This is a genomic window from Erwinia sp. AnSW2-5 (assembly GCF_045107195.1).
GTDB lineage: Bacteria > Pseudomonadota > Gammaproteobacteria > Enterobacterales > Enterobacteriaceae > Erwinia.
Map to the genome: position 1 here is coordinate 56,703 of NZ_JBJGXA010000034.1, position 57,671 is coordinate 114,373.

General features: G+C 55.2%; 46 protein-coding genes (2 of these 46 cut by a window edge). 39 read left to right on the forward strand and 7 right to left on the reverse strand.

Annotated elements, in window-relative coordinates:
* The 8 genes from rseC to acpS all read left to right on the forward strand — a co-directional run.
* Positions 1 to 378: the 3' portion of a SoxR-reducing system protein RseC gene (gene rseC / locus ACFL9S_RS20115; protein ID WP_405263613.1), read on the forward strand. 87 nt of this gene lie to the left of the window's left edge; only the last 378 of its 465 coding nucleotides appear in the window; its start codon lies beyond the left edge, outside the window; it ends in the stop codon at positions 376 to 378.
* A 238-nt stretch (positions 379 to 616) separates the two neighbouring features.
* The gene (gene lepA, locus ACFL9S_RS20120; protein ID WP_405263614.1) at positions 617 to 2,416 is read left to right on the forward strand and encodes a translation elongation factor 4; all 1,800 of its coding nucleotides are present in this window, start codon (positions 617 to 619) and stop codon (positions 2,414 to 2,416) included.
* 29 nt (positions 2,417 to 2,445) lie between these two features.
* Positions 2,446 to 3,381 (forward strand): signal peptidase I, encoded by a 936-nt coding sequence (lepB, locus tag ACFL9S_RS20125; protein ID WP_405263615.1) that lies wholly within the window; start codon positions 2,446 to 2,448, stop codon positions 3,379 to 3,381.
* A 139-nt stretch (positions 3,382 to 3,520) separates the two neighbouring features.
* Entirely contained in the window at positions 3,521 to 4,201 is a 681-nt protein-coding gene (rnc, locus tag ACFL9S_RS20130; protein ID WP_133845834.1) for a ribonuclease III, read from the forward strand.
* Positions 4,198 to 5,103, forward strand: coding sequence for a GTPase Era (gene era, locus ACFL9S_RS20135; RefSeq protein WP_405263616.1), 906 nt, complete (start codon positions 4,198 to 4,200; stop codon positions 5,101 to 5,103). Before rnc ends, era begins: the two co-directional genes overlap by 4 nt.
* Positions 5,104 to 5,108: 5 nt before the next feature.
* Positions 5,109 to 5,846 (forward strand): DNA repair protein RecO, encoded by a 738-nt coding sequence (gene recO, locus ACFL9S_RS20140; protein WP_405263617.1) that lies wholly within the window; start codon positions 5,109 to 5,111, stop codon positions 5,844 to 5,846.
* A gap of 75 nt (positions 5,847 to 5,921) precedes the next feature.
* Positions 5,922 to 6,653 (forward strand): pyridoxine 5'-phosphate synthase, encoded by a 732-nt coding sequence (pdxJ, locus tag ACFL9S_RS20145; protein ID WP_405263618.1) that lies wholly within the window; start codon positions 5,922 to 5,924, stop codon positions 6,651 to 6,653.
* Positions 6,653 to 7,033 (forward strand): holo-ACP synthase, encoded by a 381-nt coding sequence (gene acpS, locus ACFL9S_RS20150; protein WP_159338031.1) that lies wholly within the window; start codon positions 6,653 to 6,655, stop codon positions 7,031 to 7,033. Before pdxJ ends, acpS begins: the two co-directional genes overlap by 1 nt.
* On the opposite strand, the gene ACFL9S_RS20155 is transcribed toward acpS, so the two are convergent.
* Both ACFL9S_RS20155 and ACFL9S_RS20160 read right to left on the reverse strand, forming a co-directional pair.
* The gene (locus tag ACFL9S_RS20155) at positions 7,030 to 7,284 is read right to left on the reverse strand and encodes a YfhL family 4Fe-4S dicluster ferredoxin (RefSeq protein ID WP_405263619.1); all 255 of its coding nucleotides are present in this window, start codon (positions 7,282 to 7,284) and stop codon (positions 7,030 to 7,032) included. The two genes, acpS and ACFL9S_RS20155, sit on opposite strands and share 4 nt — an antisense overlap.
* A gap of 58 nt (positions 7,285 to 7,342) precedes the next feature.
* The gene (locus ACFL9S_RS20160; protein ID WP_133845964.1) at positions 7,343 to 8,182 is read right to left on the reverse strand and encodes a MurR/RpiR family transcriptional regulator; all 840 of its coding nucleotides are present in this window, start codon (positions 8,180 to 8,182) and stop codon (positions 7,343 to 7,345) included.
* A gap of 187 nt (positions 8,183 to 8,369) precedes the next feature.
* Between ACFL9S_RS20160 and murQ the strand changes: the two genes are divergently transcribed.
* The 4 genes from murQ to tadA all read left to right on the forward strand — a co-directional run bounded on the left by murQ (position 8,370) and on the right by tadA (position 11,842).
* Positions 8,370 to 9,266 (forward strand): N-acetylmuramic acid 6-phosphate etherase, encoded by an 897-nt coding sequence (gene murQ, locus ACFL9S_RS20165; protein ID WP_405263620.1) that lies wholly within the window; start codon positions 8,370 to 8,372, stop codon positions 9,264 to 9,266.
* Positions 9,267 to 9,285: 19 nt separating this feature from the next.
* Positions 9,286 to 10,650: a PTS transporter subunit EIIC gene (locus ACFL9S_RS20170; RefSeq protein WP_405263621.1), complete on the forward strand. Its 1,365-nt coding sequence runs from the start codon at positions 9,286 to 9,288 to the stop codon at positions 10,648 to 10,650.
* Positions 10,651 to 10,653: 3 nt separating this feature from the next.
* Entirely contained in the window at positions 10,654 to 11,292 is a 639-nt protein-coding gene (gene yfhb, locus ACFL9S_RS20175) for a phosphatidylglycerophosphatase C (RefSeq protein ID WP_405263623.1), read from the forward strand.
* A 70-nt stretch (positions 11,293 to 11,362) separates the two neighbouring features.
* Entirely contained in the window at positions 11,363 to 11,842 is a 480-nt protein-coding gene (gene tadA, locus ACFL9S_RS20180) for a tRNA adenosine(34) deaminase TadA (RefSeq protein WP_405263624.1), read from the forward strand.
* A gap of 30 nt (positions 11,843 to 11,872) precedes the next feature.
* Here the strand turns inward: tadA and mltF are convergent, their stop codons facing one another.
* Positions 11,873 to 13,330 (reverse strand): membrane-bound lytic murein transglycosylase MltF, encoded by a 1,458-nt coding sequence (gene mltF, locus ACFL9S_RS20185; protein WP_405263625.1) that lies wholly within the window; start codon positions 13,328 to 13,330, stop codon positions 11,873 to 11,875.
* Between the two features lie 270 nt (positions 13,331 to 13,600).
* On the opposite strand from mltF, the gene purL reads away from it, so the two are divergent.
* The 5 genes from purL to glnB all read left to right on the forward strand — a co-directional run bounded on the left by purL (position 13,601) and on the right by glnB (position 22,111).
* A complete protein-coding gene (gene purL / locus ACFL9S_RS20190) occupies positions 13,601 to 17,485 on the forward strand; it encodes a phosphoribosylformylglycinamidine synthase (RefSeq protein ID WP_405263626.1) in 3,885 nt (1,294 codons plus the stop codon).
* 618 nt (positions 17,486 to 18,103) lie between these two features.
* Complete coding sequence (locus ACFL9S_RS20195; protein ID WP_405263627.1) at positions 18,104 to 19,534, forward strand: ATP-binding protein; 1,431 nt, start codon at positions 18,104 to 18,106, stop codon at positions 19,532 to 19,534.
* Entirely contained in the window at positions 19,534 to 20,265 is a 732-nt protein-coding gene (gene qseG, locus ACFL9S_RS20200) for a two-component system QseEF-associated lipoprotein QseG (protein ID WP_405263628.1), read from the forward strand. The genes ACFL9S_RS20195 and qseG overlap by 1 nt, the downstream gene beginning before the upstream one ends.
* A complete protein-coding gene (gene glrR / locus ACFL9S_RS20205; RefSeq protein WP_405263629.1) occupies positions 20,262 to 21,596 on the forward strand; it encodes a two-component system response regulator QseF/GlrR in 1,335 nt (444 codons plus the stop codon). Before qseG ends, glrR begins: the two co-directional genes overlap by 4 nt.
* A 176-nt stretch (positions 21,597 to 21,772) precedes the next feature.
* Positions 21,773 to 22,111 carry a nitrogen regulatory protein P-II gene (gene glnB / locus ACFL9S_RS20210; RefSeq protein ID WP_062744629.1) on the forward strand — a complete coding sequence of 113 codons (339 nt, stop codon included), beginning with the start codon at positions 21,773 to 21,775 and terminating at the stop codon, positions 22,109 to 22,111.
* A gap of 57 nt (positions 22,112 to 22,168) precedes the next feature.
* Here glnB and hmpA read toward each other — a convergent pair whose 3' ends face one another.
* Positions 22,169 to 23,353, reverse strand: a complete 1,185-nt coding sequence (gene hmpA, locus ACFL9S_RS20215; RefSeq protein WP_405263631.1) for an NO-inducible flavohemoprotein — start codon at positions 23,351 to 23,353, stop codon at positions 22,169 to 22,171.
* Between the two features lie 334 nt (positions 23,354 to 23,687).
* On the opposite strand from hmpA, the gene glyA reads away from it, so the two are divergent.
* Both glyA and ACFL9S_RS20225 read left to right on the forward strand, forming a co-directional pair.
* Positions 23,688 to 24,941, forward strand: coding sequence for a serine hydroxymethyltransferase (glyA, locus tag ACFL9S_RS20220; RefSeq protein WP_405263632.1), 1,254 nt, complete (start codon positions 23,688 to 23,690; stop codon positions 24,939 to 24,941).
* A 125-nt stretch (positions 24,942 to 25,066) separates the two neighbouring features.
* Positions 25,067 to 26,203: a 3-phenylpropionate MFS transporter gene (locus ACFL9S_RS20225; RefSeq protein ID WP_405263633.1), complete on the forward strand. Its 1,137-nt coding sequence runs from the start codon at positions 25,067 to 25,069 to the stop codon at positions 26,201 to 26,203.
* Here the strand turns inward: ACFL9S_RS20225 and csiE are convergent, their stop codons facing one another.
* Complete coding sequence (csiE, locus tag ACFL9S_RS20230; RefSeq protein ID WP_405263634.1) at positions 26,204 to 27,472, reverse strand: stationary phase inducible protein CsiE; 1,269 nt, start codon at positions 27,470 to 27,472, stop codon at positions 26,204 to 26,206.
* Positions 27,473 to 27,631: 159 nt separating this feature from the next.
* Between csiE and ACFL9S_RS20235 the strand changes: the two genes are divergently transcribed.
* The gene (locus ACFL9S_RS20235; RefSeq protein WP_405263661.1) at positions 27,632 to 28,252 is read left to right on the forward strand and encodes a DUF1007 family protein; all 621 of its coding nucleotides are present in this window, start codon (positions 27,632 to 27,634) and stop codon (positions 28,250 to 28,252) included.
* The gene (locus tag ACFL9S_RS20240) at positions 28,243 to 29,244 is read left to right on the forward strand and encodes a nickel/cobalt transporter (RefSeq protein WP_405263635.1); all 1,002 of its coding nucleotides are present in this window, start codon (positions 28,243 to 28,245) and stop codon (positions 29,242 to 29,244) included. Before ACFL9S_RS20235 ends, ACFL9S_RS20240 begins: the two co-directional genes overlap by 10 nt.
* Positions 29,245 to 29,307: 63 nt before the next feature.
* On the opposite strand, the gene suhB is transcribed toward ACFL9S_RS20240, so the two are convergent.
* A complete protein-coding gene (suhB, locus tag ACFL9S_RS20245) occupies positions 29,308 to 30,111 on the reverse strand; it encodes an inositol-1-monophosphatase (protein ID WP_405263637.1) in 804 nt (267 codons plus the stop codon).
* Between the two features lie 266 nt (positions 30,112 to 30,377).
* Between suhB and trmJ the strand changes: the two genes are divergently transcribed.
* From trmJ to sseB, 5 genes are all read left to right on the forward strand, one after another.
* Complete coding sequence (gene trmJ, locus ACFL9S_RS20250) at positions 30,378 to 31,103, forward strand: tRNA (cytosine(32)/uridine(32)-2'-O)-methyltransferase TrmJ (RefSeq protein WP_405263638.1); 726 nt, start codon at positions 30,378 to 30,380, stop codon at positions 31,101 to 31,103.
* A 166-nt stretch (positions 31,104 to 31,269) separates the two neighbouring features.
* The gene (gene iscR / locus ACFL9S_RS20255; protein ID WP_405263639.1) at positions 31,270 to 31,767 is read left to right on the forward strand and encodes a Fe-S cluster assembly transcriptional regulator IscR; all 498 of its coding nucleotides are present in this window, start codon (positions 31,270 to 31,272) and stop codon (positions 31,765 to 31,767) included.
* A gap of 142 nt (positions 31,768 to 31,909) precedes the next feature.
* Positions 31,910 to 33,109, forward strand: a complete 1,200-nt coding sequence (locus ACFL9S_RS20260) for an IscS subfamily cysteine desulfurase (RefSeq protein ID WP_405263640.1) — start codon at positions 31,910 to 31,912, stop codon at positions 33,107 to 33,109.
* Between the two features lie 181 nt (positions 33,110 to 33,290).
* Positions 33,291 to 34,580 carry an aminopeptidase PepB gene (gene pepB, locus ACFL9S_RS20265; protein WP_405263641.1) on the forward strand — a complete coding sequence of 430 codons (1,290 nt, stop codon included), beginning with the start codon at positions 33,291 to 33,293 and terminating at the stop codon, positions 34,578 to 34,580.
* Positions 34,581 to 34,667: 87 nt separating this feature from the next.
* A complete protein-coding gene (sseB, locus tag ACFL9S_RS20270; RefSeq protein WP_405263642.1) occupies positions 34,668 to 35,447 on the forward strand; it encodes an enhanced serine sensitivity protein SseB in 780 nt (259 codons plus the stop codon).
* A 42-nt stretch (positions 35,448 to 35,489) separates the two neighbouring features.
* Here the strand turns inward: sseB and sseA are convergent, their stop codons facing one another.
* Positions 35,490 to 36,344, reverse strand: coding sequence for a 3-mercaptopyruvate sulfurtransferase (gene sseA, locus ACFL9S_RS20275; RefSeq protein WP_405263643.1), 855 nt, complete (start codon positions 36,342 to 36,344; stop codon positions 35,490 to 35,492).
* Between the two features lie 182 nt (positions 36,345 to 36,526).
* Here sseA and ACFL9S_RS20280 point away from each other — a divergent pair, with 182 nt between their 5' ends.
* The 13 genes from ACFL9S_RS20280 to ACFL9S_RS20340 form a co-directional block, all read left to right on the forward strand.
* Entirely contained in the window at positions 36,527 to 42,481 is a 5,955-nt protein-coding gene (locus tag ACFL9S_RS20280) for an alpha-2-macroglobulin family protein (RefSeq protein ID WP_405263645.1), read from the forward strand.
* A 24-nt stretch (positions 42,482 to 42,505) separates the two neighbouring features.
* On the forward strand, positions 42,506 to 44,821 hold the full coding sequence (gene pbpC, locus ACFL9S_RS20285; RefSeq protein ID WP_405263646.1) for a penicillin-binding protein 1C: 2,316 nt from the start codon (positions 42,506 to 42,508) through the stop codon (positions 44,819 to 44,821).
* A 219-nt stretch (positions 44,822 to 45,040) separates the two neighbouring features.
* The gene (ndk, locus tag ACFL9S_RS20290; RefSeq protein WP_062744669.1) at positions 45,041 to 45,472 is read left to right on the forward strand and encodes a nucleoside-diphosphate kinase; all 432 of its coding nucleotides are present in this window, start codon (positions 45,041 to 45,043) and stop codon (positions 45,470 to 45,472) included.
* A gap of 169 nt (positions 45,473 to 45,641) precedes the next feature.
* Entirely contained in the window at positions 45,642 to 46,811 is a 1,170-nt protein-coding gene (locus ACFL9S_RS20295; RefSeq protein ID WP_405263647.1) for a bifunctional tRNA (adenosine(37)-C2)-methyltransferase TrmG/ribosomal RNA large subunit methyltransferase RlmN, read from the forward strand.
* Between the two features lie 87 nt (positions 46,812 to 46,898).
* Positions 46,899 to 47,630, forward strand: a complete 732-nt coding sequence (pilW, locus tag ACFL9S_RS20300; protein WP_405263648.1) for a type IV pilus biogenesis/stability protein PilW — start codon at positions 46,899 to 46,901, stop codon at positions 47,628 to 47,630.
* A complete protein-coding gene (rodZ, locus tag ACFL9S_RS20305) occupies positions 47,620 to 48,603 on the forward strand; it encodes a cytoskeleton protein RodZ (protein ID WP_405263649.1) in 984 nt (327 codons plus the stop codon). Before pilW ends, rodZ begins: the two co-directional genes overlap by 11 nt.
* Before the next feature lie 40 nt (positions 48,604 to 48,643).
* The gene (gene ispG, locus ACFL9S_RS20310) at positions 48,644 to 49,765 is read left to right on the forward strand and encodes a flavodoxin-dependent (E)-4-hydroxy-3-methylbut-2-enyl-diphosphate synthase (RefSeq protein WP_405263651.1); all 1,122 of its coding nucleotides are present in this window, start codon (positions 48,644 to 48,646) and stop codon (positions 49,763 to 49,765) included.
* Between the two features lie 65 nt (positions 49,766 to 49,830).
* Positions 49,831 to 51,108: a histidine--tRNA ligase gene (hisS, locus tag ACFL9S_RS20315; RefSeq protein WP_405263652.1), complete on the forward strand. Its 1,278-nt coding sequence runs from the start codon at positions 49,831 to 49,833 to the stop codon at positions 51,106 to 51,108.
* Between the two features lie 37 nt (positions 51,109 to 51,145).
* Positions 51,146 to 51,766 (forward strand): YfgM family protein, encoded by a 621-nt coding sequence (locus ACFL9S_RS20320; protein ID WP_405263654.1) that lies wholly within the window; start codon positions 51,146 to 51,148, stop codon positions 51,764 to 51,766.
* A 44-nt stretch (positions 51,767 to 51,810) separates the two neighbouring features.
* A complete protein-coding gene (gene bamB, locus ACFL9S_RS20325; RefSeq protein ID WP_405263655.1) occupies positions 51,811 to 52,992 on the forward strand; it encodes an outer membrane protein assembly factor BamB in 1,182 nt (393 codons plus the stop codon).
* Between the two features lie 219 nt (positions 52,993 to 53,211).
* On the forward strand, positions 53,212 to 54,711 hold the full coding sequence (gene der / locus ACFL9S_RS20330) for a ribosome biogenesis GTPase Der (RefSeq protein ID WP_133845871.1): 1,500 nt from the start codon (positions 53,212 to 53,214) through the stop codon (positions 54,709 to 54,711).
* 65 nt (positions 54,712 to 54,776) lie between these two features.
* Positions 54,777 to 54,998: a zinc ribbon domain-containing protein gene (locus ACFL9S_RS20335; RefSeq protein WP_405263656.1), complete on the forward strand. Its 222-nt coding sequence runs from the start codon at positions 54,777 to 54,779 to the stop codon at positions 54,996 to 54,998.
* A 262-nt stretch (positions 54,999 to 55,260) separates the two neighbouring features.
* Positions 55,261 to 57,671, forward strand: the 5' portion of a protein-coding gene (locus ACFL9S_RS20340) for a glucose/quinate/shikimate family membrane-bound PQQ-dependent dehydrogenase (protein WP_405263657.1). The gene runs 16 nt beyond the window's last position; 2,411 of the gene's 2,427 nt are visible here — the first part of the coding sequence; the start codon lies at positions 55,261 to 55,263; its stop codon lies off the right edge, out of view.

The window sequence follows — 57,671 nt, forward strand, 5'->3', positions numbered from 1 at the left end:
TCGGCCCGCAAAGGCTGCGGCAGTCACATGCTGGATAAGCTCGGGCCGAAGAATGCACACGTGATGAAAATCGCCAGTGCGCAGCCGCTTACGCCCGGCCAGCGTATTGAACTGGGCATTGCTGAAACCAGCCTGCTCAGCTCGGCGTTCCTGGTGTATATGACCCCCCTGATCGGGCTTTTTGTACTGGCTGGTGTCTTTCAGATGTTGTTTCACAGCGATCTGGCGGCTGCCTGCGGTGCGTTGTTGGGGGGCGTAGGCGGGTTTATTATTGCAAAAGGTATCTCAGGAATATTGGGCCGTTCTGCCTCTTTCCAGCCGGTGATCCTCAGCGTGGCGCTGCCACCTGACACCATTCACGTCAGTACTGATGCCTGACCCGAAAAAGGACGGTTGGCTGTATTCCCCCCGCAACCGTCTTATTTCACCTCATCATAATCCCTATTTCCCGTTCGATATGGCAATGCATACACTATTGCCTGACCGTGAAGATTCCACCCCTTTGATATGTAGTGTAGAATGCTGCCTTTCGGGCCAGTGTTCGCCTGTGATATCACGCTCTCCTGACTTCGCATCGCGAGAGTTCCAGAATTTGTAAGGCAGAAAAATCTCAATAATGAAGCACATAAGAAACTTTTCTATCATCGCCCACATCGACCATGGCAAATCAACGCTTTCTGACCGTCTGATCCAGATTTGTGGTGGATTGTCTGAACGTGAAATGGCTGCGCAGGTTCTGGATTCTATGGATTTGGAACGCGAGCGCGGAATTACCATTAAAGCGCAGAGCGTTACCCTCGATTACCATTCGCCAGATGGTAAAACTTACCAGCTCAATTTTATCGACACCCCAGGTCACGTAGACTTCTCGTATGAAGTTTCGCGCTCTCTGGCTGCCTGCGAAGGTGCATTGCTGGTGGTAGATGCCGGGCAGGGCGTAGAAGCCCAGACCCTGGCAAACTGCTACACCGCAATGGAAATGGAACTGGAAGTCGTACCTGTATTGAATAAGATCGATTTACCGGCGGCCGATCCCGATCGTGTTGCTCAGGAAATTGAAGACATCGTCGGCATTGACGCCACCGATGCCGTGCGCTGCTCGGCAAAAACCGGTATCGGCGTGCCCGACGTGCTGGAACGTCTGGTGCGTGATATTCCCCCACCGCAGGGTGACCCGGATGGCCCGCTGCAGGCGTTGATTATCGACTCCTGGTTCGACAACTACCTCGGCGTGGTGTCACTGGTGCGTATTAAAAACGGCACCATGCGCAAAGGCGAAAAAATTAAGGTGATGAGCACCGGTCAGACCTATAACGCTGACCGCCTGGGCATCTTCACCCCGAAACGCGTTGATACCGACGTACTGAACTGCGGCGAAGTAGGCTGGTTGGTCTGTGCGATCAAAGACATCCTGGGCGCACCAGTAGGGGATACCCTGACGCTGGCACGTAACCCGGCAGACAAAGCACTGCCAGGCTTCAAAAAGGTGAAACCTCAGGTTTATGCCGGACTGTTCCCGATCAGCTCTGATGATTACGAAGCCTTCCGTGATGCGCTGGGTAAACTGAGCCTGAACGATGCGTCTCTGTTCTATGAGCCAGAAAGTTCTACCGCGCTGGGCTTCGGCTTCCGCTGTGGCTTCCTTGGTTTGCTGCACATGGAGATCATCCAGGAGCGTCTTGAGCGCGAATACGATCTCGAGCTGATCACCACCGCACCGACCGTAGTTTATGAGGTCGTCACCACGGATAATCAGACCATCTACGTTGACAGCCCAGGCAAACTGCCACCGCTGAACAACATTCAAGAATTACGTGAGCCTATTGCTGAGTGCCATATGCTGTTGCCGCAGGAGTTCCTCGGTAACGTGATCACGCTGTGTATTGAGAAGCGTGGCATGCAGACCAACATGGTTTACCACGGTAATCAGGTTGCGCTGACGTATGAAATTCCGATGGCGGAAGTGGTGCTCGATTTCTTCGACCGTCTGAAATCGACCTCGCGTGGTTATGCGTCACTGGATTACAACTTCAAACGTTTCCAGGCCTCTAACATGGTTCGTGTCGATGTGTTGATCAACTCCGAGCGCGTGGATGCGCTGGCGTTGATTACGCACAATGACAACGCGCCGTACCGTGGTCGTGATCTGGTTGAAAAAATGAAAGAATTAATCCCGCGCCAGCAGTTCGATATTGCGATTCAGGCGGCGATTGGTAACCACATTATCGCCCGTTCTACGGTTAAACAGTTGCGCAAAAACGTGCTTGCCAAATGTTATGGCGGTGACGTCAGCCGTAAGAAAAAGCTGCTGCAGAAACAGAAAGACGGTAAGAAACGCATGAAGCAGGTGGGTAACGTTGAGTTGCCGCAGGAAGCGTTCCTTGCCATTCTCCACGTGGGTAAAGACAGTAAATAAGCCCGGCTTCGGGCTTCGAGGGAACTGGAATGGCTAATATGTTCGCCCTGATTTTGGCGATAGCAACGCTGATAACCGGCATTGTCTGGTGTATCGACAAATATAAATGGGCACCGGCACGGCGCGCGAAACGTGCGGCGGCGCAGGCACAAGGTATCGAAGCCACCAAGGCAGACAAACAGCCAGGTTGGGTAGAAACAACGGCTTCGGTTTTCCCGGTGCTGTTCGTGGTGTTTGTGGTGCGTTCGTTTATTTATGAGCCGTTCCAGATCCCATCAGGTTCAATGATGCCGACGCTGTTAATCGGTGATTTTATCCTGGTGGAAAAATATGCCTACGGCATTAAAGATCCGATTACCCAGACAACGCTGATCGAAACCGGTCATCCGAAGCGGGGCGATATCGCGGTGTTCAAATACCCGAAAGATCCCAGCATGGATTACATCAAGCGTGTCATTGGTTTGCCGGGCGATCGGGTGACTTACGATCCGCTGAGCAAAACGGTGTCCATACAGCAGACTTCCACTGCACTGCCAGTGACCTACTCTGATGTTGAAGAGAGTGACTTTATCCAGACCTTCAGCGGTTTCAGCGGTAATGAACTGGGCAATGGTTTCTTCCAGAAGCCGAAAGGTGAAATGATGCAGGGCGGCGTGCGTTTAGCCACCCGCAACGAGACGCTGGGCGATGTCACCCATCGTATTCTGTTGATTGCGCAGGCACCGAGTCAGCCGGGTTCATACTACCAACAGCCAGGTCAGCCGCAGTCCACCTGGGTCGTGCCAGAAGGCATGTACTTTATGATGGGCGATAACCGTGATAACAGCGCTGACAGCCGTTACTGGGGTTTTGTTCCTGAGCGTAATCTGGTGGGCAAAGCGACCGCAATCTGGATGAGCTTTGACAAGCAGGAAGGGCAATGGCCAACCGGCGTTCGCCTGAGCCGCATCGGCGGTATTCATTAATGATCGCCTGCGGGCGACATTAGCAACGGGTGGTCTGTCAGGTTGACAGGCCACTGCACACGAAACAGATCGTGTTGGTGTTCAGGCTCAGCCCTGTTCCGTGTGCAGGATAATTGACGCATTAAGAAATTGGTAACGCATGAACCCCATCGTAATTAACAAGCTTCAACGAAAGCTGGGCTACACTTTTACCCATCAGGAATTGTTACAGCAGGCGCTGACTCACCGTAGTGCCAGCAGTAAGCACAACGAAAGACTGGAATTCCTGGGCGACTCTATTCTGAGCTACGTGATTGCTAATGCCCTTTATCAGCGCTTCCCGCGCGTGGATGAAGGTGACATGAGCCGTATGCGTGCCACGCTGGTTCGCGGCAACACGCTGGCAGAGATGGCACGGGAATTTGACCTTGGCGAGTGTCTGCGTCTTGGTCCGGGTGAACTGAAAAGCGGCGGCTACCGCCGTGAATCGATTCTGGCTGACACCGTAGAAGCGCTGATTGGCGGGGTTTTCCTCGACAGCGACATTCAGTCGGTGGAACAACTTATCTTGAGCTGGTACGCCAGCCGTCTTGATGAGATCAGTCCGGGCGATAAACAAAAGGATCCAAAAACGCGTCTGCAGGAGTTCTTGCAGGGTCGTCATCTGCCGTTGCCATCCTATTTGGTGGTACAGGTGCGGGGCGAAGCGCACGATCAGGAATTTACTATTCACTGTCAGGTAAGCGGCATGGCAGAACCGGTTGTGGGAACCGGATCCAGCCGTCGCAAAGCTGAACAGGCAGCAGCCGAACAGGCGCTGATTAAGCTGGGAATTGAATGAGCGAACAAACTACCCATTGCGGCTTTATTGCTATTGTAGGCCGTCCGAACGTTGGTAAATCTACCTTACTGAACCAGTTACTGGGGCAGAAGATTTCCATCACCTCGCGTAAGCCGCAAACCACGCGTCACCGCATTATGGGCATCCATACTGAAGGGGAATATCAGGCGATCTACGTCGATACCCCTGGCCTGCATATGGAAGAAAAGCGGGCAATCAACCGCCTGATGAACCGTGCTGCCAGCAGCTCGATCGGTGATGTTGAAATTGTGATCTTCGTTGTTGAAGGGACCAAGTGGACCGCCGACGATGAGATGGTACTGAACAAGCTGAAAGACGGCAAAGTGCCGGTGCTGTTAGCGATCAACAAGGTCGACAACATTACAGACAAAAGTATTCTCCTGCCGCACCTGCAGTTCCTGGGTCAGCAGATGAACTTTATGGATGTGGTGCCGATCTCAGCCGAAAAAGGCACCAATGTTGATACCATCGCCAGCATCGTGCGTAAACGCCTGCCGGAAGCGGAACATCACTTCCCGGAAGACTACATCACCGATCGTTCTCAGCGCTTTATGGCGTCTGAAATTATCCGTGAAAAACTGATGCGTTTCCTCGGTGCCGAGCTGCCGTACTCCGTCACGGTTGAGATCGAACAGTTCCTGACGAACGAGCGTGGCGGTCTGACGATCAATGGTCTGATTCTGGTAGAACGTGAAGGCCAGAAGAAGATGGTGATCGGTAACAAAGGCGCCAAAATCAAAGTCATCGGTACTGAAGCTCGCCGTGATATGGAAGATATGTTTGAGGCGAAAGTTCACCTTGAACTGTGGGTGAAAGTGAAGTCCGGCTGGGCGGATGATGAACGCGCCTTACGCAGCCTGGGCTATACCGACGACCTCTGATCCTGATGGATGGCTGGCAACGCGCATTTGTCCTGCATGGACGTCCCTGGAGCGAAACCAGCCTGCTGCTTGACCTGTTCTCTGAACAGCATGGCAGGGTACGGGTGCTGGCCAAAGGCGCCCGTTCCAAACGCTCCAGCCTGAAAGGCGCGTTGCAGCCCTTCACACCGCTGCTGGTACGCTGGGGCGGCCGTGGCGAGGTCAAAACCCTGCGCGGTGCTGAACCGGTGTCACTGGCGCTTCCTCTCAGTGGTACGACCCTTTACTGCGGCCTCTACGTCAACGAACTTCTTTCGCGCGTGCTGGAAGATGAAACCCCCTTCAGTGAGCTTTTCTTCGACTACCTGCACTGTATCCAGTCGCTGGCGTCTGATTCTCCTTCACCCGAACCCGCGCTCAGGCGTTTTGAACTGGCTATGCTGGGCCATCTTGGTTATGGCGTGGATTTTCTTCACTGCGCAGGCAGCGGTGAAGAAGTCGCCGATGATATGACGTATAGCTATCGTGAAGAGAAGGGGTTTATTGCCAGTCTCGTTATCGGGCATCGTAGTTTTACCGGTCGTCACTTGCGCGCACTCTATCTGCGTGAATTCCCGGATGCAGACACCCTGCGCGCTGCTAAACGTTTTACCCGCATTGCCCTGAAACCCTATTTGGGTGGCAAACCGCTAAAGAGCACCGAACTGTTTCGCCAGTTTTTGCCGAGAAAACGACCAGATGCCGCACTTCCTGGCGATGAATAGTCACAGGTAATATCCCTGCATGTGGTGAACGTTGTACACTTCCTGAAAACCTTTCGCGATCATCAGAGGACTATCATGGCAGAGCTGTTGTTGGGCGTTAATATCGATCATGTTGCTACTGTACGTAACGCACGTGGCACACATTATCCCGATCCGGTACAGGCGGCATTTGTCTCTGAGCAGGCAGGGGCCGACGGTATTACCGTACATCTGCGTGAAGACCGCCGTCATATTACCGATCGCGATGTGCGTATCCTGCGTCAGACCATCCAGACACGTATGAATCTTGAAATGGCCGTTACGGATGAAATGGTGGACATTGCCTGTGACATTCTGCCGCACTTCTGCTGCCTGGTCCCTGAGAAGCGTGAAGAAGTCACCACCGAAGGCGGACTGGATGTGGCCGGACAGCAGGACAAAGTGACTGCGGCGGTAAAACGGTTGAATGATGCTGGTATCCTGGTTTCACTGTTTATCGATGCTGATCATCGCCAGATTGATGCCGCTGTTGCTGCCGGTGCACCGTATATCGAGATTCACACCGGGGCTTACGCTGAAGCGGAAGAAGGGAAGGCCCGCGATGCTGAACTGGCGCGTATTGCTGAAGCCGCTACCTATGCTGCAGGGAAAGGTCTGAAGGTCAATGCCGGGCACGGGCTGACTTACCACAACGTACAGCCGATCGCCGTTCTGCCAGAAATGCACGAGCTGAATATCGGCCATGCGATTATTGGGCGCGCCGTGTTTAGCGGTCTGGCTGAGGCGGTGAAAGAGATGAAACTGCTGATGCGTGAAGCGCGTCGTTAATGGCAATCCTCGGCCTGGGTACAGATATTGTAGAGATCGCCCGCATTGAAGGGGTGATCTCCCGCTCTGGCGATCGCCTGGCAAAACGTGTGCTGAGTGATAACGAGTGGGCGCAGTACCAGGCACACCAGCAGCCGGTGCGCTTTCTCGCCAAGCGTTTCGCGGTAAAAGAAGCGGCAGCCAAAGCCTTTGGCACCGGTATTCGCGGTGGTCTGGCGTTTAATCAGTTTGAAGTTTATAACGACGAGCTGGGTAAACCCGGACTGCGTTTTTTCCAGCATGCTGAGGAAGTGGCGAAGAAGCTGGGGGTGGCGCATGTGCACGTTACGCTGGCTGATGAGCGGCACTATGCGTGCGCAACGGTGATTATTGAGAGCTAGCCCGCCGGATGCAGCACCACAAACTTTTCCCACAGTCGGTCATTACTCTCGATGTGCAGTGGATCAACGATAATCGTGTGATCGATCGGGCACACCTGCTGGCAGGTGGGGGAGTCGTAGTGGCCGATGCACTCTGTACAGCGATCGGTATCGATCTCGTAGAACTCGTCCCCCATTGAGATCGCTTCGTTAGGACACTCCGGTTCACACATATCGCAATTGATACATTTTTTGGTGATCAGCAGCGCCATAATTCTCTCAAGTCAGTAACAGGATAAAGTGCGCGGGTATTATACGCGCACTTGTGACTCAAACCAGCTTTTTCACCAGCGCTTCACTGTGGCGAATATGGCTGGAAGCGCGTTCTGGATCGCGCTGAATCAGTGCCATAAACAGCAGATCCGTCAGCGCCAGCTGTGCGGTGGTTGAGGAGATGGCAGCGCTACGCGTTGTCTGCTCTTCTGCAACGGTATAAAGACAGTGGCTGGCCGACTGTTGCAGAGTATTCGGTGTAAAGCCCGTAAAGGCCAGCACGGTAGCGCCAATGCGCTGTGCTTCCTGAGCAGCAAGGTTGATCTCGCGGCGTTCGCCGGTATAGGAGATGGCCAGCAGCACATCACCCACGTCTAATGCCTGCACGCTGGACAGTAGCGCATGCATATCCTGCTCGGCCACGGCACTGATGCCAATCTTCATCAGCTTCCAGGAAAAATCTTTCGCTACCAGGCCAGAAGCACCAATCCCGACCAATACAATACGCCGTGCCTGCTTCAGCAGACGCAGTGTCTCCAGCAGCATCTCTTCACTGTTAATATCCAGCGTAGCGCGAATGGCTGAACTCTTCTCGGTGAACAGTTTTTCGCCAACCACCTTCAGCGCATCATCGCTGAGAATATGGTTATGCACGGTAATCGCATCTTTCTCGGCCAGCGATTCACTGAGTGCCAGCTTCAGCGCCGGGAAACCTTTATAACCGAGTTTTTGCGCAAATTTCACTACGCTTGACTGACTGACGCCTGACTCATCCGCCAGCTTTTGTGAACTCAGGTGGCGTGCCCGGTCCGGCTGCGACAGCAGGTAGTCAGCCAGCCGACGTTCGTTCAGCGCCAGGCTAGGATAAAGCTGACGGATACGCAGCAATGAACTCATCATTTTTCCTCTTGCTAATTCAGGCTCATCATATTGAATTATCTGTAATGATAACATTCAGCTGGCTAAGTCTAACGCGACATTTAACGGTTTCCATGATTAAGAACGGGAAAAAGTGCCGTCGTGTAGAATAAAATATTCATGTATTATAATACTTATACGAATTAAAAATTCAAAAGGAGAAATAATGAATCTCGGTTCGCTGGTATCGGAAACACGTAACCCGGACACGTTCGACCTCGACAATCTGTCGACGCTTGAGATGGTGTCTAAATTCAATCAGCAGGATGCGACCGTCGCGGCGGCTGTTGCCCTGACATTACCGCAGGTTGCAACGGCGGTGGATGCAGCTGCTGCTGCGCTCACTGCGGGTGGACGCCTGATTTACATGGGGGCAGGCACCAGCGGCCGTCTCGGCGTGCTGGATGCTTCCGAATGTCCTCCCACCTTCGGGGTGGCACATGGCGTGATCGTTGGACTGATTGCAGGTGGCCCAGGTGCATTACTGAAGGCAGTGGAAGGGGCTGAAGATAACGCGCAGTTGGGTATCAGTGATTTACAGGCGCTGGACCTGACGGTGAACGACATGGTGGTGGGCATTGCGGCTTCCGGCAGGACGCCTTACGTGATTGGCGCGTTGCGTTATGCCCGCCAGTTTGGCTGCCGCACCGCGGCGATCTCCTGTAACCCGGACTCGCCGATAGCAAGGGAAGCAGAGATTGCTATTTCACCGGTTGTCGGGCCGGAGGCACTCACCGGTTCAACCCGTCTGAAGTCCGGCACCGCGCAGAAGCTGGTGCTGAATATGCTCTCGACTGGCGCCATGGTGAAAATCGGTAAGGTGTACCAAAATCTGATGGTGGACATGCAGGCGACCAATATCAAACTGGTCGATCGTGCGCGGCGTATGGTATGTGAGGCGACAGGTTGTGATGCTCAACAGGCCGAAGCTGCCTTGCAGCAGGTGCAGTATGAAGTCAAAACGGCCATCTTAATGATCCTGGCGGATCTTCCGGCAGAGCAGGCAAAACAGCGGCTGGCACACCACAAAGGATTTTTACGCGCGGCACTGTCTAACCACTAACGGAAAACAAGGATCACTCATGGAAAAATCCACCCGGTTGGCACAGGCGCTGCTGCAGGGCATTGGCGGAGCAGCCAATATTGTTCGACTGGAAAACTGTATGACGCGGGTACGCGTTGAAGTCAGCGATGAGAGCCAACTGGAGCCGGACAAACTGCGCCAGCTGGACGGTATAAAAGGATACGTGAAGCAGGGAAGCCAGCATCAGTTTATCGTCGGCCCGGGGGCGGCGGCAAAAGTGACGGATGCGATGCGCGATCTCATCTCATCCGGCGGTGTTGCGGAGGCTGGCGACACTGTACAGCAGAACAAAACCCAGGCGAAAGCGAAATACCGCGCGCCGCTGAGTGATGGGTTACGTCAGCTGGCGAATGTCTTTATCCCGCTGATCCCGGCGTTTATTGCCTCCGGTTTGATCACCGGGCTGATCAATATTATCAAACGCCCGGATATCGTCGGGGATATTGCCACACAATACCCCAACCTGATCGGGCTGGCAGCGATCTTCGGCAGTGCCGTGTTCACGATAATGAATATTCTGGTCGGGGTGAATACGGCCAAAGTGTTTGGCGGATCGACCGCGTTGGGTGGCGTGATGGCGGGCATCCTCTCCAGCCCTGCGCTGGCGCAGATCACACTGTTTGGCGAGCCGCTACAACCGGGACGTGGTGGGGTGATAGCGGTTCTGCTGGTGGTGGTACTGATGTGCTGGATTGAAAAACGTCTGCGCCAGCGTCTGCCAGAATCACTGGAACTGATCCTCAACCCGCTTCTGACTACACTGATTACTGCGACGCTGGCTATCGTGCTGTTACAACCCCTGGGCGGGATGATCTCCGATACCATTGCTCATGGGGCCACGCTGGCGATTGATCGCGGTGGTGTACTGGTAGGCGCTGTTCTGGCCGGAACCTTCCTGCCACTGGTGCTGACCGGCTTGCATCAGGGGTTGGTGCCGATCCACGTTGAGTTGATTCAGGCGCACGGCGCGAACGCGCTGCTGCCGATCCTGGCGATGGCGGGCGTCGGGCAGATTGGCGCCTCTCTGGCGGTGCTACTGAAAACACGTAACGCAAGGCTGAAAAAACTGGTCAAAGGTGCGCTGCCGGTGGGTTTACTCGGGGTCGGTGAACCGTTGATCTTTGGTGTGACCCTTCCGCTCGTGCGCCCGTTTATTGCTGCCTGTCTCGGCGGTGCCGTTGGCGGAGCGGTGATTAGCTATGCTAAGGTCGCCACCTTGATTACGTTCGGTCTTTCCGGGCTGCCACTGGCGCTGACGATTGTGGCCGGTAAAGTGATGATGTACCTGGCAGGCTGGCTGACCGCAGTGATCTGTGGTTTCCTGTTTGCCTGGTTTATGGGCTTCAATGACCCTGAGGAGTAAGGTTTGACAACCAGTCGGGAACGACGCGTGGTATTTTTCGACCTTGATGGCACCCTGCACCAGCAGGATATGTTTGGTACCTTTATGCGCTGGTTATTGTGGCGTCAGCCGCTCAATCTGTTGCTGGTGGTGCCACTGTTGCCGGTGACAGGGCTGGGGCTGCTGATCAAAGGCCGAGCTGCACGCTGGCCGATGAGCCTGCTGTTATGGTCGATAACGTTTGGTCGCAGTGAAGCGCGTCTGGCCGAGCGGGAGCAGCAGTTTGCCCACTGGTTCCGCCAGCGGGTGACGGCATTTCCCGTGGTACAGCAGCGGCTGACGGATTATCTCAACAGTGAAGATGCCGATGTCTGGCTGATTACAGGCTCGCCGCAACCGCTGGTGGAACAGGTCTATTTTGACTCTGCATTTTTGCCACGCGTTAAGTTGATCGCCAGCCAGATGTCACGGGCTTATGGTGGCAGGGTGCTGGCCATGCGCTGCCTGGGCCATGAAAAGGTCGCGCAGCTGGAAGAGCAAATTGGCACGCCGTTACAGCTTTACAGCGGCTATAGCGACAGCAAGCAGGATAATCCATTGCTGTTTTTCTGCCAGCACCGTTTCCGTGTAACGCCGGTGGGTGAGCTACAGCAACTGGAATAAGCGTCTGGCAGGATAGTCTCTACGCGACATTTAACGCTATAATGTCGCGCTTTTTTTGCTGGAGACTCAGGTGACCGACAACAACGATGAATTCTGGATGCGCCACGCGCTCAAACTGGCTCAGCGCGCCTGGGACGAGGGCGAAGTGCCGGTGGGTGCCGTTCTGGTGCATGAGGGAAGGGTGATTGGCGAAGGCTGGAACCGCCCGATTGGTCACCATGACCCCACGGCGCATGCCGAAATGATGGCAATACGTCAGGGCGGAAAAGTCATTGAAAATTACCGTCTGCTGGAGACCACGCTGTATGTCACGCTGGAACCCTGCGTGATGTGCGCCGGTGCAATGATACACGGGCGCGTAGGCAGGCTGGTGTTTGGTGCGCGCGATGCGAAAACCGGGGCGGCTGGCTCACTGCTGGATGTGCTGGGGCATCCGGGCATGAATCATCAGGTGCAGATTGAGCAGGGGATCCTTGCTGAAGAGTGTGCTGGGCTGCTCAGTAACTTCTTCCGCCAGCGCCGTGCCGAAAAGAAAGCCCAGCGCCCGTAGGGGGGCGGACCTTCTTTTTCGGGCTGTCTGCTAGTTTAGCGCGATCTTCGCTTCAACCGTTGGATAGCCGTCACCCAGTTCGGCTTCCGTTGCCGCCTGTTGCGCCAGCTTTCTTTCCTGATCTTGCAGATAACCGACCAGACTTATCTGGTATTTGCGGATATTTTCCACATAGGCATAGGCTTCATGGCCACGTGCATAACCGTAACTGGTCTGGCTGTAATAGCGTTTCTGGCTAAGCATCGGCAGGCGAGTTTTCACGTCGGCCCAGCTATCCGGGTTGCCCTTCTGTTTATCCGTCAGTTTGCGTGCGTCCAGCATATGGGCGTAACCCATGTTATACGCCGCCAGAGCAAACCAGATGCGTTCGTCTTCAGGGATCGTCGGGGGCACCTTTTCCATCATGCGCACCAGATACTCACTGCCGCCACGAATGCTCTGTTCCGGGTCGGTCCTGTCGCTGACATCCAGGCTATCCGCTGTATTGCGCGTCAGCATCATCAGGCCACGCACGCCTGTCGGGGACGTGGCCTGTGGGTTCCAGTGGGATTCCTGGTAAGAGATGGCTGCCAGTAAACGCCAGTCAATGTTCTGCGCGTACTTCTCGAAGAGTGGCTGGAAATCCGGTAGCGTTCCGTCAATGGCGCGCAGGAAGGTGCGCGTATCAACATAGTCGAAGGTGCCGACGTGCCCGAGGTACTTCTCATCCAGCCGCGCCATTGCGCCTTCTTCACCCATCTGGTTAAAGAAGTCCAGCAGCGCTGCATTCATGCTGTCATCCTGTTCACGCTGGACATACCAGGTGACCGGCTCTTCATCCGTGATATCAAAAGCCACTGCCAGCTGCGGATGGATGCGCTGCATCAACGCGATCGTGACGGAATCTCCCACGGTATAGTCGAGTTTGCCGTCGGCCACCGCTTCCAGCAGCCCCTGAGGCGTTTGGTCGGTCGAGATCGCCCAGTCAAGGTCGGGATACTGATGAGCCTTCATCTCACGCAGGGTCGACAGATAAGCCGATCCTGACGCCGCCGTCAGGCGCCCCTTCAGATCGCCCAGGTTTTTCGGCCGTGGAGCGCCGATACGGTACACCAGCTGTTGTGAAACAGAATAGTAAGAAGGACCGGCATGAAAACGTGCCAGCCGATCATTATTGTAAATTAAACCTGCCGCCAGCAGGTCGGCTTTATCATCTTCGAGGTCGTCAAACAGATCGCCAAGATTCGGGCGAACGGTGATTTCCAGCTTAACCCCTAAATAATCGGCGAAGCGCTTCGCCAGCTCGTAGTCCATACCCGCTGGAGATTGATTGACTGTGTAGTAAGTCAGCGGAGAATTTATGGTGCTGATACGCAGCACTCCCCGCGATTTTATCTGTGCGATACGGTCGGTCGAGCCGCCGTACCACGGTATCGAGGGCCACAATGCAAGCGCAAGCAGCACGGTGATTAGCCCGACCAGCAGATAATTAAATTTAAGGCGTTTCAAATAGTTATCTCTCGGTGATTCTCAGGTGTCTGTCTTCAATGACAGTATTTATTGTCTATAATGGGTCCTGAGCGTGGGGCATTCTGCTCAACTCCGCGCGGCTCCGCAACTGAAATCCACCTGTTTTGTGCGTTTTTCAGTCAATTCCTTATCGCGATTAATTCTGCGCAAACGGTTTCGTAACGGGTGCGGATTCTCTATAATACCGCCCGTTTTCCCCTGTTGCGCCCAATGAAGCGTCGCCCGGCGCTTCGAGACGAGAGATCTTTAATGATGGAAATTCTGCGTGGTTCGCCCGCTCTGTCGGCATTTCGTATTAACAAACTGCTGACCCGCTTTCAGGATGCTCACCTGCCGGTGAGTGATATTTACGCTGAGTACGTCCATTTTGCCGATGTCAGCGCGCCGCTGAGCGAGGATGAAAAATCCCGTTTGCAGCGCCTGCTGAAATACGGTCCCTCTCTCGCTGAACATACCCCGGAAGGCCGCCTGCTGCTGGTGACTCCGCGTCCTGGCACTATTTCGCCGTGGTCTTCGAAAGCGACAGACATCGCTCACAACTGCGATCTGCCCCAGGTACTGCGTCTTGAGCGCGGCATGGCCTTCTATGTGCAGGCACCGCAGTTGAGCGCAGCACAGTGGGGAGAACTGGCCGCACTGCTGCATGACCGCATGATGGAAACCGTCTTCGCCGACCTGAGCCAGGCCGATGCGCTGTTTGCTCATCATCAGCCTTCACCGCTGCAAAGCGTGGACGTGCTGGGTGAAGGCCGCAACGCGCTGGTTCAGGCCAATATCAAACTGGGTCTGGCACTGGCCGATGATGAAATCGACTACCTGCAGGCGGCGTTTGAAAAACTCGGGCGCAACCCGAACGATATCGAGCTGTATATGTTTGCTCAGGCTAACTCTGAGCACTGCCGTCATAAAATCTTCAACGCCGACTGGGTGATTGATGGCAAAACGCAGCCGAAATCGCTGTTCAAGATGATCAAAAACACCTTCGAGAAAACCCCGGACCACGTGCTGTCAGCCTATAAAGACAACGCGGCCGTCATGGAAGGTTCTCAGGTAGGGCGCTTCTACGCCGATCCGCAGGGCCGCTACGACTTCCACCAGGAAGACGCGCATATCCTGATGAAGGTAGAAACCCATAACCACCCGACGGCGATTTCTCCGTGGCCGGGTGCAGCGACCGGTTCCGGTGGCGAAATCCGTGATGAAGGCGCAACCGGGCGTGGCGCTAAACCGAAAGCGGGCCTGGTCGGTTTCTCTGTCTCTAACCTGCGTATTCCGGGCTTTGAACAGCCGTGGGAAGAAGATTTCGGTAAACCGGACCGTATTGTGACGGCACTGGATATCATGACCGAAGGTCCTCTGGGTGGCGCGGCATTTAATAACGAATTTGGTCGTCCGGCGCTGACAGGTTACTTCCGTACCTACGAAGAACGCGTTAACAGCCATAACGGCGAAGAGCTGCGCGGTTACCACAAACCGATCATGCTGGCAGGCGGTATCGGTAACATCCGTGCTGACCACGTGCAGAAAGGCGAAATCACCATTGGTGCCAAGCTGATCGTGCTGGGTGGCCCGGCGATGAACATCGGCCTGGGCGGCGGTGCGGCCTCTTCAATGGCCTCCGGGCAGTCTGATGCAGATCTTGATTTCGCCTCCGTACAGCGCGACAACCCGGAAATGGAACGTCGTTGCCAGGAAGTGATTGACCGCTGCTGGCAGCTGGGTGAAGAAAACCCGATTCTGTTTATCCATGACGTTGGCGCGGGCGGTCTGTCTAACGCCATGCCGGAGCTGGTGAGCGATGGCGAGCGCGGTGGCCGTTTCAACCTGCGCGACATCCTTAACGATGAGCCAGGCATGAGCCCGCTGGAAGTGTGGTGTAACGAATCTCAGGAGCGTTATGTACTGGCGGTATCGCCGGACAGCCTGGCGCTGTTTGATGCACTGTGTAAACGCGAGCGCGCACCGTACGCCGTGATCGGTGAAGCGACCGAAGAGATGCACCTGTCGCTGGCTGACAGCCATTTCGACAACACGCCAATCGATATGCCGCTGGACGTGCTGCTGGGTAAAACCCCGAAAATGACCCGTGACGTGACCACACTGAAAGTGAAAGGTGACGCGCTGGTGCGTGAGGGCATTACGGTTGCAGATGCAGTGAACCGCGTACTGCACTTGCCAACCGTGGCGGAAAAAACCTTCCTGATCACCATCGGTGACCGTTCGGTCACCGGTATGGTTGCCCGTGACCAGATGGTCGGCCCGTGGCAGATCCCGGTAGCGAACTGTGCGGTCACCACCGCCAGCCTCGACAGCTACTACGGTGAAGCGATGTCGCTGGGCGAACGTGCCCCTGTCGCGCTGCTGGATTTTGCCGCCTCTGGTCGTCTGGCCGTTGGCGAAGCGCTCACCAACATTGCGGCAACCGAGATTGGCCCGCTGACGCGCATCAAGCTGTCAGCTAACTGGATGGCTGCTGCCGGTCACCCGGGTGAAGATGCCGGTCTGTATGAAGCGGTGAAAGCGGTGGGTGAAGAGCTGTGTCCGGCGCTGGGTATCACTATCCCGGTCGGCAAAGACTCGATGTCGATGAAAACCCGCTGGCAACAGGGAAATGAACAGCGTGAGATGACCTCTCCGCTGTCGCTGGTGATCACCGCGTTTGCCCGTGTGGAAGACGTGCGTAAAACCGTTACCCCGCAGTTGCAGACGGGTGATAACGCGCTGCTGCTGATCGACCTCGGTAAAGGGGTCAACGCCCTTGGCGCTACCGCGCTGTCACAGGTTTACCGTCAGTTGGGTGATAAACCTGCTGATGTGCGTGATGTGCAGCAACTGGCGGGCTTCTACAATGCCATTCAGGCGCTGGTGGCTGACAGCAAACTGCTGGCCTATCACGACCGTTCTGACGGCGGCCTGCTGGTCACGCTGGCAGAGATGGCCTTCACGGGCCACTGCGGTGTCGAAGTTGACATCGCGGCACTGGGCAGCGATAGCCTGGCTGCTCTGTTTAACGAAGAGCTGGGTGCGGTGATTCAGGTGGCAGCGGCCGATCGTGCGGCCGTTGAGCAGGTCTTTGCCGCTCATGGATTAGCTGATTGCGTCCATGTGCTGGGCCAGGCCGTAGAAGGGGATCGCTTTGTTATCACCTCTGGCGACTCTGCCGTGTACAGCGAAAGCCGCACCACGCTGCGTACCTGGTGGGCAGAAACCACCTGGCAGATGCAGCGTTTGCGCGATAACCCCGTCTGTGCCGATCAGGAACATGACGCGAAGAAAGACGATCGCGATCCTGGCCTGAACGTTGCACTGACCTTTAAGCCACAGGAAGATATCGCGGCGCCTTACATTGCGACCGGTGCGCGTCCAAAAGTGGCCGTGCTGCGTGAGCAGGGCGTTAACTCCCACGTTGAAATGGCCGCGGCCTTCCATCGTGCCGGGTTTGATGCGGTAGACGTGCATATGAGTGACCTGCTGGCGGGTCGTCGTGGTCTGGATGACGTGCAGGCGCTGGTTGCCTGCGGCGGCTTCTCCTACGGTGATGTGCTGGGTGCAGGTGAAGGCTGGGCGAAGTCGATTCTGTTTAACGCCCGCGTGCGTGACGAATTCGAAACCTTCTTCCATCGCCCACAGACGCTGGCGCTGGGCGTGTGTAACGGCTGCCAGATGATGTCGAATCTGCGTGAACTGATCCCGGGCAGTGAAGAGTGGCCACGCTTTGTGCGTAACCAGTCCGAGCGCTTTGAAGCCCGCTTCAGCCTGGTGGAAGTGGCTGCCAGCCCATCCCTGCTGCTGGACGGCATGGTGGGTTCCCGTATGCCAATCGCCGTATCGCATGGCGAAGGCTTCGTGGAAGTGCGCAATGATGCTCACCTGGCCCAGCTGGAAAGCAAAGGTCTGGTGGCGCTGCGCTTCGTGGATAATTTCGGTAAAGTGACCCAGCAGTACCCGGCGAACCCGAACGGCTCCCCGAACGGTATTACTGCGGTGACCAACGAAAGCGGTCGTGTGACCATCATGATGCCGCACCCGGAGCGCGTGTTCCGTACCGTCAGCAACTCATGGCACCCGGCAGAGTGGGGCGAAGACAGCCCGTGGATGCGTATCTTCCGCAATGCACGTAAACAGCTGGGCTAACCCTCCGCGTTGACGTGATAGCTAAAACCGGCCTGAATAGGGCCGGTTTTTTTTCGCCTGTCTGGGGGCATTCGCAGGAGAGTGTTGCCATTTCACAACAAAGCAGATTTAAGGTGTCGTTAAATGGAGACATTTAATGTGTTGATTTTAATGACATAAGGCTATTTCACCTCCAGGTGTTGTTATATGACGACACTTAACCGGACCTGATGGTCAAAATAACCAGTCTGGTTAATCTGTTTACGCTATAACTGTCTATTTATTAATGGGTTATAAATTTATTTTCATTATGGCACGCTAATTGCTATAATCACTTCAGTGGCTCATTCACCTGGTTATGACAGCCCTGCGCAAGCGGACAAGTGCCCATAACACCCAGAATGACGCACAATACGGTGCCTGTCGTCCACCACACCGATAATCGTTCACTTTGTGACGTTATCAAACATCGGACGCAACGTTGAGTAAGGCACCACCTATTCAGTTACGCGGGCTTCCCCGGCGTAACGCCAGTGGCCGGTTCAGTGAACCGGCCATTTTCATTTTAATCTTTCACACTTTCTTCTCTGCTCACTCTCAGCTAGCATCGCGCTAACTACTGGAAAGAGAATCTGTGTCGTGAAGAAATGGCGTCTGTTACCGCGATCGTTACGTCAGTTGGTGCTGATGGCGTTTTTACTGGTGTTATTACCGCTGTTAGTGCTGGCCTGGCAGGCATGGGAAAGCCTGTCGGCGCTCAGCGACCGGGCGGCGGATACCAACCGCACCACGCTCACCGATGTGCGTCGCAGCGAAGCCATGGCCCGAACCGCACTGGAGCTGGAACGTAGCTACCGCCAGTATTGCGTACTGGATGATCCGATGCTGGCCCGCCTCTACCAGACGCAGCGTAGCCGTTATTCGCAAATGCTGGATGCCCACGCCCCGGTACTGCCGGATATCCGCACCTGGCAAATTCTGCGTCAGACTCTCACTCAACTCAGCCAGATGAAATGCGAAAACAGCAGCCCGGTGTCGCAGGCAGCGGATCAGCTTGAGATGTTCTCTGCCGCTAACAGCCAACTGGTCCAGGCCACCCGTGAAGTGGTGTTCTCGCGTGGGTTGCAGCTGCAACGTGAGATTGCCGAACGCGGCCAGTATTTTGGCTGGCAGGCATTGATCCTGTTCCTGCTCAGTCTGGGGCTGGTGGTGCTGTTCACCCGTATGATCATCGGCCCGGTCAAAGCGGTAGAGCGCATGATTAACCGCCTGGGAGAAGGGCGGCCGCTGGGGCACAGCCTGGCGTTTAAAGGCCCGCGCGAGATCCGTTCACTCGGGCAGCGCATTATCTGGCTCAGTGAGCGCCTGGCCTGGCTGGAGTCGCAACGTCATGAGTTTTTACGCCATATTTCCCACGAGTTAAAAACACCGCTGGCCAGCATGCGTGAAGGCACTGAACTGCTGGCTGACGAGGTGGCAGGCCCGCTGACCGCTGACCAGAAAGAGGTGGTCAGCATTCTTAATGACAGCAGCCGCCATCTGCAAACACTGATTGAACAGCTGCTGGACTATAACCGCAAGCTGGCGGATGGCCCGGTGGCGCTGGAAGATGTTCAGCTGCGGCCGCTGATCGACTCACTGGTTGCCGCTCACAGCCTTACGGCCCGCGCTAAACAGCTCCATATCAGCATCGATCTCAAGGCCGACAGCTGTCGGGCTGAGCCGACGTTGTTGTTGAGGGCGATCGATAATCTTTACTCCAATGCGGTACACTATGGCGCTGAATCTGGAAATATCTGGATCCGCAGCCTTCAGCAAGGAAACCGCGTGGTGATTGAGGTGGCAAATACCGGCCCGCCTATTCCTGCGGCTGAACGCGCCATGATCTTTGAACCGTTCTTCCAGGGAAATCTGCAGCGCAAAGGCGCGGTAAAAGGAAGCGGGCTGGGCTTAAGCATTGCGAAAGATTGCCTGCGCCGACTGCAGGGTGATCTGCAACTGATCGACAGCGTTGATGCTGATGTTTGCTTCCGCATCGAATTAAACACTACCGCCGGGAAGTTATCATAATGCAATCATTACGTTTTTCTGCCTTCCTGCAACACAGGCGTATGGGCAGACTAACCGGCACCGTCATACTGGCGTTTGGCCTGCTGGGGTGTCACCAGCAGCCTTCACAGAATGTGGCAAGCCGCGCCGATATCACACTGAATGAGCCTGATGTTAAAATTGTCGACTATCAGCTGGTGCCCTGTGAGCATATCTGGGCATTTAACGATGTGGCTGCAACGGCGAATCCTCTTTACTGGCTGCGCGCCATTGACTGCGGCATCCGACTATCGCCCGCTGACGCCCGTGCTGAAGCACGGCGCTGGCCAACGGATAACTGGCAGAGTGCCTTCAAACAGGCCGTATTGTTGAATAATGGCAATATGACTCCCGTCGAGCGTCGTCAGTATCTGAACCAGCTGGATAGCTACAGCTATGATTATCCTGCATCTGTGCGTCCGTTAATGCGGTTGTGGCGCGAAGGGCAGGGATCGCTGTTACAGCTCTCTGAAGAGCGGATGCGTTATGCCCATCTTCAGGAGAGCAGTGACGGTCAGCTCGATGGGCTGCGTCAGCAGCGAATCGTCCTGAAAAACGATCTGGCTGTCACCCGGCGCAAGCTCGATACGCTGACGGATATTGAACGCCGACTCTCGTCGCGCCGCTCCCCGGATGCTACTGACACTAACAGCCACGGTAATGATAAAAATAACCCGGCTGATAACTCGTCACAGGATGATGCAAATCCATGATCAAAAAGTCGGCAAGGTTACTGCTGGTAGATGATGATCCCAGCCTGTTGAAACTGCTGGGGATGCGCCTCAGTAGCGAAGGATTCAGTGTCACTACGGCAGAAAGCGGCCCGGAAGCGTTACGCGTGTTGAACCGCGATACGCTCGATCTGGTGATTAGCGATCTGCGTATGGACGAAATGGACGGTATGGCGCTGTTCGCTGAAATTCAGAAGCTCCAGCCTGGCATGCCGGTGATTATTCTCACCGCCCACGGTTCCATACCGGATGCGGTGGCGGCAACGCAGCAGGGTGTGTTCAGTTTCCTCACGAAACCGGTCGATCGTGACGCTTTGTATAAAGCGATTGATGACGCCCTGGTACATCGGGCACCCACCCGCGATGAAGCCTGGCGCGAAAGTATTGTCACCCGTAGCCCGCTGATGCTGCGTCTGCTGGAGCAGGCGCGCATGGTGGCGCAGTCGGATGTCAGCGTACTGATTAACGGACAGAGCGGAACCGGCAAAGAAGTGCTGGCGCAGGCCATCCACGCGGCCAGCCCGCGTGCGGGTAAAACCTTTATCGCCATTAACTGCGGTGCGTTACCGGAACAGCTGTTGGAATCCGAACTTTTCGGTCATGCGAAAGGGGCCTTTACTGGTGCTGTCAGCAGTCGTGAAGGGCTGTTCCAGGCCGCCGAGGGCGGCACGCTGTTCCTCGATGAAATTGGCGACATGCCGCAGGCGTTGCAGGTGAAATTACTGCGCGTCTTGCAGGAGCGTAAGGTGCGCCCGCTTGGTAGTAACCGCGACCTCGACATTGATGTGCGTATTATTTCTGCTACCCATCGAGATCTGCCGAAAGCGATGGAAAAGAAAGAGTTTCGCGAAGATCTGTTTTATCGTCTCAACGTGGTGAATCTGAAGATCCCGGCACTGCATGAGCGGGCAGAGGATATCCCCCTGCTGGCTAACCATCTGCTGAAGCAGTCGGCTGCACGGCACAAACCGTTTGTCCGTAGCTTCTCCACCGATGCGATGCGACGTCTGATTGCCGCCGCGTGGCCAGGGAACGTCAGGCAACTGGTCAATGTGATTGAACAGTGCGTTGCGCTGACTTCCGCGCCGGTGATTGGCGAGGCGCTGGTGGAACAGGCGCTGGCAGGGGAAAACACCGCGCTGCCTACCTTTGCCGAAGCCCGTAACCAGTTTGAACTCAATTATTTGCGCAAACTGTTACAGATGACCAAAGGCAATGTGACAAATGCGGCAAGGCTGGCGGGGCGCAACCGCACTGAGTTCTATAAACTGTTATCGCGTCACGAGTTGGATGCTGCCGATTTTAAAGAATAATTTTCACTGCGGTAACGCTGCCTGATTATGGTAGTTTAGCTGCCTGAAAAGAGACGGACGTCCGGTATACCCCAGGCATGTTCGCTCTGCTGCCAGTGCGCAGGCAGACTGAGAGTCACGGGTATATAGTTAACTGATTATCCGTCCGGGCACGGAGGGAGAGAAAAGGGTCTGCCATGAAAAAAATTGATGCAATTATCAAACCGTTCAAACTGGATGACGTGCGTGAAGCGCTGGCGGAAGTCGGCATCACCGGGATGACCGTGACTGAAGTGAAAGGCTTTGGTCGTCAGAAGGGCCACACTGAGCTGTATCGTGGGGCAGAGTACATGGTCGATTTTCTGCCAAAAGTGAAAATCGAAATCGTGATTGCGGACGACATCGTGGATACCTGCGTTGATACCATCATGCGTACAGCGCAGACCGGTAAAATCGGCGATGGTAAAATCTTCGTGTTCGACGTTGCGCGTGTGGTACGTATTCGTACCGGCGAGGAAGACGAAGAAGCGATCTGATTGTCGTTTCCGGGTCCCCAACGGGCTGACCGCATTGTGCGGTCAGCCCGTTTGCATTTACAGGGCTTTATGCGGGCCAAACACTTCGTAGTGGATGTGCTCTTTCTTCACGCCCAGCTCAAGCAGCCGTTTTTCTTCCTCTGCCATAAATGCCAGCGGTCCGCAGAGATAATAGTGCATAGCGGGATCGCTGATGCGTGCTTCCAGCGGCAGCAGGTTCATCAGCCCAAGCTGGTGGTATTTCCCTTCATCCTGCGCCTGCGGATAGTTGTACCAGATATGCTGCCAGAAGTCCGGCAGCTGTGCGCCCAGCGTGGTCACTTCCTCAGCGAAAGCATGGCTGGCACCATTTTCAGTGGCGTGCAGCCATTGCACTGTCGCGGGATGTTTGTCCTTCGCCAACTGGCTCAGCATCGCCAGCATGGGCGTCAGGCCTACGCCACCAGATATCAGCGTTACCGGCGTCTCAGCCGTAATATCAAGGAAGAAATCCCCGGCAGGGGGCGCCAGATGGACGCGCTGGCCGGGCTGTTGCTGATGCAACCAGCTGGACATGACGCCGCCTTCTTCATGGCGCACGGCAATACGATAGTCGCGGCCATTGGGCGCGCGCGTCAGGGAATACTGGCGGATCTCCTGATTATCGAAAGCGGGGTCTTTCACCCATACCGCCAGATACTGCCCGACTTTATAGTCTGCGACCGGTTGGCCATCGACGGGCGTCAGGGTAAAGCTCTTGATCACTGAACTCTGCGGGACGATCTCGCTGATAACAAATTCGCGCTCACCGCCGCGCCAGCCGCCCACTTTCTCCTCTGTCGCTTCATAAATCTGCTCTTCACGCTGAACAAAAATCCCTGCCAGCACGCCGTAAGCTTTACCCCATGCTGCCAGCGCGTCTTCACCCGGATGCAGCAGTTCATCAATGCTCGCCAGCAGATGCTCACCCACGATCGGATAGTGGTCGGGACGGATAGCAAAACTGGTGTGCTTCTGGGCGATTTTCTCTACGGCCGGGCCTAATGCGGCCAGTTTATCCAGATTGCTGGCGTAGGCGCAGATGGCATTAAACAGCGCTTCCGGCTGATTACCCGTAATCTGATTACTCATATTGAAGATGTCTTTCAGCTCAGGATTGTGAGCAAACATCCGTTGATAGAAATGTGAGGTCAGACGAGGGCCGATTGCAGTAACGGCGGGGATAGTGGATTTAACGATGGCAATGGTTTGGCTGTCCAGCATGGTGTGCTCCTTAGCAGGGATTTAAACATGTATTTTAAATGCATGTTATGCGCAACGCGTCGTGCTGTAAATACACCTTTAGAGCCAGAGGGTATTGTCTCCGCACGTTATGTACGGTCTTGTTGAAAAAACAGCATCTGTCAGATGAGGAGAATTCCTTATCAGGCTCTTGAAATAAAACGTAACTAACCCTTGCCATATCTGAAGCCAATCGTTTGCGTAAAAAGGCGGTCGTGAAGCTATTCAACAGGTGCATAAACAGTTTAAACTGTTGCCCATCGTTCCCCGGTGGGGGGCATTCATTATTGCAAGTCAGTTGAGCCAGGAGATGCAGATGTTAAAACGTGAAATGAACATTGCCGATTACGATGCCGATTTATGGCAGGCGATGGAGCAGGAGAAAGTGCGTCAGGAAGAGCACATCGAGCTGATTGCTTCAGAAAACTACACCAGCCCACGTGTCATGCAGGCTCAGGGATCTCAGTTGACTAACAAGTACGCTGAAGGTTATCCGGGCAAACGCTATTACGGTGGTTGTGAGTATGTGGATATCGTTGAGCAACTGGCCATCGACCGTGCTAAAGCGCTGTTTGGTGCAGACTACGCCAACGTGCAGCCGCACTCAGGTTCTCAGGCTAACTTCGCTGTGTACACCGCGCTGCTGCAGCCGGGTGATACCATTCTGGGTATGAACCTGGCACACGGTGGTCACCTGACTCACGGTTCTCCGGTGAACCTGTCTGGTAAACTGTATAACGTTATCCCTTACGGCATCGACGAAACCGGTAAAATCGATTACAACGAAATGGCTGAGCTGGCGAAAAAACACCAACCGAAAATGATCGTGGGTGGTTTCTCTGCTTATTCTGGCGTGTGCGACTGGGCAAAAATGCGTGAAATCGCAGATGCTGTAGGCGCTTACCTGTTTGTTGATATGGCGCACGTTGCCGGTCTGATCGCGGCTGATGTTTACCCTAGCCCGGTGCCTCATGCGCACATCGTAACGTCAACCACGCACAAAACCCTGGCGGGTCCACGTGGCGGCCTGATCCTGGCGGCTGGCGGTGACGAAGATCTGTACAAAAAACTGAACTCTGCTGTCTTCCCTGGTGGCCAGGGCGGCCCGCTGATGCACGTTATCGCGGGTAAAGCTGTCGCGTTCAAAGAAGCGATGGAGCCTGAGTTCAAAACCTACCAGCAGCAGGTGGCTAAAAACGCTAAAGCGATGGTAGACGTGTTCCTGACACGCGGCTACAACGTGGTCTCTGGCGGTACACATAACCACCTGTTCCTGCTGGACCTGGTAGACAAAAATCTGACCGGTAAAGAAGCGGACGCAGCCCTGGGCCGTGCCAACATTACCGTGAACAAAAACAGCGTGCCAAACGATCCGAAGAGCCCGTTTGTGACTTCAGGTATTCGTATCGGCTCCCCGGCAGTGACCCGTCGCGGCTTCAAAGAAGCAGAAGTACGCGAACTGGCAGGCTGGATCAGCGATATTCTCGACAATATCAATGATGAAGGCGTCAGCGAGCGCGTGAAGAAACAGGTTCTGGAAATCTGTGCACGCTTCCCGGTCTACGCATAAATGAATAGCCCCCTGCCTTCTCTTCCCTGAGATCGCGAGAATAAAATAGCGGGACACGAAAGTGTCCCGCTATTTTTTTATCCAATGCAGCGGTGTACATTAGCCTCCACTTTGTCGGAGGGAAAATGACGATACGCTCCACGTACTGGCTTGGACTCAGCTACTTCACCTATTTCTTCGCCTATGGCGTCTATTTACCGTTCTGGGGCGTTTGGCTAAAAGACAGCGGCCTGCAACCGGAAAAAATTGGCCTGCTGCTGGGCTGCGGCATGATTGCCCGCTTTGCCGGTAGCCTGCTTATCGCCTCACGCGTCACCAACCCTTCACGACTGATTAGCGTCCTGCGCCTGCTGGCGTCGCTGACGCTGCTGTTTGCATTAGGCTTCTGGGCGGGTTCCCAGTGGGTGTGGCTGCTGCTGGTGATGGTCGGGTTCAATCTGTTCTTCTCGCCGCTGGTGCCGTTGAGCGATGCGCTGGCCTCCACCTGGCAGCGCCAGATCGCTCTGCCTTACGGTCCGGTGCGATTATGGGGTTCCCTGGCGTTTGTGATCAGCTCGGCGCTGACCGGTGTGCTGGTGACGCACTTTTCCTATCACGCCATCCTGATGCTGCTGTGTGTCGGATGCGGGGCGATGATCGCAGGTATGATGCTGCGCCCGGCGGTGATGCCACTGGGGACGGAAAAACAAACCGAGCATAGCGGTTGGGCGCAGTGGAAGCAGATGCTCGGTGAAACCGCCGTCTGGCGCTTCCTGCTGTGCGTGACGCTGATGCAGGGGGCGCATGCCGCCTATTACGGGTTCAGTGCTATTTACTGGCAGGAGGCAGGCTACTCGTCGAGCATTGTGGGCTATTTGTGGTCTCTTGGCGTGGTGGCTGAAATCGTGGTGTTTGCCGCCAGCAACAAACTGTTCCGCCGCTGGAGCGCGCGCGATCTGCTGTTGCTCTCCTGCGTGTGCGCTGTTTTACGCTGGAGCATGATGGCGTCGTCCACGGAGCTGGGCTGGCTGGTCGCCGCACAAATCCTGCACTGTGGCAGTTTTACCATTTGTCACCTGGCGGCGATGCGCTTTATCGCTGCGCGCGACGGCGGCGAGGTGATCCGCCTGCAGTCAGTCTACTCCGCGCTGGCGATGGGCGGCGGTATTGCTCTGATGACCATGGTGTGCGGTGTGTTGTTCCAGCATCTGCAAGGCGGCGTGTTCTGGGTGATGGCGCTGCTGGTGGTGCCTGTGCTGTTCCTGCGGCCAAAAGTGACCTGATCAGGACTCCAGCAGCAGGCGAATACTGCGCTGCTGGTGTTCGCCCAGCGGCAGTTCAGCATGGATCAGCGGTGGTGAATAGAGTGGCAGCGGTGTGGCATAAGGCGTGATCACCAACGCGATCCCTTTCGGGGCACTGTGGCGCTGAAAGTCGGCGACATCCTGGTACTTAATCGTCAGTGGCAGCAGCGTCAGTTCACGTAGCTGCTGCTCAACCTGCTGCTCCAGTTCGCTATCACGACCAATCAATAACAGGACCTGCTTCTCCTGCAGGGCACTTTCCTGTATCAGCCATGCGCCAAAAATAATCGCAATCAGCCCCATCTCTTCATCGGTGAACTGCACGCGGTATTGCTGCTCCAGAGCGGCGATAGCCTCACGCGTGGTACGCAGCAGACGTGGATACTGCTGGGCGATATCGTCAACCAGGCTGTGATCGATGCCGATGGAAAACAGAGTACGTTCCAGCGCCTGCGCCAGATGCGTATAAAGTTGCGCACTCAACCCCGCGTCATTACTGAATACCATGCCAGACAACGCCTGAAAACGCTGAATTAACAGTTCCACGGACTGGATAAGTTGGCGCTCATGACCGCTGAGGGGGGTGTGTATCTGCGGAATATGCAGCTGGCTGAAGAGCAGTGCGAGTAGCGCAACCTCATTAACGTCCACCTGATAGCCGCGTTTACTCCAGCAGCGGGCAATCGCCTGCGCCAGGGGGAACTCGGATTTCCCTTTGAGCCAGTGCATCTGCTGTGCGGTAAAGTCCGGCTGACAGTGCCAGGCGAGAGCATAGCGCAGCCAGACCTGTAACAATTGACTATCGCGGGCGCTGAACTCGCGGTCCAGATGAAGTGCGCAATACTGGATCAGCGCCGCCAGATTATGCTCATCGTGCAAGGCCTTATCCACTGGCAGTGTCTGAAGCTGCCGTTTGATGGCGGAGGAAAAGTCGTTGTGGATAAACCCCGGAGACAGCCGCAATGCCCGCCGTAAGTTATGCAGCAGGCACAGGCGCTGGTCTACATGCGTTCCACAAAGGTGCAACGCGCCCAGTTCATCCTGCTCAATGGCAAGATGGTGATAGCGCTGGATTTCCTCTGCCACCTCCGCTATATCTTGCCGGGTTACGGCGTGATCCACACCGTTAAGCTGGCAAACCGATTCCACCGTGACGATGGATTCAGGCAGGCAGAGCATTAAAAGCAGGTGGCAACGGCGCTGTGGGCTGGAGAGGACAGACATGTCAAGTGAGTGTGTACTCATCATCTGTGATCCCAGTAACGATTGATTATGCTAAGAATAGCCTGAGCCGCCAGCGCTGTGGTCATTCGAGCCGGTTTTATTCAGAGCTTTCAAGACAGGTCACAAAAATAATCGACAAAAACCGGAGTGGAGTTTAATTTGTTACATTATAACAGGTGTGCGATGGGGGCCGCAGGGCTGATAATCGTCTTTTCCCCGGTTGCCCTGGCGCATCCGCACAGCTTTATCGATATGCAGACCACACTGGTTCATCAGGGCGATCGGCTCACCGGGCTGAAAATGCGCTGGGTGATGGACGAAATCACCTCTGCCGATCTGCTATACGATGCCGGAACGGCAAAACCGGATTCAGTGGTGTGGAAAAAGCTGGCGGCAGAAGTGATGGCGAATGTGTTAGGTCAGCATTACTTCAGCGAATTCTGGCACCAGAAACAGCCGGTAAAATTCGATAATCTTCCGCCGGAATACCATCTTTCGCGGCAGGGACATCAGGCGGTACTGGAGTTTATTCTGCCGCTGGCGCATCCACAGGCCCTGAAAGGCCAGCGATATACATTTTCCACTTTTGATCCGACTTACTTTGTAGATATGTATTACGACTCTGAAAAAGCACTGACTGTCCCGGCAGAACTGGCATCACAATGCCATTTCGAGCTGCACACCCCAAAACCGGATGCCTCCATGCAGGCTTATGCACTGTCACTGGATAAAGCGGATGCGCCTGCGGAAGAGATGGATCTCGGTCGCCAGTTTGCCCAAACGGTGACGCTGATATGTCAGTAAATGACATCGGCCGTGTGCCGCGCAGAGGAGCGATGTGGCCGTTCGCGCTGCTGGTTGTCCTGATGCTGACGGCAGGGCTGTGGATCTGGCAGCACTGGCCGCAAATCCTGTTGCAGAGCATTTTGTGGCAGAAAGATCTGCACCAGCAGATGACCGGGCTGTTGCAACAGGTTGCCAGCGATCCTCATCAGGCCGGGCTGGCGCTAATGGGCTTCAGTCTGCTCTACGGCGTATTGCATGCTCTGGGTCCCGGGCATGGCAAAGTGGTGATCGCAACCTTTCTTGCCACCCATCCGACGAAAATGAAAACCAGCCTGCAACTGACGCTGGCTGCGGCCGTGGTTCAGGGTGCTGTGGCGATTGCGCTGGTGACGATAATGTTGGGTGTGTTGCAGCTCTCTTCCCGTCAGATGCATCTCAGCAGCTATTGGCTGGAGAAGGGGAGCTATTTACTGGTTAGCGGCCTGGGCCTCTGGCTATGCTGGCGAGCACTGAAAAAACTGTGGCTGCAATGGCGTCCGGCACCGGCCCGAATGACCATCACCCGTATTTTGCCCGCAGGGCATCAGCACAGTGAACACTGCGGCTGCGGGCATCAGCATGTGCCGGACAGCGCAATGTTGTCGCAGGCAACGGGATGGAAAACGAAGGTGGCGGTGGTACTGTCGATGGGATTACGTCCCTGTTCGGGGGCCATCATGATGTTGCTGTTTTCAAAGGTGATCGGGGTTTATCTTTGGGGTGTACTATCCGCGCTGGTGATGGCGATGGGCACGGCGCTAACCGTATCGGGCATGGCGCTGGTGGTACAGATCTCGCGCGGCCTGGCGCAGCGATTAACGCGTAATACAGGGCCTGCGGCCTGGCACGTTGTGGCCGTAAACTGTCTGGCGTTGACGGGCGGGGTGCTGCTGGTTGCTGCGGGAGCGATGCTGTGGCTGAGTGCGCAACCGGCGATGTCAGGCGGGATCCGGCCGATGTTTTTGCCGTGATGCTGCATAAAAAAAGGGGCTGACCCTTTTTCTGGTCAGCCCCTTTTTATTTCGAATGTGCGATTAACGCTTCAGCGCTTCGCTCAGTTCATCACGCATGTTTGCCAGCATCGCTTTCACGACGCGTGGGTTACCTGCAACGATGTTACCTGAATGCATATAGCCATGCGCGCCAACGAAGTCAGTCACCAGACCACCCGCTTCACGCACCAGCAGTTCACCTGCGGCGAAATCCCACGGCTTCAGGCCAATCTCGAAGTAACCGTCTACGCGACCCGCAGCCACATAGGCCAGATCCAGCGCAGCAGAACCGGTGCGACGGAAGTCAGCACACTGTGTGAACAGTTTGCCCACGATATTGATATACGGCGTTGCGTGCTGCTTCAGTTTGAACGGGAAACCGGTAGCCAAAATGGTGCCATCCAGATCGCGGGCGGTGCCGCCGCGCAGACGATAGCCGTTAAGCTGAGTGCCCTGGCCACGAACGGCGCTGAACAGTTCATTACGCATTGGATCGTAAACAACGGCAACTTCAGTACGGCCTTTAATGCGTACCGCAATAGAAATACAGAAGTGGGGAAGGCGTTTGATGTAGTTAGTGGTGCCATCCAGCGGATCGATAACCCATTGCACATCCTGGTCTTCGCCTGGCAGTTCACCGCACTCTTCAGAGATGATGGTGTGCTTTGGGTAAGACTTGCGGATCACTTCAATAATCTGGCGTTCCGCTTCACGGTCAACATTGGTGACAAAGTCATTGCTGCCTTTCTGGCTGGCTTCGACTGAGTCCGGGGTTTCATAGTGCTTGGCAATTACGTTTCCGGCCTTGCGCGCAGCGCGCACGGCAATGTTGAGCATTGGATGCATATTAAGTTTCGTCTCGCTGGATGTTAAAGAACGGTCTCGCCTTCATATCTGAAGCGGCAACGGCGTTGGCTGCGTTCACTCACCCGAATCACTGACTTCAGTAAGCTCACGGGATTCGTTCTCTTGCCGCCTTGTTGCCACTTCAGCTATTTTGGCCAGCTATCAATATCTGATATAAATCGGCGCGTAGTATAGCAGGGCAGAACGGCAAATGTCCTGGAAATATGTTAGCATCGTCAAATTAACTCCCGGACTCCAGAATCCTTATGCTGCAAAATATCCGAATTGTGCTGGTGGAAACCTCTCACACTGGCAACATGGGCTCTGTCGCTCGTGCGATGAAAACCATGGGCTTAACGAACCTTTATCTGGTCAACCCGCTGGTCAAACCCGACTCACAGGCGATTGCCCTGGCGGCCGGTGCCAGCGATGTGATTGGCGATGCGAAAATTGTCGACACTTTCGATGAAGCCATTGCCGGGTGTAGCCTGGTGGTGGGCACCAGTGCGCGTTCACGCTCTCTGCCGTGGCCGATGCTCGACCCACGCGAGTGCGGTTTAAAAAGCGTGGAAGAGGGCCAGCAGGCGCCAGTTGCACTGGTGTTTGGTCGCGAGCGCGTTGGCCTGACCAACGAAGAGTTGCAGAAGTGTCACTATCACGTCGCCATTGCCGCTAACCCGGACTACAGCTCGCTGAACCTGGCGATGGCTGTGCAGGTTATTACCTATGAAGTGCGTATGGCGTATCTGCAGTCGCTGGAAGCGGCGCAAGAGGAACCGGTTGAGTCACCGTATCCTCTGGTCGAGGATCTTGAGCGCTTCTATCAGCACATGGAAAAGATGATGACCCGCAGCGGTTTTATCCGCGAAGCCAGCCCGGGACAGGTTATGAGCAAAATGCGTCGTCTGTTTACCCGCGCGCGCCCGGAACGTGACGAACTGAATATCCTGCGTGGGATGCTCGCCTCGCTCGAGAAACCACGCGGTGAGTAACCGTACTGTTGAATAAAATAGCAGCATAATAGTTGAGTGTTTTACTTGGTTAAATACTTGAGTGTTTTAGTAGGTTAAATACTTGACCAATTTACTCGGGAATGTCAGACTTGCGTCCATATTTTGTTAACACCCATCCAGGGTTATAACCGAGGTTGTACACGCCATGAGACTGACATCCAAAGGCCGTTATGCTGTTACCGCGATGCTTGATGTTGCACTGCACTCTCACGAAGGCCCGGTGCCTTTAGCTGATATTTCAGAGCGTCAGGGCATCTCTCTTTCTTATCTTGAGCAGCTGTTTTCTCGTCTGCGTAAGAATGGTCTGGTGGCCAGCGTACGTGGTCCGGGTGGTGGTTATCTGCTGGGCAAAGGGTCTGATGCTATCGCCGTGGGCGCAGTGATTACTGCCGTTGACGAATCGATCGATGCCACTAAATGCCAGGGTAAAGAAGGCTGCCAGGGCGGCGAACGCTGCCTGACTCACGTGCTGTGGCGTGACCTGAGTGAGCGCATCAGCGACTTCCTCAATAACATTACACTGGCGGAACTGGTCAACAACCAGGAAATCCTGGAAGTGGCTGACCGTCAGAACAGCAATGAAATCCGTCGTGCGCCAAACGGTCGCATGCAGGAAACAATTAACGTCAATCTGCGCGCCTGATCGCAGTCCGGGCGGGGTGTGTTCTTCGCCCCCGGAAATGAATAAAAGGCCCATGCAGGCCTTTTATTCATTTCTGCTTCCAGCAAAGATTTCAGGGCGCAGAAGGGCGGCAATCAAGAAACCTCCCGGAGCTTAACGAGCAATGAAATTACCGATTTATCTGGATTATTCTGCTACCACACCCGCCGATCCTCGTGTGGCCGCAAAAATGATGCAGTATCTGACTCTGGACGGAACCTTCGGTAATCCGGCCTCGCGATCGCACCGTTTTGGCTGGCAGTCAGAAGAAGCGGTGGATGTTGCCCGCAACCAGATTGCAGAACTGGTGGGTGCTGACCCGCGTGAAATCGTCTTTACTTCCGGTGCAACAGAAGCCAATAACCTCGCCATCAAAGGCGCCGCCACTTTCCATCAGGAAAAGGGACGTCACATCATCACCTGTACCACGGAACATAAAGCGGTGCTCGATACCTGTGCTCAGTTAGAGCGTGAGGGGTTCAGCGTCACTTATCTGAATCCGCGCCCCGATGGCACGCTTGATCTGCAACAGCTAACCGCAGCGCTGCGTGATGACACGGTGTTAGTGTCCATTATGCACGTCAATAATGAGATCGGCGTGGTGCAGGATATTGCCACCATTGGCGAGCTGTGCCGTGAGCGTGGGGTTATCTTCCATGTTGATGCCACGCAGAGTGTCGGCAAATTACCTATCGATCTGAGTGTGCTGAAAGTCGATCTGATGTCTTTCTCTGCCCATAAAATCTACGGACCGAAAGGGATCGGTGCGCTCTATGTGAGCCGTGCGCCGCGTATTCGTCTGGAAGCCCAAATCCACGGTGGCGGTCATGAACGCGGTATGCGTTCCGGTACGCTGCCTGTGCATCAGATTGTGGGAATGGGAGAAGCCTATCGCATCGCCAAAGAAGAGATGGTCAGCGAGATGGCACGACTTGGTGCGCTGCGTAGCCGTCTGTGGGCGGGTATTGGCCACATCGAAGAGGTGTACCTGAACGGTTCACTGGCGCAAGGTGCGGCGAATATCCTCAACGTCAGCTTTAATTACGTTGATGGTGAGTCACTGATTATGGCGCTGAAGGATCTGGCGGTCTCGACCGGTTCAGCCTGTACCTCTGCCAGCATGGAGCCGTCTTACGTGCTGCGCGCCATTGGCCTCAGCGATGAACTGGCGCACAGTTCGATCCGTTTCTCTCTCGGGCGTTTTACCACCGAAGAAGAGATCGACTACACCATTCAGTTGGTGCAACAGTCCCTTAGCCGTCTGCGTGAACTTTCCCCTCAGTGGAAAGCGTTTAAAGCCAGCGGTGCCGTTCAGGCAGGCTGATCCTTCCCCTGCGTTAACAGTCACGGGCCAGATTCTGGCCCGTTCTGCGTAGTGCGCCGCATCCCGCGAAAACATCCCTGTCACATTTCTGTTAGTCTGGTTGTACAATCCTCCTGCGGAAAAATCGCAGTGGCCGGGCAAACCCGGTCTGAAAGATGAAATAATGAAAAGGAGCCATGCGATGACCACCTCTATGAATATTACCCTGTCAACGGCTGCGGCCGACCTGCGTTGGGGCGAAAAAGCGACCCTGAGCAGCAACGACAGTGGCCTGACTATCCATCTTACCGGCAGTGAACCACTGGTAACGATCCAGCGCGCCGCGCGCAAAATTGACAGCCAGGGTATCCGTCATGTCAGCCTGAGTGGTGATGGCTGGGATCTGGAGAACAGCTGGGCTTTCTGGCAGGGCTACCGTGGTCCGAAAGGCGAACGTGAAGTGCAGTGGGCAGCGCTGCCCGATGCCGAGCAGGCTGAGCTGAACAACCGCCTGAAAATTATCGACTGGGTGCGCAACACCATTAACCTGCCCGCTGAAGAGCTGGGGCCGGAACAGTTAGCGACCCGCGCCATTGACCTGCTGTGTGATGTGGCCTGTGATGCGGTCAGCTACCGCATTACCAAGGGCGATGACCTTAAAAAGCAAAACTATCTGGGGCTGCATACCGTCGGGCGCGGTTCATCGCGCAGCCCGGTCCTGTTGACGCTGGATTATAATCCCGGCGGCAACGATGATACCCCGGTATACGCCTGCCTGGTCGGCAAGGGCATCACCTTTGATACCGGTGGCTACAGCCTGAAACAAAGCGGCTTTATGGACTCCATGAAGTCAGATATGGGTGGTGCGGCAACGCTGACAGGCGCGCTGGCACTGGCGATCAGCCGTGGCCTGAACAAACGTGTGAAACTGATCCTGTGCTGCGCGGATAATATGGTCAGTGGCAATGCCTTCAAACTGGGTGACATTATTCGTTATCGTAACGGTAAAACCGTTGAGGTGATGAACACCGACGCCGAAGGCCGCCTGGTGCTGGCCGATGGCCTGATTGATGCCAGTGCGCTAAACCCTGAGCTGATTATTGATGCGGCGACCCTGACTGGCGCAGCAAAAACCGCGTTAGGTAATGATTATCATGCCTTGTTCAGCTTTGACGATGCGCTGGCGCAGTCGTTGCTGGAAAGTGCTGCCGGGGAGAATGAACCGTTCTGGCGTCTGCCGCTGGCGGAGTTCCACCGCAGCCACCTGCCGTCAAACTTCGCTGATCTGAACAACATTGCCAGCCCGTCGCATTCTGCCGGGGCCAGCACTGCTGCTGCGTTCTTGTCTCATTTCGTCAGTGAGTACAAGCAAGGCTGGTTGCACATTGACTGTTCTGCCACCTACCGTAAAGGGGCAGTGGATCAGTGGTCTGCGGGTGCTACCGGGCTGGGTGTGCGTGCCGTGGCGAACCTGCTGTTAAACAAAGCGTAAGATAACGGGCCGATCGCAACACGATCGGGCCTTTGTAGGGGCGGGCCTTAATTCCGGTCCGCCCGCAGTCCTGTCTGGAACACATTCATGAACGATCTTAACCCACGGCTGGAAGAGGTGCTGAAACTGGCCGCTGTAGAGCCCGCGCACCGCCCGGAGTTTTTTGCCCTGCTGATGGATGCCAGCGTGGTGGTCCCCGGCGAAAGCGCCCAGCCTGAGCAGGCGATTGATGCCAGCACACCGGTTGATTTACAGCACTGGGAAAAAGAAGACGGTACCAGCATTATTCCGTTCTTCACCTCAGCGGAAGCGCTGCAACAGGCCGTTAATGGCGAGCAGGCTTACCTGGTGATGCCAGTGCGCATATTGTTCGAAATGACCCTGGGCGAAGCGCTGTTTCTGAATCCGAAACTGCCTAACGGCAAAGAGTTTTCTCCGCGTGAAATCGCCCACCTGTTAGACGAGGGCAGCAGTGCGCTCAGTGAGCAGACGGTGCTGGAAGGCGGAACCTCGCTGTTGCTGTCGGAAATTGCCGAACCTCCGGCGCAGATGATCGATTCGCTGACCCAGCTGTTCGCCAAGTATAAAACCGTGCGTCGTGCCTATGTGGCGGAGATCAAAGAACATGCTGACCAGCCCGCTAATCTGCTGATTGGCATTGAAGGCGATGGCGATCTTGACGCGGTGATTCAGGCGGCAGGCAGTGTGGCTACGGATACGCTGCTGGACGACAGCCCGATTGATATTTGCCAGGTCGCGGAAGGAGAGAAAGGCATCAGCCACTTCTTTATTGCCCATATCACGCCATTCTATGAAAGGCGCTGGGGCAGTTTCCTGCGTGATTTTAAAGTTAAAAACATCGATTAACAAAACGGGCCGTCAGGCCCATTTTTTAACAAATCAGCCGCGTCACTGAGCATCGTTAACGATCGGCAGATCGTTACGCGCACCCCATTCGCCCCAGGAACCGTCGTACAGTGCGACGTTTTTCACGCCAAGGCTGGTTAACGCCAGAATCACCACCACTGCGGTGACGCCAGAACCACAGCTGGCAACGACGGGCTGCGACAAATCCACACCCTGCTGGCTGAATATGGCCTGTAATTCCGCTGCGGGTTTTAAACGCCCTTCGGTGACCAGCGAATTCCAGGGAACGTTCAGACTGCCTGGAATGCGTCCACGGCGCAGACCCGGACGCGGTTCATCCACTTCGCCGTGAAAACGGTTAGCGGCACGGGCATCAATAATCTGCGTGCCGCCTTCATGACTGACCAGCAGCACATCGGTGACGCGTTTGACTTCGCCTTCACCCTGATCGGCCTCGAACTCACCTTCCGCGAGGTCCGGCGCACCACTTGTCAGCGGTAGCTGTGCCTGTTTCCAGCCCGCCAGTCCGCCAGCCAGAATGGAAATTTGCTTCACGCCAAAGTGACGCAACATCCACCAGGCGCGTGGAGCCGAGAACAGATTACCCTCATCGTAGATAATCAGATGCTTATCATCGCTGATCCCCAGCTCACGCATCGCCACGGCGAAGGTTTCCGCGCGCGGCAACATATGCGGGTAAGCACTGGTATGGTCCGACAGGGCCTCAATATCGAAGAAGGGCGCATTCGGCAGATGCTCTGCCAGATACTCTTCCTGTACGTTGCGGGTTTTCTCCTGACCGGGCGGCAGCATACGTGCGTCCAGAATCTGGATATTGTCATTGGTCAGATGCTCTGCCAGCCAGTCAGCAGAAACAAAAAGAGAGGGAGTCGTCATCGCGGCCTCGTTGTCAGTAACGTTTAGCTGAGTGTCAGCGATTTTGTTAGCTATCACAAGGCGAAATCGCGGTATTCAGAGCCGTCTCTGGATTCCGGTAAATTGTTTGCATTCGCCGATAGAAATTGCGCAGATAAACTATTACTCTTTGACCAATTTTGTAACATGGAAGGTTCTTTCTGATGGATGTGCTCAAGTTTCTCCTGCGCTTACCTTTCACCGTGCTGAAAGCACTGTGCTGGCTGCTGTCCCGCCTTTTTCGCGTGCTGGGGCAGTTGCTGCGCCCGCTGCTGGGTGAGGTTAACTGGCGCGGACCGGGCTGGGTTTCACCACTGAAAGCCGGTTTCGCCCGGCTGGAGCAGGGGATTGACCGCCATCCGAAAACCATTGCCCTGAGCGTGCTGCTGCTGGCGGCGGCGGGCGTCGCCAGTGTTTATGGCTGGCACTGGTGGCAGAACCGCCCTAAACCGATTGACGTTGCCCCGCTGGCTATCCAGAACAGCAGGGTAGAGGCCGTGAACCCGGAGGGGGTTGACTACACCGTAGCAAAACCTGCCGTGCAGGTGCTCACCCTGAGATTCAATCAGTCCGTTGCCCCGGTCACGCTGGTCGGTAAAAAAGTGACTGACGGCATCAGCCTGAAGCCAGCATTAGCGGGTGAATGGCAGTGGCAGAATGCCTGGACGTTGATTTTCACCCCGCAGCAGCCATTGCCAATGGGGGCGAGCTATGAGGCGACGCTTAAACCTGACACGCTGCTGGCCCCGCAGATCCGCATTGAGCAGACGCACCATACCTTCAGTGTGCCCGCCTTTGACTATCAAATTGGCAACAGCGAGTACTACCAGGACCCGCAGGACAGCAGCCAGCACAGTGCTATTTTTACGATCAAATTCAATGCGCCGGCTGATGTGCAGAGTGTGGAAAAACAGCTGTCACTCGGCCTGAGTGCCGCGCAGGGGCAGCCAGAACAGCCGCTGAAGTTCACGGTGACCTGGGACGAAAAGAAACTGAATGCCTGGGTACGTTCCACTGCGCTACAGCCAATGGACCACGGCGGTGCTGTGCACTTGCAGATTAATAGCGGGGTGAAATCCTTACGCCCTGGCAATCCGGTCACCCGTAAAAGTGACGGATGGGTGACGGTGCCGAATCTCTTCAGCCTCAGTCTGAGTGATATCACTGCGGAAGTGGTCGATAAACCCGGCAGCCAGGGCGAACGCGCACTGATCGTTGGCTTTAGCGATGCCGTTCGTGACAGCGATGTTCGCAAAGTGGTGAAAGCCTGGATGTTGCCGCAGAAGGACCCACGTCGTCCGGCCAGCGAGCAGACAGAGGAAGAATTCACGGCCTGGGATGTGAGCAATGTTGACCAGAGTGTGATCAACCGTTCTCCGGTTGTGTCGCTCAGCCTGAACGATGCAGAAGAAACCTGGCAGCCACAGTTCAGCTTCAAGTTTGATGCTCCGGCAAAACGTTATCTGCTGGTGTCGGTGGATGCCGCGATGACGTCCAATGGCGGCTACAAAATGCCGGAAAAAGTGTGGCGCGTGATTCAGGTGCCGGACTATCCGAAGCTGCTGCAGTTTGCCGCTCAAGGGGCGCTACTGTCAGTCAACGGTGATAAACGCATCAGCGTGGCGGCACGTAACGTGCCGGGCCTGCGCGTGGACATCAAACGCGTTATCCCCAGTCAGTTACAGCATATTGTCTCGTTTAAAAGTCGCCAGTTTGCGTCGGCTGACTTCAATCGTCTGAACGACGAATATTTCACTGAGCGCTTCCGCTATCAGACGCCCGTGAATAATGAAAAACCCGGCGAGGTCAGCTATCAGGGCATCGATCTGTCGCGCTATCTCTCAACCCGCCCCGATTCCCATCGCGGCATCTTCCTGTTGACCCTGTCTGAATGGTCGCCACAGCAGAAAGAGGCCCAGCCAACGGAAGAGGAGTATCAGGAAGAGGGAGAGCAGCAGGAGATCACCGGGGATTCACGTTTTGTGGTGGTGACCGATCTGGGCATTATTGCCAAACGTTCGCAGGATAAAACACGTGACCTGTTTGTGCAGTCAATCAGCGGCGGTCAGCCCGTGGTGGGCGCGCAGGTTTCGGTGGTGGCGAAGAATGGTGAAAAACTGCTGAGCCGTCAGACAGGCATCGATGGTCATGTCAGCTTCCCGTCGCTGGAGGTGTATACCAACGAACGTGAGCCGGTGATGTTCCTGGTGGAAAAAGAGGGGGATGTCTCCTTCCTGCCGACCGGTCGTGACAACGATCGCGGCCTCGATTTCTCCCGTTTTGATGTGTATGGCGAAAGCACACCGGACGATACCCGTACTCTCGGCAGCTATCTGTTCTCTGACCGTGGCGTCTATCGTCCGGGCGATACCTTCCATATTGGTTTGATCACCCGTGCCGCCGACTGGTCAGTGCCAGTTGGGGGGATTCCGGTGCGCGCTGAAATTCGTGACCCGCGCGACAAACTGATGCGCACCGTCCCGTTGACCCTCAGCGCCAGCGGATTTAACGAACTGAGTTTCACCACGGAAGAAAGCTCCCCGACGGGCGAATGGAATATTTATCTTTACCTGCCGGGTAAAGACGACGACTCAACGCGCCTGCTTGGCAGCACAGCGGTTAACGTCAAAGAGTTCGAACCGGATCAGCTCAAGGTCAAGCTGACGCTGACGCCAGACCATCAGCAAGGCTGGGTAAAACCGGATCAACTGAAAGCCAATATTGACGTCCAGAACCTGTTCGGCACCCCGGCGCAGGGACGCCGTGTGGCGTCGAAAATGACGCTGCGTCCGGTCTACCCAGCGTTTGACCGTTATGCTGATTACGCCTTCTATGAAGCGCGTTCGGCCAGCGATGGTTATGACACTGAACTCGAAGACAGCACCACGGATGATAACGGTGCCGCAGCGATTAAACTGGATCTGAGCGGCTTCGGTGATTCGACTTACCAGCTGCAATTACTGTCGGAAGCCTTTGTCGCGGGTGGCGGTCGTTCAGTAGCCGCTACCGCCCGTACGCTGGTCTCTCCGTATGATTATCTGATTGGTGTGAAAGCCGATGGTGAGTTGGGCTACATTCATCAGAATGCCGAGCGCAACGTCAATCTGATCGCGATTAATCCGTCGCTGGATACCATTGCGCTTAACGGTCTGACGCTGCGTCTGCTGGAGCAGAAGTATCTGTCGGTGCTGACGCGTCAGGAATCCGGCGTGTATAAATATCAGTCAAAGCTGAAAGAGATCCCGGTTTCCGATACGGCACTCGATCTGCCCGCCAGCGGTCACTCAATGGCACTGGCAACCGATAAGCCCGGTGACTTCGTGCTGGTGGTGGAAAATGCTAAAGGCGAGGTGCTCAATCGCATCGCTTACAGCGTGACGGGTGAAGCTAACCTGACCCGCTCCCTCGATCGTAACGCCGAACTGAAACTCAAGCTGAACAGCGACAAGTATCAGCCGGGCAGCGAAATTGAAGTGGCGATCAACGCGCCTTATACCGGCAGCGGTCTGATCACCATTGAAAAAGATCGTGTCTACAGCTGGCAGTGGTTCCATACCACCACCACTAACTCGGTGCAGAAGATCCGCATTCCGGCCGAGCTTGAGGGCAATGCCTATATCAACGTGCAGTTCGTCCGTGATATTAACTCGGACGAGATCTTCATGAGCCCGCTTAGCTACGGCGTGATGCCGTTTAAAATCAGCAACGAAGCGCGCCAGAACACCCTGAAACTCGATGTGCCAGAAGTGATGAAACCAGGCGAAGATCTCACCATCAATGTCACCACGGATGGCCCGCAGCAGGTGGCCGTCTTTGCCGTGGATGAAGGGATCCTGCAGGTGGCGCGTTATCGTCTGACCGATCCACTGGATTACTTCTTCCGTAAGCGTGAACTGAACGTTGAAAGCTCGCAGATCCTCGATCTGATCCTGCCAGAGTTCAGCAAGCTGATGTCGCTGACCTCTGCCCCTGGCGGTGACGGCGGTGAAGGTCTTGACCTGCACCTCAACCCGTTCAAACGTAAACGTGACAAGCCGGTGGCGTTCTGGTCGGGGATCACCGAGGTTAACGGCCAGGCGAAGTTTACCTATCCGGTGCCGGACTACTTCAACGGTAAAATTCGGGTGATGGCGATTTCGGTCACGCCAGAGAAAATTGGTAAAGCGCAGACAGGCACCACGGTGCGTGACAACTTTATCCTGACGCCGAACGTTCCATCGATGGTCGCACCAGGAGATGAATTTGACGTCAGCGTGGGCGTGAGTAATAACCTTGAAGGCCAGGGCGATGGCAAATTGCCGGTGGTCATCAAGGTGACGCCTCCGCCGCAGCTGGAAGTGGTCGGTCAGCCAGAGCAGTCGCTGGAACTGGCGGCTAAACATGAAGGCGTGGTCAACTTCCGTCTGCGTGCTAAATCTGAACTGGGTGATGCGCCGCTGCTCTTCACTGCGCAGTACAGTGATAAAACCAGCCGCCGGACGATCAGCACTTCGGTACGCCCGGCAATGCCGTTCCGTATCCAGACGGTGATGGGACGTATGAGCGGCAATCAGCAGCAGGCGGATAATTTGCGCCAGATGTTTGGTGCTTATGCCCAGCGCCAGGCGGCGGTATCGAACTCGCCGCTGGTGTTGACCAGCGGGCTGGCAAGCTATCTGGCGAACTACCCGTATTACTGCTCTGAACAGATTGTCAGTCAGTCGATCCCGCTGCTGTTGCAGAGCGAACATCCGGAACTGCGCGGCGGTCTCGATGCGGATAAAGTTCGTCAGCAGCTGAAAGGCATCCTCGACGTGTTGCGTTCACGTCAGAACGGCGACGGTGCTGTCGGTCTGTGGATGGCTTCACCGCAGGCCGATCCGTTTATCACGCCGTATGTGGTGCAGTACCTGCTGGAAGCAAAAGCCGCCGGTTATCCGCTGCCTGCCGGCATGCTGGATGATGCCAACGTTGCACTGCGTGCGCTGGCGGCCAACGGCTACGAAGATCTCTACCACCTTCGCCTGCGTGCCTGGGCCGTTTATCTGCTCACGCGGCAGGGTGAAATCACCACCAATGCGCTGGCCTCAGTGCAGGAGACGCTGAAAAAACGCTTCCCGGACAGCTGGCAAACCGATCTCAGTGCGCTGTACCTGGCTTCCTCATGGCGCTTACTCAAGGCCGATGATGAAGCGGAACGACTGTTCCAGCCGGGCTGGCAGGCGCTGAATCAGGCCTATAGCAAAAGCTGGTGGACGCAAAACTACTATGATCCATTGGTGCAGGATGCGACCCGGTTGTACCTGATTACTCGCCACTTCCCGGAAAAAGTGTCGGCTATCCCGCCGCAACTGCTGGAAAATATGGTGCAGGCACTGAGGGAAGAGCGCTACACCACCTTCTCTGCCGCCATGAGTATTCTGGCGCTGGAAAGCTACTCGGAACAGGTGGCACAGCAAAACGATCCGCAGGCGCTGACAATTAACCAGCTGGGGCGTGACAATAAAGTTCCTCAGTTGATTTCTGCGCTACAGGGGCGGTTTGCACAGGGTAACTTCAGTGGGGATGCGGCTTCTGTGCAGTTCCGTAATGCCGGAAACGCACCCGCCTGGTATGTGGTCACACAGGCCGGTTATGACCTTGCCGCGCCAGAAAAAGCGATCAGCCGCGGGCTGGAAATCAGCCGCGATTACACGGATGCCGCAGGCAAAGCGGTCGACAAGGTTCAACTCGGCCAGACGATTAACGTGCATCTGAAAATCCGCGCGAATTCAAAACAAGCGCTGAGTAATCTGGCGATTGTCGACCTGTTGCCGGGCGGATTTGAAGTGGTCCAGCAGACGCCTCCACCGCCGGAAACGGACGATGAGGAACAGCAGGAAGCGCCATCCGCAGGCTGGCAGTCGCCGCTGGCGGCAAGCGGGTCAACCTGGGCGCCTGACTTCAGCGATATTCGTGAAGATCGAGTGATCATCTACGGCAGTGCCAGCACGGAACTGCAGGAGTTTGTTTACCAGATCAAAGCGACCAATACCGGAAGTTTTGTCATTCCTCCGGCGTACGGTGAAGCGATGTATGACCGTGAAATCCAGGCGATGTCAGCCAGCGCAGGCAAAATTGAGGTGGTTCCGGCTGAATAGCCTGGCTTCAGGTAGCGGGAACGAATGAAACGTCTGCTGCAAAATCTGGCGGTGGCGCTGGCATTACTGGCGCTGCTGCTGGTGGGTTTTCGTTTGTGGCCACATCCACCGTTGTCGCAAGGTGTCCCGCTCTCTACGGCGTGGTATGACCGCAACGGCACATTGTTACGACTGTCGCTGGCCAGTGATGACCGCTATCGTCAGTGGACGCCACTGGAGGCGATTTCGCCGCTGGCGGTGGACGGGCTGTTGCTGCATGAGGATCGCTGGTTCTGGTACAACCCCGGCGTCAACCCCCTAAGCCTGGCGCGGGGCTTCTGGCGCAGCTATGTGCTGGGTGGCAACAAGCAGGGGGGATCCACGATCAGTATGCAACTGGCGCGCATGGTGTGGCAGCTGAATACCCGATCGCCAAAAGGCAAAATGGTTCAGGTGTTGCGCGCCCTCCAGCTTGAACTCAGTTACTCCAAGCACGATATTCTCGAAGCCTATCTGAACTACGCTCCTTACGGGCGCAACATTGAAAGCATTGGTGCCGCCAGCCTGATCTACTTTGCCAAACCGCCCGCGCAGTTGACGCTGGCAGAAGCATTGACGCTGGCAGTGCTGCCCCAGTCCCCCAGTTTGCGTATCAATCCGCGCAGTGATGAGGTCAGCCCGCCGCTGATGCAGGCGCGTAACCGCCTGTTTCGGCGCTGGCAGCAGCACTACCCCACCGATCACAGCCAGCAGGCGCTGTTTCAGCTGCCGTTAGCCCTGCGTCAGCCGCAGGATTTGCCCTTTATCGCCCCGCACTTTATTGAGCAGTTACAAAGCGGAGAGCGGCAGCCCCGGGTCGACACTACGCTGGATGCCAGCCTGCAACGGCTGGTGGAAAGGCAGGTCAACGCGTTTATTCGCCGTAATCAGAGCCGGGGGATCCACAATACCGCCGTGCTGCTGGTGGACAGCCGCGATATGGGCGTACGTGCCATGGTGGGTTCGGCCGACTATTACAACCGTCAGATCCAGGGGCAGGTGAATGGCACCAATGCCAAACGTTCGCCGGGATCGGCGCTAAAACCTTTTATTTACGCGCTGGGGATGGAGCAGGGTGTCCTACACCCGATGACCGTCCTGAAAGATGTACCGTACTCCTTCGGCAGCTATGCGCCTGAGAACTTCGACCGCCGTTTCCTCGGGCCGGTGACGGCGACCGATGCGCTGAATTTCAGCCGCAATATTCCGGCAGTAACCATTGCTTCACGGCTGCGTCAGCCGGGCTTCTATCAGTTTTTGCAACTGGCGGGTATCAGCAATCTGGCGAGCGAAAAACACTACGGACTGTCGCTGGTGCTGGGTGGGGGAGAGGTGACCGCGCAGGAGCTGGCGAAACTCTACGCGATGCTGGCCAACCGGGGTGAAGTGCGCGCGCTGCGGTTTCGTCAGCAGGATCCTCAGCCGCCAGCATTTCGCCTGCTGAGTGAAGAGGCCAGTTTTATGACGCTGGATATTCTGCGTCAACACCGCCGTCCCGGCGATACGCTGGCGCAGCGCCCATCATCGCTACCGGTTTACTGGAAAACCGGCACCTCCTGGGGTTTTCGCGATGCGTGGAGCGTCGGCATTTTTGGCCCTTATGTACTGGTCGTGTGGCAGGGGAATTTTAACGGGCAGGGCAATAACGCATTTGTCGGTGTGGAAGCCGCCGCGCCGTTGTTCTTCAATGTTATCGACAGCGTGATTGCCAGCTACCCGGGGCTGAGTGAGCCTAAGCACCGTTTCCCTGCCCATCTGAAGCGTGTGGAAATTTGTCTGCCCAGTGGCGACCTGCCGACGCAGTGGTGCCAGCAGCGCGGCAAGAGCTGGTTTATTCCCGGCAAATCCCCGATTAAAGTGGATACGGTTTACCGGCCCTTGCGTATCGATAATCAGAGTGGACAGCCGGTCTGCGCCCCCTGGGATACCGAGACCAGCCATACTGAAGTGTTTGAGTTCTGGCCCTCCGATCTTGCCAATGTCTTTATACAGGCAGGGCTGCCCAAGCGCCAGCCGCCGCCTGTCACCTGCCAGCAGGGCGCGGTGGGTGGGGACGCACCACGTATTACTTCGCCGCTGAAAAACACCACTTACCAACTGCGTCAGTCGCAGAAAGGGCGCGACAATATCAGTTTCAGCGCGGTGACCGATGCAGACAGCGCCACTGTTTACTGGTTTGTTGATGATATCTATCTTGGCAGCAGCGCCAGTAAAACGCCGCTTGACTGGCGGCCCTCCCGGCCGGGTAAATATCGCATTCGTGCGGTAGACGATCGTGGCCGGGCCGACAGCCGTTTGATTAATGTGGCGTTGATCAACTAATTTCAGACGGATCCCCAGGCGCTTTTCTGGTCATCAATCCCAGGGCTGCGTAAGATAGCCGCAGGTGGGGGGAAAATGTCGCGATGAGGATCGGATTTTTCATTAAATTATTGAATCTCCGATAGGCATCTCTCGCGATGCCCCCTATAATCTGCGGCCATTTTCCCGGCCGGGAACCGTTTTCGCGGCTAAACTCGAAAGATAATACAGGGGTCAACAATGACTATTGAGCGTACATTTTCCATCGTAAAACCAAACGCTGTGGCAAAGAATGTTATCGGTGCCATCTTCAACCGTTTTGAAAGCGCTGGCTTCAAAATCGTTGGCAGCAAAATGCTGCACCTGAGCAAAGAGCAGGCTGAAGGTTTCTACGCTGAACACCAGGGCAAACCTTTCTTTGATGGTCTGGTTGAATTCATGACCTCTGGCCCGGTTGTTGTTTCCGTGCTGGAAGGCGAAAATGCCGTGCAGCGCCACCGTGACCTGATGGGCGCAACTAACCCGGCTAACGCGCTGGCGGGTACTCTGCGTGCAGACTACGCAGACAGCTTCACCGAGAACGCGACCCACGGTTCTGATTCTGCTGAATCAGCTGCCCGTGAAATCGCTTACTTCTTCGGCGAAGGCGAAATCTGCCCACGCACCCGTTAATTCGGCTGCCTGACTGGAAAGGGTTTACAAAAAAAGTGTGTTTGTTGCTTTAACCCTTGCGAAGTCATGAGTACAATAATGCGCCCCTGACATTCTGTTTAGGGGCGCTTCTATTTTATTCACTCCAAACCCAGAGCCATAACGTGTAACAACGAGGCCAGAGAATATTATGTCAGAACTTATTGTGACGCCGTCGTCCGAATCTCCTGCAATTGCCACCCCTAAAAAAGAAAAAATCAACCTGCTCGATCTGAATCGCCAGCAGATGCGTGAGTTTTTTGCCGGTATGGGTGAAAAGCCGTTTCGTGCCGACCAGGTAATGAAATGGATCTATCACTACTGCTGTGATGATTTCGATGAGATGACCGACATCAACAAGGTTTTCCGTAACCGGCTGAAAGAGGTCGCTGAAATACGCGCACCAGAAGTCGCGGAAGAACAACGCTCAGCCGATGGCACCATCAAGTGGGCTATTCAGGTGGGTGGGCAGCAGGTAGAAACCGTCTACATTCCAGAAAAAGATCGCGCCACGCTGTGTGTCTCTTCCCAGGTGGGTTGTGCGCTGGAATGTAAATTCTGCTCAACGGCGCAGCAGGGTTTTAACCGTAACCTGCGTGTATCCGAAATTATTGGTCAGGTATGGCGTGCTGCTAAAATCATCGGTGCAGCCAAAGTGACCGGCCAGCGCCCTATCACCAACGTGGTGATGATGGGAATGGGTGAGCCACTGCTCAACCTGAACAATGTGGTTCCGGCGATGGAAATCATGCTGGATGATTTTGGTTTTGGCCTGTCAAAACGCCGCGTGACCCTGTCGACTTCAGGTGTGGTTCCCGCACTGGATAAACTGGGCGATATGATAGATGTGGCGCTGGCGATCTCGCTGCATGCCCCTAATGACACAATTCGTGACGAAATTGTGCCGATCAACAAAAAGTACAATATTGCGACGTTCCTGGCATCAGTCAGCCGTTATATCAGCAAGTCTAATGCTAACCAGGGGCGCGTGACTATCGAGTACGTGATGCTCGATCACATCAATGACAGCACCGATAACGCCCATGAACTGGCTGCGTTGTTGAAAGATACGCCGTGCAAAATTAACCTGATCCCGTGGAACCCCTTCCCGGCAGCACCTTATGGTCGCAGTTCGAACAGTCGCATCGATCGCTTCTCTAAAGTGTTGATGGATTACGGTTTTACTACTATTGTGCGTAAAACCCGTGGTGATGATATTGATGCCGCGTGCGGTCAGTTGGCCGGTGACGTCATTGACCGTACTAAGCGCACGCTGAAAAAGAAGCTGGCTGGAGAAGCCATCTCTGTGAAGGCGATCTGAAACCCGGCGTTTTCCTGCCGCATTCCGTGTTGAACCTGACAATATTGGCGTACGATAAGTGGCTGATAAAGACAGGGAGAGACAGGGATGCGGGCAGGGATAATCGCCTTTGTGCTGATCATGTTGCTGGCGGGGTGTCGGACTTCGCCGCAGCCTGATGGACTGGTTGAAACACGGATTCAGTTGGGAATGGCGTGGCTGGCGCGCGGTAACAACGATGCTGCACGCAGGAATTTGCAGCGTGCAATCACCCTTGCGCCAGGTGATTACCGTACCCAACTGGCGATGGCTCGCTACCAGCAGCAGACAGGCGACAATAGCATGGCGCAGCAACATTATCGTCGCGCCCTGAAATTAGCAGCGCAAAACAGCTATGTGCTTAATAATTACGGTGCGTTTCTCTGCGGATTAGGGCAGTATGATGCGGCACAACGGCTGTTCAGCAGGGCAATGGAAGATTCAGCAAATGGGCTTCGTGCCGACAGTGTTGAAAATTCCGGCTACTGTTTTTTGAATGCCGGCCAGCATGAAAAAGCGCGTAAAGCGCTGAAGGACGCGGTGCAAACCGATCCAACCAAAGGAATGCCCATGCTGGCAGAAGCCGAAAGGCGATTTGGAAAGGGGAGCCGTGCAGATTCACGCCTCCTGTTAGATGTTTATCAACACAACTTTCCTGTTTCGGCAGAAAGCTTGTGGTTAGAGGTTCGCTTCGCCGCGCAGGCAAATCAGTCCGGTGATGTTCACTATTATGGGGCTCAACTTGCGCGAATTTTTCCACAATCGATACAGTACCAGCATTTTTTAGCTAATGAATACTGAAGCCACTCAAGACAAATCTAACGTAAATTCAACAGGCGAGCGCCTGCGTGGTGCCCGTGAACTCATGGGCCTGACTCAGCAGAATGTTGCTGAACGCCTCTGCCTGAAACTTTCCACTGTTCGTGATATTGAAGAGGACAAGTCGCCCGCCAATCTGGCATCGACCTTCTTGCGTGGCTATATCCGTTCTTACGCGCGTTTAGTTCGCGTGCCGGAAGAAGAGCTGCTACCGATGATGGCCAAACAGGTCCCGGTCAGAGCCGCGAAAGTTGAACCGATGCAAAGTTTCTCCCTCGGTAAACGCCGCAAAAAGCGCGATGGCTGGTTGATGATTTTCACCTGGCTGGTGTTGTTTGTGGTGGTGGGATTGACGGGAGCCTGGTGGTGGCAGAATCACAAAGCCGCTCAGGATGATCTGGTTACCATGGCCGATCAAAACGCGTCGTCCGAAGGGGACAATAGCCAGTCGATCCCGTTGACGGACAGTAATGCCAGCAGCGGCACCGATAACGGTGGGCAAACGGCCATTCCGCTGGATACCACACCAGCAGCAGATTCTGCGAACACGGGCAGCATTCCAGCTGCTACGGCGCAGGCCCCTGCGGCAAACACGCAGGCTGATAATTCTCAGCCTGCGGTGGTTTCACCAAGTCAGGCACCGGCTGAGGCCGGTGTCAGTGCTCAACTGCCTACCAGCAGCGCCGGCGTCAGCCAGCCTGCTGTTGACCCAAACGCCGTAGTGATGAATTTTTCCAGCGATTGCTGGCTGGAAGTGACCGATGCAGCAGGCAAGAAACTGTTCAGCGGTATTCAGCGTAGCGGTGGTAAACTCAGCCTTGCCGGCACTGCGCCCTATCGCTTGAAGATTGGTGCTCCGGCCGCAGTACAGATCGAATATCAGGGTAAACCTGTCGATCTGAGCCGTTATATCCGTACTAACCAGGTTGCTCGCCTGACTATCGGTGCGCAATAACGCATCTTCCTCTGGTCGCGAGTGATTGTGGAGAAAGAATATGCATAACGAAGCACCCATTACCCGTCGCAAATCAAAGCGCATTTACGTCGGCAAGGTGCCCGTGGGTGACGGCGCACCGATTGCCGTCCAGTCCATGACCAATACCCGCACTACCGACGTTGCCGCTACGGTCGCTCAGATCCGAGCTTTGGAGCGCGTTGGTGTCGATATCGTACGTGTATCCGTACCAACGATGGATGCCGCAGAAGCCTTCCGTCTGATCAAACAGCAGGTGAATGTCCCGCTGGTCGCCGATATCCATTTTGACTACCGTATTGCCCTTAAAGTTGCCGAATATGGCGTGGATTGCCTGCGCATCAACCCGGGTAACATTGGTAATGAAGAGCGTATTCGCTCTGTGGTGGATTGCGCCCGTCATTACAACATTCCTATCCGCATTGGCGTGAACGGCGGATCGCTGGAAAAAGATCTGCAGGAAAAATACGGGGAGCCAAACCCGCAGGCGCTGCTGGAATCCGCGATGCGCCATGTGGACATCCTCGATCGCCTCAACTTTGATATGTTCAAAGTCAGTGTGAAAGCCTCCGACGTGTTCCTGGCCGTGGAGTCCTATCGACTGCTGGCGAAGCAGATCGACCAGCCACTGCATTTAGGTATCACCGAAGCGGGTGGTGCGCGTGCGGGTGCCGTCAAATCAGCTATTGGCCTGGGGCTGCTCTTGTCTGAAGGCATCGGCGATACGCTGCGCATCTCGCTGGCGGCAGACCCGATTGAAGAAGTGAAAGTCGGCTTTGATATTCTGAAGTCGCTGCGTATTCGTTCGCGCGGTATCAACTTTATCGCCTGCCCAACCTGTTCACGTCAGGAGTTTGATGTGATCGGTACGGTGAATGCGTTAGAAGAGCGGCTGGAAGATATCATCACACCGATGGATATTTCGATTATCGGGTGTGTGGTTAACGGCCCGGGTGAAGCCACCGTTTCAACGATGGGCGTCACCGGCGGCAGCAAGAAAAGTGGTTTCTACGAAGATGGCGTGCGTCTGCGCGAGCGTCTGGATAACGACAATATGATCGACCAGCTGGAAGCGCGCATTCGTGCGAAAGCCACCATACTGGACGCATCGCGCCGGATTGATGTCCAGCAGGTCGAAAAATAAACTGCAAGGGGCGGCCTTCTTTTCTGGGCCGCCCCTTGCTGAATCAAATTGATGAGAGAAAACTAGTGGCGAAGAATATCCAGGCCATTCGCGGCATGAACGACTATTTACCTGCTGACACCGTGGTGTGGCAGCGTATCGAGCAGATCCTCAAGCAGGTGCTGGGCAGCTATGGATTCAGCGAAATTCGCCTGCCGATTGTAGAGCAGACCCCGTTATTCAAACGCGCTATCGGTGAAGTGACCGATGTGGTTGAAAAAGAGATGTACACCTTCGATGACCGCAACGGCGAAAGCCTGACGCTGCGTCCAGAAGGCACCGCAGGTTGTGTACGCGCGGGCATTGAACACGGTCTGCTGTACAATCAGGAACAGCGTCTGTGGTACATCGGTCCGATGTTCCGCTATGAGCGTCCACAAAAAGGGCGTTATCGCCAGTTCCACCAGATTGGTGCTGAAGTGTTTGGTCTGCAAGGCCCGGACATCGATGCGGAGCTGATCATGATGACGGCTCGCTGGTGGAAAGCGCTGGGTATCTCTGAGCATGTTAGCCTGGAGCTGAACTCCATTGGCTCTCTGGAAGCGCGAGCCAATTACCGTGATGCGCTGGTGGCCTTCCTTGAGCAGCATACTGACGTGCTGGATGAAGACTGCAAACGCCGCATGTATACTAACCCGCTGCGCGTGCTGGATAGCAAAAACCCGGATGTGCAGGCGCTGCTGAATGACGCGCCAACGCTTGGTGACTATCTGGATGACGAATCCCGCGAGCATTTCGCCGGGCTGTGCAGCCTGCTTGATGCGGCCGGTATTGCTTACACCGTCAACCAGCGTCTGGTTCGTGGCCTCGACTATTACAACCGTACAGTGTTTGAATGGGTGACCAGCAGCCTCGGTTCACAGGGCACCGTGTGTGCCGGTGGGCGTTATGATGGCCTGGTTGAACAACTGGGTGGGCGCGCAACCCCAGCCGTCGGTTTTGCGATGGGTCTGGAGCGCCTGGTCCTGCTGGTGCAGGCGGTTAATCCTGAATTTGAACCGACGCGCATTGTTGATGTCTATGTTATCGCTTCGGGTCAGGGCGTACAGAGCGCGGCGATGCTGCTGGCTGAACAGCTGCGTGATGCGCTGCCGGAACTGAAGCTAATGACTAACTTTGGTGGCGGTAACTTCAAGAAGCAGTTTGCTCGTGCAGATAAGTGGGGCGCCCGCATTGCACTGGTGCTCGGTGAAGATGAAGTGGCCAATGGCCAACTGGTGATTAAAGATTTGCGTAACGGCGAGCAGCAAACGCTGGCACAAGGTGATGCGGCAGCTACGCTGGCATCGATGTTACAGCGTTAAGCCTCTACGGTGTCACGATTTAAAGGAGTAGGATTGCGTGGAAGTGTATAGCAACGAAAACGAACAGGTAGATGCGCTGAAGAACTTCTTTGCTCAGAATGGCAAAGCGTTAGTGGTTGGCGTTGTTCTGGGCGTCGGCGCATTACTGGGCTGGCGTTACTGGAGTAATCATCAGGATAGCGGATCGCGTGAAGTGTCTGCGTCTTATCAGCAGGTGACGTCGGCGCTGGACGCCACTAAACCCGCTTCGCTTGACGCAGTCGCTAAATTTGCCAGCGAAAACAGCAATACCTACGGTGCGCTGGCTTCTCTGGATTTGGCAAAACGCTATATCGACAACAATCAGTTGGATAAAGCGGTAGACCAGTTGCAAAGCGGCCTGAAGAGCACCAAAGATGCTAACCTGCAGGCGGTCTTGAACCTGCGCCTTGCACGCATCCAGCTACAGCAGAAGCAGCCTGACGCCGTGTTAAAAACACTGGAAAGCGTTAAAGGTGACGGCTGGGCAGCCATCGTGGCTGATGTACGCGGTGAAGCATTACTCAGCAAAGGCGACACCAAAGGTGCGCGCGATGCGTGGAGCAAAGGGATCGCTTCTGATGCGTCTTCGACGCTGAAAGAGATGCTGCAAATGAAAGTGAATAATCTGCCGGGCTAAATAGCTCCTTGTACATTTGGCCTTACAGGCACAAGAGGGATTTCATGGAATTGCGTAAGTTACTTCTGCCGGGACTGATGTCAGTCACCTTACTCAGCGGATGTTCATGGTTCAGCGGTGAAGAAGACGTTGTAAAAATGTCACCGCTGCCGACAGTACAGAATCAGTTCGAGCCAGAAAAAGTCTGGAGCACCTCGGTAGGTAATGGCGTGGGTGATTTCTACTCCAACCTGCATCCGGCCTGGTCTGATAACACCGTTTACGCCGCTGACCGCCGCGGTGTAGTCAAAGCGCTGAGCTCAGGCGATGGTAAAGAACAATGGAAAGTCGACCTGGCAGAAAAAACCGGTTGGTTATCCAGCAATATCCCCGCACTGCTGTCCGGTGGCCTGACCGTTGATGCGGGTCATGTCTATGTCGGTAGTGAGCGTGGTCAGGTTTATGCGCTGAACACCAGCGATGGTTCTATCGCCTGGCAGACGAAAGCGGCCGGTGAAGTACTGTCCCGTCCGGTTGTCAGCGATGGTCTGGTACTGGTTCATACCAGTAACGGCATGCTGCAAGGTCTGGACCAGACCAGCGGTAACATCAAGTGGACTGTGAACCTCGATGTGCCAGCTCTGAGCCTGCGCGGTGAGTCTGCACCTGCGACTGCCTTCGGTGCTGCCATTGTTGGTGGTGATAACGGCCGCGTCAGCGCAGTGATCATGAACCAGGGCCAGATTATCTGGCAGCAGCGTATTTCCCAGCCAAGTGGCGCGACGGAAATCGATCGCCTGGCTGACGTAGATACCACTCCGGTGATCGTTAACGGCGTTGTCTATGCCTTAGCCTACAACGGTAACCTGACGGCACTGGACCTGCGTTCAGGCCAGATTCTGTGGAAACGCGAAATCGGTTCTGTTCACGACATGATCGTTGACGGTGGCCGCATCTTCCTGGTGGATCAGGATGACCGCGTGATTGCACTGAATACCGATGGTGGAGTGAGCCTGTGGCGCCAGAGCGATCTGTTGCACCGTAACCTGACTTCACCTGTGCTGTATAACGGCTACCTGGTCGTCGGTGACAGCGAAGGCTACCTGCACTGGATCAATACTGACGATGGTCGTTTCGTTGCGCAGCAGAAACTGGACAGCTCCGGCTTCCAGACCGAACCTGTTGTTGCCAGCGACAAGCTGCTCATTCAGTCTAAAGACGGTGAGGTTTACGCGATTACGCGTTAATTCCTCAGTAAGTCTGTGCCCCACAGAATTCAGTCTGCCACTACCACGGCAGGCTGAAATATGAAGGGTAAGCGGCTCCTGATTGTTCAGGGGCCGTTTTGTTTTATCCAAGGCGTGTTATTCTAGGCGCCATCGGCCTGAGTACAGCGGCAGTTTATCTGCCGGAACAGCGAATAATATCGCAGCCAGGCGCTTATTTTTTAGTTATGAGGCTTCACTATGGTACCTGTGGTCGCGCTGGTTGGGCGTCCCAATGTGGGAAAATCCACCCTGTTTAACCGTTTAACGCGCACACGAGATGCGCTGGTGGCGGATTTTCCTGGGCTTACTCGAGATCGCAAATATGGCCGCGCCGAAATAGAAGGGCGTGAGTTCATTTGTATCGATACCGGTGGTATCGACGGTAACGAAGAGGGCGTGGAAACACGCATGGCGGAACAGTCGCTGCTGGCGATTGAAGAAGCCGATGTTGTGCTGTTTATGGTCGATGCGCGTGCCGGGCTGATGCCTGCTGACACAGCCATTGCCAAGCATCTGCGTTCGCGCGATAAGCCAACCTTCATCGTCGCCAACAAAACCGACGGCCTGGATGCCGACTCTGCCGTTGTCGATTTCTGGTCACTTGGTCTGGGCGAAATCCACCCGATTGCCGCCTCCCACGGGCGCGGTGTGACCAGCCTGCTGGAACTGGTGCTGCTGCCGTGGATGGATGTTGTTGCGCCAGAACGTGAGCTGACAGAAGAAGAAGAGAACGAAGCCTACTGGGCGGAGTTTGCGGCGAAAGAAGCCAAAGCTAACGGCGAAATGCCGGAAGACGAAGAAGATGATTTTAACCCGCTGGATCTGCCGATCAAGCTGGCGATTGTTGGTCGTCCGAACGTAGGTAAGTCAACGCTCACTAACCGTATTCTCGGTGAAGAGCGCGTGGTGGTGTACGACATGCCAGGCACCACGCGTGACAGTATCTACATTCCGATGGAGCGTGACGGGCGTGAATATGTCCTGATCGATACTGCCGGGGTGCGTAAGCGCGGAAAGATCACTGAAACCGTTGAAAAGTTCTCCGTGATCAAAACCCTGAAAGCGATTGAAGATGCCAACGTTGTTCTGCTGGTGATTGATGCGCACGAAGGTATTTCCGATCAGGATCTCTCACTGCTGGGCTTTATCCTCAATAGTGGGCGCTCACTGGTTATCGTGGTCAACAAGTGGGATGGCCTGTCACAGGAAATCCGTGACGAAGTGAAAGAGCAGCTGGACTACCGTCTGGGCTTTATCGACTTCGCCCGTATTCACTTTATCTCTGCCCTGCATGGCAGCGGTGTGGGTAACCTGTTTGAATCGGTGACCGAAGCTTACGACTGTTCAACACGCCGTGTTAACACCTCCATGTTGACGCGTATTATGAACATGGCTGCCGATGACCATCAGCCGCCGCTGGTGCGTAGCCGCCGCGTGAAGCTGAAATATGCCCACGCCGGAGGATATAACCCACCGATTGTGGTCATTCACGGAAACCAGGTGAAAGACCTGCCGGACTCCTACAAGCGTTATCTGATGAACTACTTCCGTCGTTCACTGGAAATCATGGGTACGCCAATCCGTATTCAGTTCAAAGAGGGTGAGAACCCTTATGAAGGCAAACGTAACCTGCTGACGCCAAATCAGCAGCGTAAGCGCCAGCGCTTAATGAGCCATCTGAAAAAGAACAAACGTTGATCCACAAGGGGGCCTGATGGCCCCCTTTGTTTTATGCTGAAAAGCAAAGACAACGGAGAGACCCAATGGACAGACTTTGCCCGCATTGCCAGCAACCCCTCACGACCACCGACAACGGTGTTTTCTGCCCGCACTGCCATCATCACTTCACCGCCTGTTGCCCCGATTGCCAGCAACCTCTCAATGTACTCAAAGCCTGTGGTGCCACCGATTATTTCTGCCAGCACGGTCACGGACTGATTTCTAAAAAACGGTTGCTGTGGCTTCCTGCGCCCGAGAACCACTAAACCCCAGTAAAAATAGCGTTAATCATTTTGTGCTACACCTTGAGCTATAGTTATTAATCGTGAGCGGCTTGTTAATTTTCTGTTTATCAGATTATGAACCTGGTGGTACAATTCTGCCGCTTGCTACCGGTGCTCAGCCACGCCAGCCGTGAGTTCAGAGCATCAGCGGTGAAAGCAGGACGGGATCGCTCCCGTGTAACATGTTAATAAAAATAAGGTATTAATAAAAAACTGCCTTATTTCCTCCAGGAGTATTTCTGCTATGCCTCAAATAAATGCCGGGCCATCTAAATGGCTGGGCCTGTGGTGTTTCTTGCTGGGATTAATTTTGCTGGCAACAGGCCTTTACTTTGTCATCGGCGGTGGAAAATTAGTTTCACTCGGTGGTAGCTGGTATTTCGTGATTGCCGGTATTTTCACCGTGCTGTCCGCCATCCAGTTCTTCCGTCGCCGGGCTTCCGCGGTTGTGATTTTTGCCCTGGTGTTTATTGGTTCGGCTATCTGGGCAGTGCTGGATGCCGGTATCGACTTCTGGCCGCTGGTTTCCCGCCTGATGTTCCTGGCCGGTATGCTGCTGCTGGCGTTGATTACCTGGCCGTCACTGCGCAAGCATGAAGGCAAACCTGCCTGTGCCAAAGGCGCTTATGGCCTGGGCGCAGTCACCGTGGTTGGCCTGCTGGCAACCCTGTATGGCATGTTCCAGCCGCATCCGACCGTTGCAAATGGTCAGGAACTGCCGCTGGTGCCGGTTGATAAGTCAACTGAGCAGAAAAACTGGGACAACTACGGTAACACCGCAGGCGGTAGCCGCTTTGTGGCCCTGGACCAGATCACCCGCGATAACGTGAAAGATCTGAAACCCGTCTGGACTTATCACACCGGTGATATCCCGGAAAGCCCGACCGGCAGCGGTGCTGAAGATCAGCAAACGCCACTGCAGGTCGGTGATCGCGTATTCCTCTGTACCCCGCATAACAACGTGATTGCGCTGGATGCCGACACCGGTAAGCAACTGTGGAAAACAGAGATTAACGCACAATCTCAGGTCTGGAACCGCTGCCGTGGCCTGGCGTATTTCGATGTCAGCAAACCTCTGGAACAGCCTACCGTTCCTGACTCAACGCCGGTCACGCCTGTGACGCTGGCTGCGGGTGATACCTGTCAGCGCCGCATTCTGATGAACACCATCGATGCACGTCTGGTGGCGATCAACGCGGACAATGGCGAAATGTGCCAGAACTTCGGCGATAAAGGTTTTGTTGACCTGAAAGCCGGTCTGGGCGATGCCAGCGATCCAAAATATCAGTTAACTTCAGCACCAACGCTGGCCGGTACCACCGTTGTGGTCGGTGGCCGTGTGGCGGATAACGTGCAGACTGATATGCCTGGCGGCGTACTGCGCGGCTTTGATGTGATCACCGGTGAAATGCGCTGGGCATTTGACCCGGGCAACCAGGATCCAAATGCGAAACTGGAAGAGGGTAAAACCTTCGTTCGCAGCACGCCGAACTCCTGGGCTCCAATGTCTTACGATGCAGGCATGAACACCGTGTTCCTGCCGATGGGCAGCTCATCTGTTGACCTGTGGGGCGCGAACCGCAACGCACTGGATCACAAATACGGTGCCTCGATCCTGGCGCTGGATGCCACCACCGGTAAAGAGAAGTGGGTTTATCAGACCGTGCATAACGATCTGTGGGACTTCGACATCCCGATGCAGCCAAGCCTGATCGACTTCCCGCAGAAAGATGGCAGCACCAAGTCAGCGGTAGTGTTCGGTACTAAAGCCGGTCAGATCTTTGTGCTGGACCGTCTGACGGGTCAGCCGCTGACTGAAGTGAAGGAAGTTCCGGTCAAACCGGGTAACATCCCGAACGAGCAGTACACGCCAACACAGCCGAAATCAGTCGGTATGCCGGAGATTGGTGCGGGTACGTTGACAGAGTCTGACATGTGGGGCGCGACGCCATTTGATCAGCTGGCCTGCCGTATTGGATTCAAATCCATGCGTTACGATGGCCTGTACACTGTTCCTGGTACTGACCTCTCTCTGAGCTTCCCGGGATCGCTGGGTGGCATGAACTGGGGCAGCCTGTCGACCGATCCGAACAACCACTACATCTTCGCCAATGACATGCGTCTGGGTCTGTGGGTGCAGATGGTGCCGGTGAAAGCGGATGCGAAAGCCAGCAATGGCGGTGAAGCGGTGAACACCGGTATGGGCGCGGTTCCGCTGAAAGGCACGCCGTTTGCCGTGAACAAAAACCGCTTTATGTCGCCAATGGGCATCCCTTGCCAGAAGCCACCGTTTGGTACGCTTTCCGCAATCGACCTGAAAACACAGAAAGTGGTCTGGCAGGTTCCGGTCGGCACCGTGCAGGATACTGGTCCGCTGGGCGTGAAAATGCACGCACCGATGCCAGTAGGCATGCCTACACTGGGCGGTACGCTGGCAACACAGGGCGGCCTGGTGTTTATCGCAGGGACTCAGGATTACTACCTGCGTGCTTTCGATACCTCAACCGGTAAAGAAGTGTGGAAAGCCCGTCTGCCAGTCGGTAGCCAGGGTGGCCCGATGAGCTACAAATCACCGAAAACCGGTAAGCAGTACATCATCATCTCTGCGGGCGGTGCGCGTCAGTCGCCAGACCGTGGTGATTATGTGATCGCTTA

Coding starts and splice junctions, on each gene's coding strand:
- lepA (WP_405263614.1), top strand. CDS start 617: ATGAAGCACATAAGAAACTTTTCTATCATCGCCCACATCGACCATGGC.
- lepB (WP_405263615.1), top strand. CDS start 2,446: ATGGCTAATATGTTCGCCCTGATTTTGGCGATAGCAACGCTGATAACC.
- rnc (WP_133845834.1), top strand. CDS start 3,521: ATGAACCCCATCGTAATTAACAAGCTTCAACGAAAGCTGGGCTACACT.
- era (WP_405263616.1), top strand. CDS start 4,198: ATGAGCGAACAAACTACCCATTGCGGCTTTATTGCTATTGTAGGCCGT.
- recO (WP_405263617.1), top strand. CDS start 5,109: ATGGATGGCTGGCAACGCGCATTTGTCCTGCATGGACGTCCCTGGAGC.
- pdxJ (WP_405263618.1), top strand. CDS start 5,922: ATGGCAGAGCTGTTGTTGGGCGTTAATATCGATCATGTTGCTACTGTA.
- acpS (WP_159338031.1), top strand. CDS start 6,653: ATGGCAATCCTCGGCCTGGGTACAGATATTGTAGAGATCGCCCGCATT.
- ACFL9S_RS20155 (WP_405263619.1), bottom strand. CDS start 7,284: ATGGCGCTGCTGATCACCAAAAAATGTATCAATTGCGATATGTGTGAA.
- ACFL9S_RS20160 (WP_133845964.1), bottom strand. CDS start 8,182: ATGAGTTCATTGCTGCGTATCCGTCAGCTTTATCCTAGCCTGGCGCTG.
- murQ (WP_405263620.1), top strand. CDS start 8,370: ATGAATCTCGGTTCGCTGGTATCGGAAACACGTAACCCGGACACGTTC.
- ACFL9S_RS20170 (WP_405263621.1), top strand. CDS start 9,286: ATGGAAAAATCCACCCGGTTGGCACAGGCGCTGCTGCAGGGCATTGGC.
- purL (WP_405263626.1), top strand. CDS start 13,601: ATGATGGAAATTCTGCGTGGTTCGCCCGCTCTGTCGGCATTTCGTATT.
- qseG (WP_405263628.1), top strand. CDS start 19,534: ATGCAATCATTACGTTTTTCTGCCTTCCTGCAACACAGGCGTATGGGC.
- glrR (WP_405263629.1), top strand. CDS start 20,262: ATGATCAAAAAGTCGGCAAGGTTACTGCTGGTAGATGATGATCCCAGC.
- glnB (WP_062744629.1), top strand. CDS start 21,773: ATGAAAAAAATTGATGCAATTATCAAACCGTTCAAACTGGATGACGTG.
- hmpA (WP_405263631.1), bottom strand. CDS start 23,353: ATGCTGGACAGCCAAACCATTGCCATCGTTAAATCCACTATCCCCGCC.
- glyA (WP_405263632.1), top strand. CDS start 23,688: ATGTTAAAACGTGAAATGAACATTGCCGATTACGATGCCGATTTATGG.
- ACFL9S_RS20225 (WP_405263633.1), top strand. CDS start 25,067: ATGACGATACGCTCCACGTACTGGCTTGGACTCAGCTACTTCACCTAT.
- csiE (WP_405263634.1), bottom strand. CDS start 27,472: ATGATGAGTACACACTCACTTGACATGTCTGTCCTCTCCAGCCCACAG.
- ACFL9S_RS20235 (WP_405263661.1), top strand. CDS start 27,632: ATGGGGGCCGCAGGGCTGATAATCGTCTTTTCCCCGGTTGCCCTGGCG.
- ACFL9S_RS20240 (WP_405263635.1), top strand. CDS start 28,243: ATGTCAGTAAATGACATCGGCCGTGTGCCGCGCAGAGGAGCGATGTGG.
- suhB (WP_405263637.1), bottom strand. CDS start 30,111: ATGCATCCAATGCTCAACATTGCCGTGCGCGCTGCGCGCAAGGCCGGA.
- trmJ (WP_405263638.1), top strand. CDS start 30,378: ATGCTGCAAAATATCCGAATTGTGCTGGTGGAAACCTCTCACACTGGC.
- iscR (WP_405263639.1), top strand. CDS start 31,270: ATGAGACTGACATCCAAAGGCCGTTATGCTGTTACCGCGATGCTTGAT.
- ACFL9S_RS20260 (WP_405263640.1), top strand. CDS start 31,910: ATGAAATTACCGATTTATCTGGATTATTCTGCTACCACACCCGCCGAT.
- pepB (WP_405263641.1), top strand. CDS start 33,291: ATGACCACCTCTATGAATATTACCCTGTCAACGGCTGCGGCCGACCTG.
- sseB (WP_405263642.1), top strand. CDS start 34,668: ATGAACGATCTTAACCCACGGCTGGAAGAGGTGCTGAAACTGGCCGCT.
- sseA (WP_405263643.1), bottom strand. CDS start 36,344: ATGACGACTCCCTCTCTTTTTGTTTCTGCTGACTGGCTGGCAGAGCAT.
- ACFL9S_RS20280 (WP_405263645.1), top strand. CDS start 36,527: ATGGATGTGCTCAAGTTTCTCCTGCGCTTACCTTTCACCGTGCTGAAA.
- pbpC (WP_405263646.1), top strand. CDS start 42,506: ATGAAACGTCTGCTGCAAAATCTGGCGGTGGCGCTGGCATTACTGGCG.
- ndk (WP_062744669.1), top strand. CDS start 45,041: ATGACTATTGAGCGTACATTTTCCATCGTAAAACCAAACGCTGTGGCA.
- ACFL9S_RS20295 (WP_405263647.1), top strand. CDS start 45,642: ATGTCAGAACTTATTGTGACGCCGTCGTCCGAATCTCCTGCAATTGCC.
- pilW (WP_405263648.1), top strand. CDS start 46,899: ATGCGGGCAGGGATAATCGCCTTTGTGCTGATCATGTTGCTGGCGGGG.
- rodZ (WP_405263649.1), top strand. CDS start 47,620: ATGAATACTGAAGCCACTCAAGACAAATCTAACGTAAATTCAACAGGC.
- ispG (WP_405263651.1), top strand. CDS start 48,644: ATGCATAACGAAGCACCCATTACCCGTCGCAAATCAAAGCGCATTTAC.
- bamB (WP_405263655.1), top strand. CDS start 51,811: ATGGAATTGCGTAAGTTACTTCTGCCGGGACTGATGTCAGTCACCTTA.
- der (WP_133845871.1), top strand. CDS start 53,212: ATGGTACCTGTGGTCGCGCTGGTTGGGCGTCCCAATGTGGGAAAATCC.
- ACFL9S_RS20335 (WP_405263656.1), top strand. CDS start 54,777: ATGGACAGACTTTGCCCGCATTGCCAGCAACCCCTCACGACCACCGAC.